The following is a 57,671-nucleotide window of genomic DNA, read 5'->3' on the forward strand; positions in this document are numbered from 1 at the left end:
AACACTATAATTTTGCTCATTGGCATCTAGACCATATGAAACTTTTTGTGCGCCAGACATAAGCATAGCATGCTCAATAAGCAAATCATAATTCAGTGTGATGACATTAACATGCTTCGCATACTCTCTCAGCGAACGAAATAGTCTTACATAAGCATTTTCATTGCTCGGTTTAAATGAGGATAAGTATTTTGCTATTTCCTTCTGAAGGGGGTTAATGACTCTACTGTCATTAGGTATGCTCAACATACCTTTTTCGAATCCGTGTAGTCTGAACTCCTGCTTAATATCATCCGGCAATTCAGAAAACGCGCCACCCAGTTCCACAAGTTTATCAAATAAGTTATTTCCTAAAGGAGGAACAGGCTTATGTAACTCGGCACCAAAACTGGCTCCGGCGCCAAATAGTAACGATATCATTTTCTCATCCCCTTTTGACTTTGAAGATATTATTTTTCTCACATTCATCAATGAACTTGCTTGTAGAAAATGAGAAACATTCAACGTAAATAGTTCTATAGTCAAGGCACGTTAAACCGTGAGTGACTGGACTATATTAGCAGGAAATCCATTTAGAGGAGAGAAAATATCAGAAGGTAAAGAGCTGTAATCTATTGAAAGCACTGCTCTCTTATGTAATTCTGCAGATAGTCTACCTGCTTCGTCACTGTGACGATTCGTTCTCTGAGGGTGAAATAAACCCGTTCAGCGGAGTCAAAAGGTCGGGGGCCGGAAGCATCGCCCAAGCCGCCGGTGCTGGTCGCTCCGTTCGTGGTACATCTGGCGTTGAGCTGCAGCCGACGCTTGCCAGAAGCAACATCACGTTGAAGCTGATCGATAGTAGCTTTAGCATTAGCCATTTCTCCAGTGTACTTGGCATCCAGTGCAGCGACGTCATGCTGGCGGGTCTGCATGTCTTTTATAGTGGCGCTCGCTAGGCTGAGCTTTTCAATGGCTTTATCGCGCTGGTCTTTATAGGTGATGGCGTTGCCGCGATAGTGGTAAACAGCCCATGCCATAGAGACCAAAAAGCAGATAACCACCGCGGTAATAATAGAGGTTAATCGACTCACTTGCTTATCCCCCAGCATGCAAGAGCACTTTCCTGGTCCCGTCGCTCAACCTGCCCATAGCAGCCATTCTTCTGGCCTTTGGTTAGACGGCAATCGCGGCCACCGTCTTTAATCCACCAGCGGATTGCCTCGCATGCACCGATGCGGTCACCTGCGTTGATGCGCTTATAGAAGGTCGATGGGAAGCATTTACCGGGGCCGATGTTATACGGGCAGAAGGATGCGATACCCACCTTCTGTGGCTCTGTCAGAGGCACTTTGATATTGCGATCAACCCAGGCTAATGCCTTATCGCGTTCAATAGCGTTAACCTTCCGGCATTGTTCCTCAGTGGCCGTCATGCCTTTAACAACACGCCTGCCATCGATAACGGTCACGCCGTGACATAAAGACCAGACCCCACCCGGATCAACAACGGCCACCAGCGCATTGCCTTCTTTCTCGCTGATGAATTGGTCGAAAATGAGTGGAGCAGATGCCCCTGACGCGATTAGCGCCAGCACTGCTGCGCTGAGCTTTGCTTTGTTCGACATCATTCACCCCGCGCAGCTTTGCGGCGATCCGCTTTGATTTGGAAGTACAGACTCGTTAACCACGTCAGCAAACCAAACATGAGGCTACCGAGCACACCAATAGCCGCCCATTGAGATGGGGAGGCTTTATCGAGAAGCTGAAGCAACCAGTATCCGGTCCCCCCTCCCGATGCGCCGTATGCAATACCCGTCATGATTTTTTCCATTCGATACATGCTCTCACCTCGCTACGTTGCGGGTGTCCAGTTGAGGTAATAAAAAGGGCCGCGATAGCGACCCAAGCTTTTATTCCCCTGCCAGCTGCCTTACCTCACTTACCGTCTGGTTGAAACGTTCCTCTTCCAGTTCTACGCCAATAGCCTTGCGGCCCACTTCAATGGCTGCTTTAACAGTTGATCCCGAGCCCATAAAGAAATCAGCTACCACATCGCCGGGCCTGCTGCTGGCGTTGATGATTTGCCGCAACATATCAGCGGGCTTTTCGCACGGGTGTTTGCCTGGATAGAACTGGACGGGTTTATGCGTCCAGACGTCTGTATAGGGCACGGCTACTGTCACAGAGAAATGCCGCCGAAGAGATTTGTACTCTTCCAGCAGATCAAGGTATTTCCGGTTCAACGAATGCCACGTGGCCACCAGCTGGTGATGAGGTGCTTTGAGTTCAGAGACGCGGTGTTTCTCAATTGCGATCTGAGTGAACAATTCCTGCAGCTTTTCATAATCCTGCTGGTTCGGTAGTTGCCACTGACTGGCCCCGAACCAGTGGGATACCATGTTTTTCTTTCCGGTGGCGTCAGCTATTTGCCTGGACGTGACCCCCAGTTCGGCTCGTGCATCCCTAAAGTAGGTGATTAACGGAGCCATGACTTGCTGTTTGACCTCGTTGCTTTTGTCAGCAAACCCGTCACTTTTCGGCTTAAATGGCCCCTGATAATGCTCAGCGAAAAGAATGCGTTCCGTCGCGGGGAAGTAAGAGCGCAGGCTTTCTTTATTACACCCGTTCCAGCGCCCTGATGGCTTCGCCCAGATAATGTGGTTCATGACGTTGAAGCGTTCACGCATCATGATCTCAATATCGGATGCAAGTCGGTGACCTGAAAACAAATACAGGCTGCCGGCAGGCTTAAGCACTCGCCAGAACTGGGCAAGGCACATATCAAGCCAGCGAAGATAGTCGGCGTCACCGTTCCACTGATTATCCCAGCCGTTCGGCTTCACCTTAAAGTAAGGAGGATCCGTAACAATAAGGTCGATGGCGTTATCTGGAGGGTTGCGAGGTATTGCAGGCAGTCAGCGTTGACAAGTTCAGCACTGTTTATATTTACAGTATTTTCCATAGATCCGTAAGCGTAACTCTGATAGGCTCACTATGCTTTTGCGCTAAAGCAGTGGGCCTTGGTTAGCTTGTGACCTGTAAGCATGAGCTTATGGCTGGATGGGTGCTACAACACCCACCAGCCGCCCATTTCCACAGCAAGGAACTCCCAGTCAAAGGAGCGTATGAAACTAACTAACAGCAATTAGGACAAAAAAACCCCGCATTTGCGAGGTTTTACTGGGGTGATTTTTTTCAGGCTGCGGGTGGAGGCGGATAAACTGCCTCATGCATTTCCCTAATCCTGTTCATTGCATCTTTGGCAATGTTTAAAGAGGATTCTGCATCTGATTTATGCAGTTCACGCTCAAGCTGATAGTCCGCCCATTTCCGCTGTACATGCATATTATGGAGAATGGCACCTATCTGTCGCAGAACCGTCTTATCATACGGCTCTTTTTTACACCTAGCAGCACTTAACAAATACTCCCGAACTCCTTCATGGGATGTAAGTACATAACAGTGTTCAAGCTTACTGCAAATTTCATGGTATACGCCGTAGTAAGCTCGTCCTACCGCATTTCTATAGCCAATTTCATCGCCGAATGTTATGCACCTTTCAGCATGATCTACAAAATCTTGGCCAACGACGCTCATTCCGCGATACTCCCAGCATCCGAACTTTTAAACCATGAAGTGAACGGACGGTCAATAAATGCTTCGTCTGAAAGCATACAAATTAACTCAAGATTCATATCGGTTAGTGTTTTGGAATCTTGTGTTTCAGCGTTTAGGATCATCGCATTGTCACTACCACCGCTGAGAAAATACTCAACACCGATGCAGTTAACACCGTGAGTGTTGGCAATTTTTTCAGCTGAGTCACAGATGTGCTGGATCTCAGAAGAGGTGAGCTTTGTCGCCTCTTTGAACTGAACAATAGCTTGAACCATGCGTTCCCCCTCTTGCTTAATCTTTTCACGCTCAGCGCCATCAAGAAGAGCAATCATCTTAAGGGTGTATTGTCTGACAAGTTTATCATTACCTATGCAAAATGAAGCATTTCTAGCCATTTTGCGTATACGCGGAGTACAAAAAACTTCAACCAGACGGAATACTTCATTTCTATGGAACAAATTATGGGCTGAACGGCTGAGATATGCCACATAATTACCAGCCACAACAGCGGCATCAGGACCATTCATAGCTTCATTGAACCACTCAACAGCATCTTCATGCTTGTTAAGTGCAACCATCAGCCATGCTGTGACATATGCGCGGGCTTCTGAAGGCAATCGGTTAATTTCATGCTCAATTTCCGATTGTAACGCTCGCGATAAGGTTGTGCGCGAATCGATATGAGTTAGCAGTATGTCGACCAAATCTTGTTCTTTAGTCTCTTTTTGAGCCTGCATGTTATAAGCTTACTCTTTGAAATCGTTAGATTTATTATGCATTTTCGAGAAGTATTTTCCCGTATCATTGCGAATGATTCTAACAGTTAACGTCAACTTGTCACGGGAAAATGCTAAAAAAAATCACAGCTACAAATCTCAATTTTATGCGTCTTTGCAGGTATCTAACTTACATCAGATAACTTTTTGCCATAAAAAAACCCCGCATAAGCAGGGCATGTTAGTTCTCTGGCAACCTATCAAAATTTCATCGAATATCGCTTATTTTGTTGCATTTTGCAAGCACAATTGAAGTAGTTAGTGAAAGTTACCTCACATTTCCGCCACTTTCAGCTCTTGATGCTCTTCATACCGTGTCAAAATTTCGCTTAGTGCCTGGCAGTCCATCTCTGCAAACGACGCTTTGAAAGCCGCCCAGTGGCCAGAATACACTCTGAGCCAGGTGGAACGCTCAACGCTGACCATGCGCGCCAGAGCTGCACCAGCATACTCCTGATAAGTATCGTTATTACGAGAGGCAGCAACTTCTTGCTGCCGCCAGCCAGACAAGCCCTATCAGTTTCTTAGTGACGCGGCCCTGGATTTTTTTGCCGCTATGCTGACGCTGAAACTCTTCCCACACGTGCTGGCACATTAATGTCTGGTACCGGAAAGTAAGGTCATAGCCATAGCAGTACCGCACCCAAGCCTGCAAATGCTCACCCAGACCATTGACCGAACGACGCCATGCTGAACAAGCGAACTCCGTATCTTTAATAGGCGGTAAAGGTAGACGACGGCTCCTAGTCTCAAGAACATAAAGTGGAGTGGCCAGCGTTTTTACAACCTTAGACCCACAGCCTTCCCCACCCTCCATGACGATTTCAGGATGGTGCCGGGGGTATTTGTTCTTATCTGCTGGTGGATGCTCACTGAACGCCTGCAGCAGTCCTTTTGTCGAGCCTGATAAATCCGCCAGCGCGCGGCGCAGTTCAATCCGCGTAAATTCCAGTTCTTGTAAATTCATTATGCTCAGCGCTCCATACAATTACGCTTTTGTTATTACGCCGATCGCCAGCGCTCGATTCATAAACCGGAATAGCAGCTCCAGCTGGGTAACGTGTTTTTTCTCGAACGCTGCAACATCAGCATGTAATTTGTCGTGACACTCTCTGCACAGAGGGATCACGAACAAATCGTGGGCTTTAGTGGCGGTACCGCCCATGCCGTGACCAATGACATGGTGTGGATCATCCGCTGGCCGCCGGCAACCTTCACAGGGCTGGGTTTTAACCCACCGGGTATAGTCCTCATTCACCCACCTGCGGTGTTTTGGACGCAACATGAATGATTCAGGGGATTCAGGATCCGCATGCAGAGCCAGAACCTTTGGCTGGTCATAGGCCACTTCCTGATTTGCTCCATGCTTTAATTTCGCAGCCGTGACCGCAGGGGTGGCCTTCTTCTGCAAAATGCTTTTTGCAGGGGGCATCGGCACAATGTCACTTTCTCGATATACGGATAAAAACGGCTCATCCGGTAAGCGAAGCGCATGCTGGGCCATCCTTTCCGTGATTGCATCAGCAATGCCTGAATAAACAGCCCACCAGCACAATTCACCGAGGGATAGTTCACGCTCGTTGTTGTAGCAAAGCGAAGACAGGATGGAACTGATCAGCCAGTTAATGAGATTACGCCGGGCCAGTTCTGCCAGCGCCGCAGTGGTTTGCTCGCGCAGCTGGTTATCGCAATGCCAACAGAGCAACATTGATCCAGGGGGATGTCGCATCGTTACCAGCTCATGATGGTGATAATCAGTGTGCGGGTACTGGCATTCCTTCACGTTACGCTCTAACCAGGATTCCAACGCGGTCAAACCGCCTGCTGCACGGATAACTCTCTCGTCGGTGAAGAATTCCTCGAGGGACTTATCTTCTGCCAGCGGCTGCCTGGCATCAGGGACGAGCCCCGACGGAAGCCCAGCCATACTTTTTGGCTGAGGCTCCACCAGGACACGCCCCTGTTGAAACAAAGACATCAGTTCGCTACCTGGCTTTAACAGCACAAGCCCAAGGCGCGGAACAGTCTCGGCTGTAAACAGTCCTCTCACGCGGCATGCCCCTTAGCGATGTGTGCCGTCCACAGGCCGCCGATCCACTCGATGCCTTTGGGTGTAAAACGTGCCTGGCTAAAGGCGTAGTTTGTTTCGCTCGTAGTGCCAGTTTTCACTTCAAACCGCCCGGCAGCAATGTGCTGGTGCCGCGGTGTCAGCACTCCACTGAGCCGGTACAAAATGCCGCTCTCAATAAGGAACAAGCGGAAATCGGTCTCTTTGGCCTGCAACAGCTTTGCCACCTGGCGGAAAGACATTGAGCCTTTAGCAGTACAATACCGATCGACAAACTCAACTTTCGGCGCGGCAGCGGCTAACTGCTGGGCCAGTTGTTCTTTCTGCTCGGCCAGATCCGCGGCGAGACGTAATGCCTCCGGCAAAGTTTGCGGGACACTTACGGCCTGACTGTTCTCCAGCTCTTGCCAGCGATCGACAACAGCGGCGGTAAATTCTGGCGACAGCCTGGCGACGATCACCAGAGAATCACGTTTGTTGAACCAATACTCCTCGTATGTTTGCCCGTTTTGCGGGTGTTTGTAGGGGGTGTGCGCCAACGGCGCGGTTAAAATACCAGCAGATGCAAGGCGCTCAGCTGAGCGCTTCACATCACCATGTTTGCTCTGTACCAGCCTGGCAATTTCACGACTGGACATTGTCACAACACCCTTTGCGGTTAACTGATTCATGCTATTTCTCCATATCAGGCAGCTGCACCCGACTTTTGATTTGCACATAATTCAGGAAGATTTGCTTCTACCAGCGCGCGAGCGAACGGCGGCGGTACTGCGTTACCACAGCGCGCTACCTGCTTGTCTTTGGCGTAACGATTGCCGCGATAGTCCTGATCGATAACGTAGCCGTCAGGGAAGCCCTGCGCCTTATAAAGCTCATGCGGTTGCAGCATGCGCATTCCGATATCGACGATCTGGTACTTAACCCCTTCGATCGTCACCAACCATTCATCCTCGCTATCACCGCAGTAGGTTTCGAGGAATGTCCGGACCTCGCCAACGTGCTGGCCACCAGCGGTAATCGTCGGCATAGGTGTATCCATGTTCTGACCGTCGCGGCAGGTTCCGCGCAGCTTCACCAGGTGCGACGCAACTACCGCGTGGTGATCAACAGTAGTGACTGAATGGGCAGGCTCATCCATACCAACACTCGGCCCCGTGTAATTCCCACCATAGTGCTTCGCCAGGAACGCGCTCACCGTTGCAAACTTATTACCACCAGCAGTGACCGTGCTGAGCGGGTTATTCAGTTGAAGAACACGCGGTTCTTGCCCTGGGCGTTCACCGTACCCCATCTGGATCAGTGTTGGAGTTACCAGCTGCGACTTACCGCCACCACCTGCAGTAATCGTCGCGCTCGGTTCTTCAGCCCTGCGCCCAACACTGGCGCCAAACTGGCGGGCGATGACCGGCGCAACCACGCGCGCGCGGGACTGCTTGAGGATTGTATGAGCGGGTTTATCCAGCGGGCGCGGCTTTGCCTGGTACTCACTGCCGCCATTGCCAGCCAGGAACGGTGTCAGGGCGGCCTCAACTACGCCAAGCGCATGCCCATTCCCGCCCGGGCGCGCCGACGTACCAGCGGTGACAGTTGGAACCGACTCTGTCACTGGCTGCCCGGTGGCCCCGGTGCGGAATTTAGTAAGATGCGGTACCGCCAGCGCGTAGCCATGCTTTTAGTGATGGTCTGCAATGGCTCTAACAACGATTGCCCGCGGAAACGGTCATAACCTCCTTTCGTCGCGGTGTGGTTACACTTAACGATGAAAGGTGATGCGCTTTCGATAACAAAGCGCTGGATGCCGCGCGCGATACGTTTGAGCGTATTTTCCGCCAGCGGCTTTTTGCGGTCGAAGATGGACCGGGCCGGGATATTCCAGTCAATACACTCCGCCGCGGTACGCCATGGCGCCAGCTTGCCGCTTTGTACTTCCAGTGATTTTGGATCCCCATGAGTCGCTTCAGGCCAGTGAATCTTGCAGCCGTCACAGCGCATGACCATGAAGAAACGCTTTCTGATCGTAGGCGCGCCGTAGTCACATGCGCGCAGCTCCCGGTAGAACAGCTGCTCCGGGCCAAATTCAGCATCACCCCTGATATGTCAGCGGTAGTGAAATACGCCGATCTGGTGATGCTTGCCACGGAACGCCGCGATCTGGATATCGACGACGGCTCACTCTGGCCTTGCCTCGAAGGTATTCCGGCCAGCGACATTATCCAGATCGTTCCTCTTCGCCCAGGCCAGGCATATGGTTTGTTCATTAACCGTTTCAATGAGCTTACGGAATCACGCGCATGCCTCGCATGAAGATAAAAGAACTGGTAGCCGCAGCCCATGCTGCGGCGGGGAAACTGCCACCAGCAGAAGCTTCCCTGATGCGTGAGGTAGCCACTCGCTTGGACGTTACATTTGCCGCCTTGACGGAATCGATGGACCAGCGAATGAGCCTTGACGCCGAAATAAACCATCTTCGTCAGGAGTCCGTCCAATGACCCCCAACAAATATGCGACTCTGCGCGCCACCATCGCCAGAGCCAAACGCCACGACTGTCAGAAGGTAGTGATGCGTGTGACGTTAGTTGAAGAACTCCTCGAACAACTAGCAAACGCGGAAAAGCGAAGTGCTGTACTGGAGGCGCTGGAGGTAAATCTTCCAAAACGTAGCGTAGGCGAAGTAATGCACATTAGCGGGTTCAGCCGCGAATATGCAGAAGGCTGGTGTTCTGGTAATGACAACGCTATTCACGAGATTCTTACGGCTGGCATTAAGATTTTTGCAGCACCGAAGCTGAACATCACTACCAGTAGCGAGTAACAATACTATTAGCCCGGGTGCAGCCGGGCTTATGGAGAAGGAAACCATGGCAAAGCTGATGAAGGCGAGTCAATGGGGACGCCGAGAGTTCACCGATGACTCTGTTCCTGATAACCGAACGATTAAACGTTGGGTCGAGAATGGTTTACTCATGGGGCGTATCGTGGACGGATCTGTTTTTGTCTGCGAAACAGAAAAATGGGGCGTCGACTCAATGGTTAGTCAAGCAGTTCGCCAGTTGATTAATGAGGGCTAACCATGGCGGCAAGGCCAAGAAAAAAAGAATACCGACACCTGCCAGATTATTTATTTTTTGATAAAGATCGCGGTGTTTATAAATTCACGCTTGTTACAGGAAAGAAGAAGAATATAGGTAAGGATCGGGCCATGGCCATAGCTATTGCCCGTGAGTACAACTTTAGAATGAGACCTGAACTTTCCCCATCGGTTGATAATCTCATTAGAGAATCCGGCGGGGTTACTGGAGAAGCCAAACCATTTGCAGATCACGTGGATCACATCATGGCTCGGGCTGTTGAAGACGAACGCCCTTCTCAGAGTACTTTAGATGATTGGAACAATGACGCACTACGCGTGAAAGAGTTTTTCATTAACATACCGGCTTGCGATATCGAGCTTGAGCACGTTAACGCCTACATTAACAAATACAATGCCGGCGCGTCCGCGAACGTGCAAAACAGAAAAGTCAGCTTCCTCAAAAAACTCTTTTCGTATGCGGTCGATGAATCCTTGATGCTTGATAACCCAGCAACTAGGAAGAAAATGCGCAGGACCGAAGAGAAGAAAAGGCAACGGCTTTCACTAGAGCATTTCATGGCTATACGTCGTGCTGCGGCGCCGTGGTTAAGAACTGCGATGGATTTGGCCTTACAGACGACACATGCACGCCTTGAAGTATCCAGGATTAGGTATTCAATTCGCGAACCGAAAAATGGCGTTTGTGGTTGTGTCTGGTTCGAACAGCCAGAGAATGGTATCTATGGAACGCTTTACATCCACCGCCAAAAGGTACAAAAGAAGGAGGCCTCACATGTTGCGATCCCTATTGGTAATGAGCTAAAACGCATAATTGATTCCAGCCGGGATAATGTAGCCAGTCCCTTTATCGTTCACAGGATCCCAGAACGGCAAGTAAAACGCAGCAAAGAGGTTTCACACCCCACCCAAGTTGCACCGGATTATTTAAGTCGGTCTTTTTCTATTACTCGCGATAAACTTGGTTTATACAACCATTTACCTATGGAAGAAAGACCAACATTTCATGAAATCAGAGCATTGGCAGCGCATCTTTTCGATATGCAGGGTATAGATCCTCAAGGACGAATGGCTCACAGCGACGCGAAATCAACAAAAATATATACAAAAAACCATATTAATTGGGTTTTAGTTCCCCATGGAGAAATCCAAGACCTCTGATGGAAATATTTTAATCAAATTTTTATAACTTAAAATTATCATCAATGCATAGAGCTAGCCTTAAACATATAGCTAGCTCCGTGCCAACAAATGATATTTGAAATTAATACTCATATTAAGCTATGAATATCAACCTAGCCAAAATACATTTACTGCAATTAACCATGCAAACATTAATAAAAATAATACTGACATCCTTTTACTGTTTAAATTAAATTTTCCACCGGCAATATCATTCTTATAAAAGGATAACATTCCCTTTTACTTCTCTTTCTGCCTTTTTCATAATTTCACTATTCTCTTTATCAAAAGAATATGATATTAAACTCGCAGCGTCTCTAGTTAAATCTTGTGCCTGACGAAATGTTTTAAATCCAACAGTGGGATGGTACAACTTTGCGTCACCTAAATTATCACGTAATGGGTTTAACCTGTAATAAGAATAATTTATCGGTAACTTACCAATTTGATCATCAGTAAGAACAATAAAAGCCACATGACCAATAACGCCTGATACAATGATTGCATTAACTTCGTTGAAGTTACACAAACCCATCGGAAGAAAATCTCTTCCTTCGTAAGCATCTTCGACTAATGCTATAGCTAAAACTAAGCTTCCTCTAACTTGATCAATCTTTTTCAGTACTCTTTCTTTAACTGTATAGACTGATGAATAATTTCCATCTGGCGAAACTAAACGCCATGAAAAACCCTCCATTTTCCATGCCCAACGAATAAATAACTCAGCTTCATTATCTGATATCCCTTTGCCAGCCTCAATGTCACTTAAGATATTCTTCATAGGATCCTCTAACTTAGCTCCTAATTCTGAATTGCATTCAGCACATAGAGGAATTGTAGCAGTTAAAGGCGGTATTCTCTTTTCGTTGAGCCAAACTATAGTGTGTTTTTCCATTTTGGTATGCTTAATAAGCCATTTTGGCCAGAAATGTTCCTTAGTAGGATTTTTCATTTTCTTATCACAACCAATGCAGTGTTTCTTAAATTTTTTCATGTTTTTGATTGAACTCAAAAAAAATTAAGCGAAATTTAAAAAAATAAATTTTATACGCTTCAAATAGATAAATAGGCCTGAGTAATTTAAATAAAAAAACAGCCCGAAGCAAGAATGATTTTTGCTATTAACATGGGGAAAAAATAACAGCTAACTTGTTGATGTATATAACGCAAATTTTGCAAATAAAGCACTGTTTGTTTATACAGTCAAATAACGTAAAACACCAGAAATGACGCGGCTTTAAACGTTTTACAAACGGTGTCATGGGGTGTCGGGGGTCGGAGGTTCAAATCCTCTCGAGCCGACCAAAAACACATTGAAAACCAGCCTATTACGGCTGGTTTTTTATTTTGCCTCGTCCGGTGTTTTGCGCAGGTACATCAGCGTAACAAGACAAATCACGGCTCCGGCATAAAACGTATACTCCGCGCCAAACGTTTCCCAGATGGCCCCGGCGCCCAGGCTGGCGACTAACAATCCCACGCCGCTGACCAGACTAAAAATGCCGTAGGCGGTACCGCGCAGATCCGCAGGTGCCGTTTTTGCGATCATTGCCGCCAGCAGCCCCTGCGTCATCCCCATATGCACTCCCCAAAGCGCAACGCCCAGAAGCATTCCAGCCCAGTGGGTGCTTAGCGCCAGCACAATATCTGCCCCAATCAGCATCACCAGGCCCCACTGCAGTAGTCGGGTGTGGCTCATCCCGTCAGATAACTTGCCAAACGGATAGGCTGACAGGAAATAGAGCAAATTCATGGCCACCATCACCAGCGGGATCAGCGCCAGCGGCACCCCCGACTGCTGTGCGCGCAGGACAAGAAAGGCTTCACTGAAACGTGCGAGCGTGAAGATGGCGCCCAGGCCAATAACCCACCAGCAGCCTTTCCCGAGGCGCCTGAGGTTCTCTTTTTTGATGGGGTTCGTGCGTTTATGTTCGACGGGCGTTTTCGGCTCATGCAGGCCGAAAAAAAGCAGTGCAACGGCGAGGACGCCGGGGATCACCGCGATCCAGAAAATCGTGCGGAAATCATCGTTCCACAGCAGCATTAAGCCTACGGCCAGCAGCGGCCCGAGAAATGCGCCGACGGTATCCATCGACTGACGCAGCCCAAAGGCCGCGCCGCGAAGTTCCGGCGGCGTAACGTCAGCGACCAGCGCATCGCGCGGCGCGCCCCGGATCCCCTTCCCTACCCGGTCGATTAAGCGTGCCCCCAGAATCATGCCCGACGAAGAGGCGATAGCGAACAGCGGCTTACTCAGCGCGCCAAGACCGTAGCCCAGCACCGCCAGTCCTTTACGTTTACCCAGGTAGTCACTGATGGCACCGGAAAAAACTTTGATAAACAGCGCGGTGGCTTCAGCCAGGCCTTCAATCAAGCCAATGAAAATCACGCTGGCCCCCAGCGTCGTGACCATAAACAGCGGCAGCAGGCTGTGAATGATCTCCGAGGAAATATCCATCAGCATACTGACCCCACCCACAACCCAGACGCCTTTCGGGATCCGGCTGAGCGTTGCAAACCGGGATAACATTGAACATCTCCTGCTTTATGTCGAACGACCTTGTTCGACACAGAATACCCTGGAAATGCGAATAAATATCATCACATATAAAAAAGCCAGCCTGCAGGCTGGCTTCTTATAGCAGGTGAATGCTCAGTGTTTTTCACGTCCGCCCAGGAAGAAAATGCCCAGCGGGATGGCCAGCAGAACGGTGAAGACAAGGCTGTAAACGAAGATCATCGCCGACTGCAGCACATACATGCTGGTAGTCCAGGCGGAGAGAGGGATGTTGTACTGTTCAATGACGCCAACAATGGTGGCCCGCCCGACGCACGCGGCAGCAATCATAAACACGACGAGTAGCGCCAGGAGAAACTTGCGGCCTTCAGGTGTTTTCAGTTTTGCACGAACCATATCTTCCCTTTCACAGATGAATAACATTATCGATGGACTAAAATAACACGAACACCCGCCACACTCCACACCAGTACAAACACCTGGCAAAACGGTTAATGTTGAGTTTATTACGCTGCATATAATGAAAATGTAAGTAAATCACACCAATCATTCATACTCGTTATGTTAGTCTGTTCAGGACCGTTTTGACATAAAGGAATGACAATGAAAAACGCACCTAAATTTGCCATCGCGCTTCTCGCTGCCGCGTGCGTCAGCACCAGCGCTTTCGCCAGCGACGCCCAAAAAGCGCAGCCGCTGGAAAAAGTTGCACCCTATCCGCAAGCGGAAAAAGGCATGAAGCGTCAGGTGATTCAACTGCCGGTTCAGCAGGACGAAGCGAATTACAAAGTCGAACTGTTAATTGGCAAGACGCTGGAAGTGGACTGCAATCAGCATCGTCTGGGCGGCCAGCTGGAAAGCAAAACCCTGGAAGGCTGGGGTTATGACTATTACGTCTTTGATAAAGTGACCTCTCCGGTCTCTACCATGATGGCCTGCCCGGACGGCAAGAAAGAGAAGAAATTTGTGACGGCCTATCTGGGCGACAACAGCCTGCTGCGCTACAACAGCAAGTTGCCGATCGTGGTATATACGCCTGAAAACGTGGAAGTAAAATATCGCGTGTGGAAGGCAGAAGAGACGGTCGGACAAGCGGTAGTTCGTTAAAAAGAAGTCGGGTGGCGGCTTCGCCTTACCCGACCTGCTAAACTAAAAACGGTAACAGATGTTACCGTTTTGCTTTTACCTTACAGCGCGATATCCGCAACCGGCTTGTTTTCCGGCTGAGGCTTCAGCTCCGCCTTCGGCGCAGCATCCGCAGCCTGCGGCTTCACGTACTGCAGCTGCAGAACGCGGCTGGTGTACTCCAGCTCTTGTTCCGTCGCATCCACGTTACCGTTCAGCTTCGTGCCGTAGGATGGAATAATGGTTTTCAGCTTCGCCTGCCATTCCGGGCTGGCAACTTTGTCTTTAAACACTTTTTCCATCAGGTGCAGCATGATTGGCGCAGCGGTAGATGCACCTGGTGACGCACCCAGCAGCGCGGCAATCGTGCCATCCTTATCGCTCACCACTTCGGTCCCCAGACGCAGCACGCCGCCCTCTTTCGGATCGCGCTTGATGATCTGCACGCGCTGACCCGCCTGCCACAGACGCCAGTCTTCTTTCTTCGCCTGCGGATAGTACTCTTTCAGCGCCTCGAAGCGTTCTTCATCAGAAAGCATCACCTGGCTAATCAGGTATTTCACCAGGTCGAAATTATCCAGGCCCACGTCCATCATCGGTTTGACGTTAGAGGTGGTGGTCGCGCTCAGCAGATCCCAGAGGGAGCCGTTTTTCAGGAACTTGGTTGAGAAGGTCGCGAACGGTCCGAACAGCACCACGCGTTTACCGTCAAGCATACGGGTATCGATATGCGGGACGGACATCGGTGGCGCACCGACGGAGGCCTGACCGTACACTTTTGCCAGGTGACGGTTCACCACTTCCGGGTTCTCGGACACCAGGAACTGGCCGCCGACCGGGAAGCCCGCGTAGTCGTCAGCTTCAGGAATACCGGACTCCTGCAGCAGCTTCAGCGCCGCGCCGCCCGCACCGATGAAGACAAATTTCGCCTTAATGACGTGCTCGGCTTCATTGTTTTTCAGATCGGCAACCGTCACGCTCCAGCTGTTGTCCGCATTGCGCTTAAAGCCGCGCACTTCGGTGCTGAGCTGCAAATTGAAGTTATCTTTCTTCTTCAGGGACGCCACCAGCTGACGGGTAATTTCGCCGTAGTTCACGTCGGTGCCAATTTCGGTTCGGGTCGCCGCCACTTTCTGGTTCGGGTCACGGCCTTCCATGACCAGCGGCGCCCACTCTTTAATCTGCGCGTGGTCTTCGGAGTATTTCATCCCGCGGAACAGGGTGCTCTGCTGCAGCGCAGCGTAGCGCGCGCGCAGGAAATTCACGTTTTGCTCGCCCCACACAAAGCTCATGTGCGGCACGGTATTGATGAAGGAGTGCGGGTCGTGCATCACGCCGCTGTTAACCTGGTGGGACCAGAACTGACGCGAGATCTGGAACGCTTCGTTGATCTCTACCGCCTTCTCGATACTAATGGAACCGTCCTTTTTCTGCGGCGTATAGTTCAGTTCCATGAGTGCCGAATGGCCCGTACCAGCGTTATTCCAGCCGTTCGAACTTTCCTGCGCCACGCCATCGAGGCGCTCGACCATGGTCATGGACCAGTCCGGCTGCAGTTCTTGCAGATAGGTTCCCAGCGTGGCGCTCATGATGCCGCCACCAATTAAAAGGACGTCCGTTTCCTGCTCTTTTGGTGCGTCTGCTTTCGCTGCCATTGAGACGGCGTTGAGCCCGACGGCCAGAGAAAAGAGCATGGCAGTCATTTTTTTCATAATTTATGCCTTAGTGTAAAAGTGCTTGATGCGTGGAAATTGCAGGTGAAAAAAGCTGCGTGGGCACGGTAACAACTTTTAAATATTGTTTAAAGGTTACGAAATTATTGTAATTGTGAAATTTAATGATGGATTGTTTGTAGGGGATTGCGGCGCGCAACTGGTATAAGGAGGAATTTATGGCTACTATGCTGCACTTTGTGATCGCGCGCACGGAAGCCTGCCCTAACCAGCGAACTGTTATGTCCTTACCTCATTCTGCCGTATCCCCTGAAGACAGTGTAGCCAGCGTGCTGCACTCCCCTAAACAACTGGCGCGTGAAACGCTGGCGGGCGTGATTACCGCTCTGGCGCTGATCCCCGAAGTGATCTCATTTTCCGTGGTGGCGGGCGTTGACCCGAAGGTCAGCCTGATCGCCTCCGTGGTGCTGTGTCTTGCTCTCTCCGTGCTGGGCGGTCGTCCGGCGATGGTCACGGCTGCGGCGGGTTCCGTAGCGCTGGTGATTGGCCCGATGGTGCATCAGCACGGGGTACAATACATTCTTCCCGCCGTGCTGATGGCTGGCGTGATCCAGATTCTGTTTGGCGTGCTGGGCATGGCAAGGCTGATGCGCTTTATTCCCCAGTCGGTGATGACCGGATTTGTTAACGCCCTTGGCATTTTGATTTTCTTCGCTCAGGTGCCGCATTTCTGGAGCCGAAGCCCGCTGATTGTGGGCCTGTTCGTGCTGACGCTGCTGATTGTGCTGTGGGTGCCGCGCTATATTAAAAGCGTCCCTTCCCCGCTGATTGCGATTGTGCTGTTAACCCTTTTCACCGTCACCACCGGTCAGATCCTGCCGACTGTCGGTGATGAAGGCTCAATGACTGGCGGTCTGCCTGGATTTACCGAGCTGCTGGTGCCGCTTAATTTACAGACGCTGAACATTATCTGGCCTTGCGCGTTGAGTATTGCCTTCGTCGGTCTGCTGGAGTCCCTGCTGACGGCAAAACTGGTGGACGAACTGACGGTTACGCCCTCCAGCAAGCGTCGCGAGAGCATCGGGCTTGGCATGGGGAATATCATGGCCGGGCTCTACGGTGGCATTGCGGGCTGCGCGATGATCGGACAAACCATCGTTAACGTGGAGATGGGAAAAGGACGAAGCCGCATTTCAACCATTGCGGCGGGCATCGTGCTGCTGCTCCTGGTGACGGCACTCAGCGAAGTGATGGCAAAAATCCCGATGGCGGTGCTGGCGGGGATTATGGCGATTGTTGCCGTCAAAACCTTCAGCTGGCACAGCCTTCAGCCCGCCACGATAAAAAATGCCCCGGTTGCCGAAACGGTAGTGATGCTGGTGACGGTAGCCGCCACGGTATCAACCGGCAACCTGGCGGTTGGCGTGTTGGGCGGGATTATCGTCATGGCACTGATCCCCGCCCGCATTAAGCGTCGGGTTAAAGCAGAAAAATCGTTGCCAGCCCAAGAAAAATAAAGAAACCGCCGGTATCGGTGATGGCGGTGATCATCACGCTCGACCCCACCGCGGGGTCGCGCCCCAGTTTGGTCATCGTCAGCGGGATAATGACGCCCATCATCGATGCCACCAGCAAATTCAGCACCATCGCCAGCATCATCACGCCGCCTAAGGCCATATCGTCATACAGCCACCACGTGATGCCGCCCATAATGCCGCCCCATACCAGGCCGTTAATCAGCGCCACCCCCATTTCCCTGAAGATCAGAAAGGCGAAGTTACCGGGCTGAATATTTTCCAGCGCCAGCGCGCGGACGATCATGGTGATGGTCTGGTTTCCGGTGTTGCCGCCAATTCCGGCCACAATCGGCATCAGCGAGGCCAGCGCCACCAGCTGCGAAATGGTGTGTTCAAAGCCGTCAATCACGCGGGAGGCGATGAAGGCGGTACACAGGTTAATAGCCAGCCAGGCCCAGCGTGTTTTCACCGCCTTACCGACGGAAGCGTGGACGTCATCTTCGGCGCTGATCCCGCCTAGCGCGCGCAGGTCGTTATCGGTCTCTTCATAAACCACGTCAACGATTTCATCGATGGTCAGACGGCCCATCAGCTTGCCGACGGAGTCTACGACCGCCGCACTCACAAGGTCATCACGTTCAAAGGTACGCGCCGCTTTTTCCGCATCGTCCTCCGGGGAGAAGACCATCGGCTCGTTTTCCATCACCTCGCTCACCCGCTGCTGGGCGCTGTTGAGCAGGATAGTTTTCAGCTCCAGCTCGCCGAGCAGGGTTTTATCCCGCGAGGTGACAAACAGCTTATCGGTGTTGTCCGGCATTTTGCCCAGGCGGCGCAGGTAGCGCTGCACGGTACCGAGCGTGACGTCCGGACGTACCGTGATAACGCCGAACTCCATGATCGCGCCGACGCTGTTTTTCTCGTAGTGCATCACCTGACGCACGCGCGCGCGTTCATCGGCAGGCAGAGAGGCCAGCAGGCGGCCGGTCAGGTTACGCGGCAGATGCTGTACAAGGTAAATCTGCTCGTCGATATCCAGGGTTTGCAGGGCGTCGAGGATATCCCGATCGCTCATCTCGTCGATCAGGTCATCCCAGACGTTTTCGGAGGCTTCAAGCAGAACCTGGCCGCGCTCGTGATCCTGTACCAGGCGCCAGAGGGCGTGACGTTCTTCCGAAGGAAGCGCTTCCAGGGTATCCGCCAGATCCGGCGGCGGTAAATGAGCAACCAGCGCACCTACCTCAGCAATATCGTCGGCTAAGGTGCCGACATCATATTGCTCAGCCAGGGTCAGTTTGCCTAATAGCGTAGACGTGACCGCTTTATCGGTCGTGAGAAGCCAGATGAGTCGCGCACGTTCCTGGTCACGCTGCCTGGCGCTGTTTTTCTTTAATACCGACATCAATCATAAATCCATTAAATGAGTTGAGACTAAGCATAGCGCGAGGATATGTAAATAAGAATAAACAGCGAGGCGGGATGGAGAAAAAAGCGGCATTACGGCCACGATTATCCCCTCTCCCCGTGGGAGAGGGTTAGGGTGAGGGCATCAGGCCGTGCGCGCCACCGCGTCACGCGACGCCGCATCGCGCTCGTCGCCGGTCAGCTCGCTCAGCCTGCCGTCGCGCATCTCCAGCAGACGGTCGGCGTGAATGAAGTAATGATCGTCGTGGCTGATGGCGAAAATGGTTTTGCCCATCTCCTGCATCAGCGGCAGCAGCACCTGATAAAACTCGCGACGGAAGTGCGGGTCCTGATCCGCCGCCCATTCATCCAGCAGGATGATGTCACGCTCTTCCGCCAGCGCCAGCAGCAGCGCCACGCGCTTCTTCTGCCCCTTAGAGAGCTTGAGGTTCAGGATTTTGCCGTCCTGGAGCTCCAGCTTGTGCGACATCTGCAGCTGCGCAAGCCATTTCTCAACCAGCGCCGGATTGGCCTGCTGACCTTCCGGCCCCAGCAGCTGGTCAAACAGCCAGACATCGGTGAATACCGCTGAGAAAAGCTTGCGGTAATCCTCGGGTTTCTCCGCGCTCAGCGCCTTACCGTCCAGCAGGATCTCGCCCGACTGCGGCTGGTAAAGTCCGGTGAGCAACATCGCCAGCGTGGATTTTCCGCTACCGTTGCCGCCGATGAGAAACAGCAGTTCGCCGCGGTGAATCGTCAGGTTGACCGGTCCCACGGAGAAGGCGTTGTCCTGATAGCGGAACGTCACGTCGCGCAGCTCCAGGGTCTGCCAGTTCGGGAAGGCCTGCGGGCGCGGGAATTCAGCCTTAAATGGCGCCAGATCGAACTTCTTAAGCTTGTTAAACGCCACCTGCGCGCTCAGCAAGGTTGGCAATGCGCCGACGGCCGAGAGCAGCGGCGTACGCAGAAACAGCAGGGTCAGCGAGTAGGTCGCCGCCACGTTGGTATCCGCCCAGCCCAGGCTGTTCGCCATCCAGAATACCAGGCCAATGGCGCCCAGCATCATAATGTTGGACCAGTTCACCGCGCTCAGGTGGAAGGTATCGGCGCGAATAATGTGGTGTCGGTATTCGCGCGCGTCCGGGATATAGAGGTTATTGAAGATATGCTCGGCACGCTCGCGGTTGAGGGTCAGCTCTTTGCGCCCTTCCAGCACCGTCTGGTAATCGTTATAGAGCTTATCTTCCGTTTCGCGCAGGACCGCCATGTGTTTATAGACGCGCGATACCAGCACGAAACCGCCCCAGATGGTGATGGCAATCCACACCGCGGTCACCGCCAGCATTTTGGTCGAAAGCCAGGCGAGATAGGCCGCCGAGCCAAAGGTCAGGATGATCCCCTGCACCAGCTCCGGCAGGCGGACAAACGCGATGGTAATCGCACGCACGTCGCTGGTCAGCCCCGCCAGCAGGGAGGCGCTGCCGAGCTGCTCCACGCGCTCAACCTGCGTGTCGAGGATCCGCTTGATGAACTCGCTGCGCAGGCGAAAAACGAAATGGTGACCAAGCGCGGTCAGCGCCAGCTGAGAGCCGAGCGTAACCGCCATCAACAGCAGCAGCAGGCCGAGAAACTCCGGCAGAACCGAGAGTGAGGTATCGACCATTTCGATCAGCCGCACGTTTATAAACGCGATCAGGCCAATACCCAGCGCCGCGCTGGCGAGGCTTAAGGCCATTACGGCAATGAAGGGCCAGCGGTACTGACGCCAGACAAGAAGAAGTAGTTGCATGCAGGCAATCCGGACAATAAAAATCAGCCAGCAGTGTAAACTGCCCTGAGCGGACATCAAGAATAATTCTTATTTTTGTTTGCTCAAACCCGCCTGACGGAAAGTCAGATTATAGCGGTACTCGCCAGTGAGGGGATGAACCCCGGGCTTCAGGGGCTGAATGCCGTGATAGTACAGACGTGACTCTTTGCCCCACACCACCACGTCGCCGTGCTCCAGCATAATGCGCCTGAGCGGATCGTTGCGGCGCAATCCGCCAAACTGGAAGACGGCGGGCAGACCCAACGATACCGAGACGATGGGCGCGCGCAGATCGGGCTCATCTTTGTCCTGATGCAGCGAGAGCTTCGCGCCGATGGCGTAGCGGTTAATCAGGCAGGCATCCGGCCGGAAATCGGGGTAAGCTGCTGCAACGGCAGCCTCGTGACAAAGCGCCTGAAACACCGCAGGCATGGGAGGCCACGGCCGGCCGGTCGTGGGATCGTTCGGGGCATACACATACCCACGTTCGTTCGTCGCCCACCCCAGTTCGCCGCAGTTGGCCATGGCCACCGACATGGTGTAGCCGCCCGGCGTCACCATATGGCGAAACGGTGAAACCGCCGTGACCTCTTCAATACCGGCAAGCAATGCCGCCGCACGGGAGAGTGCAAAGCGGCGCAGGATCACTGCCCCGGGCGCAAGCGGCTCCTGCCACGGTTCAGCATCCGCAAAAAGATCGAGCATTATCCCTCCCGGCGTTTCGCCTCACGTTTCAGTAATAGCGCTTTTCGCGCCGCCCCCCAGCGATAGCCCGACAGCGCGCCGTCGTTGCGGACCACGCGGTGACAGGGGATCACAATCGCCAGCCTGTTTGCCGCACAGGCACCCGCGACGGCACGCACCGCGTTGGGCTGGCCAATCGCCTTCGCCACCTGCTGATAGCTGGCCGTTTCCCCGCAGGGGATGTCACGAAGGGCCTGCCAGACCCGCTGCTGGAACGCGGTGCCGCGTATATCCAGCGGCAGCGCCAGCGGCACCGCGTGGTTATCAATACTGGCAATGACCTGGCTGATACGCTGGGCAAAGGCATCTTCCTGCGGGGCATGCTCCGCGTTTGGAAACAGCGTCGCAAATTCTTCTGCCAGTTTGGTATCGTTGTCGCCCAGCAGTATCGCGCAAATCCCCCGCTCACTTTCCGCAACCAGGCAGCGTCCTAGCGAACAGTCGCCAATGGCGTAACGCACCGCCACCTCGCCTTTGCGGTACTGCTTCGCCGTCATGCCCAGCGCATCGTTGGCTTTGCGGTAATAGCTGCTGCTGTCGGGAAACCCTGCCGCCAGCACGGCATCGGTAATTTTGTTTCCCTGCGCAAGCGCCGCGCGCAGACGCTGCCCCCGCGCCGCCTGCTGCCAGGCTTTTGGCGTCATCCCGGTGACGGACTTAAACAGCCGGTGGAAATGGAAAGGACTCATGGCGACCTGCTGCGCCAGACCTTCAAGCGTCAGCGCGGGATCCTGCTCCAGAAGGCGACAGGCGTGCTCCACTTTCGCCAGCTTTTGCTGATTCGGATCGCGTTTGTCCGGCATGCAGCGCTTACACGGGCGAAACCCTGCCTGAACGGCATGCTGGACATCGGGATAAAAGCAGACGTTTTTACGCAGCGCGTGACGGGCGCGGCATGACGGGCGGCAGAAAATCCCCGTCGTCTGCACGGCAAAGACAAACCGATCGTCAGCGCGCGGATCGCGAGCCAGAACGGCCTGCCAGCGATCCTCATCATTCATATAGGTTGGATTTTTCATCATCAGCTCCTCTTACAAGCATACCTTTAGCGTGCCCGAGTGCCAGTGATAAAAAACCCGCAACCTTGCTTTTTAATTTTTGTCGCTCACCAGGAAGCTGTTGAACTGCGGCGAGCTCCAGGTTTTGAACCCGTCGCCCTCTTTAGTGATCATATAAACCGCCAGTCCTTCCTGACGAACCACCTCTTTGGCTTTTTCCGGGCCGAGAACCATTAATCCGGTATCCCAGGCGTCGGCTTCCAGCGCAGTGGGGGCAATCACGGTCACCGAGACCAGGTTATGCGTGATGGGACGTCCGGTCAGCGGATCGATCACGTGCGAAATTCGCTTCCCGTCGAGCTCGTAATAGTTACGGTAGCTCCCGGAAGTGCTGATGCCGTGCCCGTTAATATCCACAATGGCCTGTACGGCGTTTTGCCGATCGGTCGGTTTTTGAATCGCCACGCGCCACGGTTTACCGCTGGCGTTCATGCCCCGGCTGACTAACGCGCCCCCCACGGAGACCAGGTAGCGCGATATCCCTTCCTGCGTCATCAGCGCGGCAAGGTGATCCGCCGCGTAACCTTCACCTACCGTCGACAGATCGACAAACAGATCGGGGATGTCTTTCTGCAGATACTGCTGGCCGTACTGGTTGATCACCGTCAGATGCTTTAGCCCTGTCCGGGCGCGGGCATCATCAATGGCCGCCTGATCGGGTGTGGTATCCGGCTGTTTGTTCGGGCCAAATCCCCAGAGATTGACCAGAGGCCCGACGGTGACATCCATCGCGCCGTTGGTTTTATATCCCACGCGCATTGATTCGGTGACGATATCGGCCATCGCTTCGCTCACCGGCCACAGGGAGGTACTGGTGGAAAGATTGAAGCGCATCAGCGCCGAGTCATTTTTATAGGTTGAGAGCAACTGGTCGTCGGCGTCCAGCTGAGACTGGATTTTACCGCGAAGTTCATCAGCGCGCGTTTTATCCAGGCCCATCACGCTGACGCGCCAGAAGGTGCCCATCGTTTTGCCTTCGAGCACCGTCGCGGCGGGTGCATCGGTTTTCGCCACGGGCGCGGAATCGTCACACGCGGTCAGGAAAAAAAGCATAGCCAGAAAGCTGGCGCGTAAAAAAGTCATGTCCATTCATTATTATCCTCATGCCAGGGCGGCAAGAGTACACCAAAACGGTTGCGTTGTGAGGCCAAAAAAAAGCACAAAAAAGGGGCCTTCAGGCCCCTTAGTCACACGATGACGCGATTAGAACTGGTAAACCAGACCCAGCGCGACGATATCATCAGTGCCGATACCGGCCTGACGGGTGAACTCATTTTCATCAACCAGGTTGATTTTGTAATCCACGTAGGTGGACATGTTTTTGTTGAAGTAGTAAGTCGCACCCACATCAACATATTTCAGCAGATCCTGATCGCCGTAACCTTCGATGTCTTTACCTTTGGACTGCAGGTAAGCCACGGATGGACGCAGGCCGAAATCGAACTGGTACTGAGCAACCACTTCGAAGTTCTGCGCTTTGTTAGCAAAACCGTAAGCGGTAGTCGGGCTGCTGCCGTTAGAGGTACCGAAGCGGGTTGCGTTGTAGGTCTGAGAGTACTGCGCAGCCAGGTAGATGTTATTGGCATCATATTTCAGGCCGCCAGAATAGACTTCTGCGTGATCGCCGTTACCATAAACGCCCGGTGCGTTCTGGTCAGCGGTACGTTTGGAGGAGGACATCGCACCACCCACACTGAAGCCTTCGCCCAGGTTATAGGTTACGGATGCACCGTAGCCGTCGCCGTTCTGTTTCAGCAGGCTGCGTCCACCGACGTTTTCACCGCTTACGCTACCGTTTTTACCCTGATACTGCAGCGCAAAGTTCAGGCCATCCACCAGACCAAAGAAGTCCTGGTTACGATAGGTCGCCACGCCGTTAGCACGTGACTGCAGGAAGTTGTCTGAGCCGTAGGTATCGCCGCCAAATTCTGGCAGAACGTCAGTCCAGGAAGTTACGTCGTAGATCACGCCGTAGTTACGACCGTAATCGAAAGAGCCCGCTTCAGCGAATTTCAGACCAGCAAACGCCACACGCGTCCAGGACTGGTTGTCGCTTTCAGTCGTGTTGCCCTGGATCTGGTATTCCCACTGGCCGTAACCGGTCAGCTGATCGTTAACCTGAGTTTCGCCTTTGAAGCCAAGACGCATGTAGGTCTGGTCGCCGTCAGCACTCTTGTCGTCAGAGAAATAGTGCAGACCATCAACTTTGCCGTACAGATCTAATTTGTTGCCATCTTTGTTATAAATTTCGGCCGCATTTGCTGCGCCTGCTACCAGCAGTGCTGGTACCAGGAGGGACAGTACTTTAACTTTCATTTTATTAACCCTCTGTTATATGCCTTATAATTGCCACTGCTTACTGGTTAACCCTCATTAACCAGTCGGCAAATTCATTCTCCTCAAAATTACAGAATAATCCAATGCGAATATGATACGAAAACTTTGAAGATGTTTCATTTATCTATCAACATGTTTCAAGATGTAAATGAAAAGGAACTTTTACAAAGCACAAAAAGCTTAGAAATTTAGCACTTATAATCAAAACGAAAAATGACCCAATACATATCAAAGAGTTAAAATAAAAAACGTTACCGCACTGAATGACAAAACAAGATCGACTCCAGTCTCTAAAATAACTCTCGCTATCATCATTAACTTTATTTATTACCGTCATTCAGCTTTGAATGTCTGTTTATCCCTAATTCAACCGGATGCGTCGCATTCGGTTTTTTTTTACCCTTCTTTACGTAACTTTTCCTTTTTTGTGCTACCGCCGCGTAATTGTAACGACTATTAACTAAATTCACGCTCGCCCCTGTGCATAACGGGAAAATACGCTCAAAACTTAATTTCTTGTTAATTCGTGCTATTTTCTGACGAAATGCATTTTTTATTTGTACATGCATTATGCTCTTGTACACATTTAAGACGTACTTCCTCTCTCGCACGGGCCATCGAAAAAGTCGCTTGTTCAAGGACAGTGGCGCTGGAAATTCAGTTATTACCCTTTATACTGCCCTATCGCCACAGAGCACGACCATCACGGGTTAAAGATATCAATGAGTCAGACTGAAACTACCGCCCAAAGCAAATTCTCCCTTCTGCCCGGGAGCATCACCCGTTTCTTTCTTCTTTTGATCGTGGTGCTGTTAGTCACAATGGGCGTGATGGTGCAGAGCGCGGTTAACGCCTGGCTGAAGGATAAGAGCTATCAGGTGGTGGATATTACCCACGCCGTACACAAGCGCATTGATACCTGGCGCTACGCCACCTGGCAGATTTATGACAACATTGCGGCAGCGCCTGCCAGCTCATCCGGAGATGGACTTCAGGAGACGCGGCTGAAGCAGGATGTCTACTATCTCGAAAAACCGCAGCGTAAGACTGAAGCGCTTATCTTTGGCTCTCACGACAGCGCGACCCTTGAGATGACGCAGCGTATTTCGACCTACCTGGATACCCTCTGGGGCGCCGAAACGGTGCCGTGGTCGATGTACTATCTGAACGGTCAGGACAACAGCATGATCCTGATCTCGACGCTGCCGTTGAAAGATCTCTCTTCCGGATTTAAAGAGACGACGGTCGGCAGCATTGTCGACTCCCGCCGGGCAGAAATGCTGCAGCAGGCCAACGCCCTTGATGAACGTGAGAGCTTCTCATCGCTGCGCCGGCTGGCCTGGCAGAATGGTCACTATTTTACCCTGCGTACCACCTTTAACCAGCCAGGTCATCTGGCGACGGTCGTGGCCTTCGATTTACCCATTAATGATTTGATCCCGCCGGATATGCCGCTCGACAGCTTCCGTCTGGAGCCGGACAGCAGCACCCAGAACATGCGTGCGGCGTCCGACAAAGAGGCCGCAGAGAGCGTCACCATCTCCTTTAACGGCTCGAAAATTGAAATTGCCTCATCGCTGAACTCAACCGGCATGCGTCTGGTGTGGCAGGTACCGTTCGGCACGCTACTGCTTGATACCCTGCAAAATATTCTGCTGCCGCTGCTGCTGAATATTGGTCTGCTGGCGCTGGCCCTATTTGGCTACAGCACCTTCCGCTTCCAGCCGGGACGCCAGAGCGACGCGTCTGCGGTCTCTGCAGGCAATACCAACGAGCTGCGCGTATTGCGCGCGCTCAATGAAGAGATTGTCTCCGTGCTGCCGCTAGGGGTGTTAGTTCACGATCAGGAAGCGAATCGCACGGTGATGAGCAATAAAATTGCTGACCATCTGCTGCCGCACCTTAACCTGCAGAACATCACCACTATGGCGGATCAGCACCAGGGGGTTATTCAGGCCACGATTAACAATGAACTGTACGAGATCCGTCAGTTCCGCAGCCAGGTGGCACCGCGTACGCAAATCTTCATCATTCGCGATCAGGATCGCGAAGTGCTGGTGAATAAAAAGCTCAAGCAGGCGCAAAGGCTGTATGAGAAGAACCAGCAGGGGCGCGCGGCATTCATGCAGAATATTGGCGATGCCTTCAAGCAGCCGTTAAAAACGCTGGCGACCCAGGCGGCAGCGTTAAACACGTCTGAAAGCCACCAGCTCGCCTGCCAGGCCGACTCGCTGGTCCGCATGGTGGATGAGATCCAGCTGGCAAATATGCTGGAGAATGATTTCTGGAAAGGCACCCCTTCTCTCTTCTCCATTCAGGATCTGATCGATGAAGTGGTTCCGGAAGTCCTGCCCGTAATTAAGCGCAAAGGGCTGCAACTGCTAATCAACAACCATTTACCCGCCAATGACGAACGTCACGGCGACCGCGAGGCGCTGCGTCGTATTCTGCTGATGATTATTCAGTACGCCGTGACCACCACGCAAATCGGCAAGATCACCCTTGAAGTGAGCACCGACGAGTCGGCGGAAGATCGCCTGACGTTCCGCATTCTGGACACCGGGGAAGGCGTGACGGCGAGTGAAATTGATAATCTGCACTTCCCGTTCCTGAATGACACGCAAAGCGATCATTACGGCAAGGCTAACGCCCTGACCTTCTGGCTGTGCGATCAGCTGGCGCGTAAGCTCGGCGGCCATCTGAATATCAAGGCCCGTGAATCGCTCGGCACCCGTTACTCTCTGCACGTGAAAATGGCCGCCAATCCGCAGGAAGAAGATGAAGAACGCCTGCTGGATGACGTTGTGGTGATGGTGGATGTGACCTCAAACGAGATCCGCAATATTGTGGTTCGTCAGCTCGAAAACTGGGGCGCGGCCTGCATCACGCCGGATGAAAGGCTGGCAAGTCAAGAATTTGATCTGTTTTTAACTGATAATCCGTCTAATCTTACTGCCTCGGGCTTGCTTTTAAGCGATGATGAGTCACGCGTGCGGAAAATCGGCCCTGGCCAGCTGCGCGTCAACTTTAATATAAGCAATGCGATGCAGGAAGCTGTACTACAACTAATAGAAGAGCAGCTGGCGCAGGAAGAGATAACGGAATCCCCGTTAGGCGGTAATGAAAATGCCGAGCTTCACGCCAGCGGATACTATTCCCTCTTTGTTGATACAGTACCAGATGATGTGAAGCGGTTGTATACTGAGTCCGCTGCGAATGATTTTGCAGCGCTGGCACAGACAGCACACCGGCTTAAAGGGGTGTTTGCCATGCTTAATCTGGTTCCCGGCAAGCAGTTATGTGAAACGCTGGAACATCTAATTCGTGAGAAAGATGCCTCTGGCATTGAAAAATACATCAGCGACATTGACGCCTACGTCAAAAGCTTGCTGTAGCAAGGTAGCCTTATACATGAACAATATGAACGTAATTATTGCCGATGACCATCCGATTGTACTGTTCGGTATTCGCAAATCACTTGAACAGATCGAGTGGGTGAATGTAGTCGGTGAATTTGAAGACTCTACAGCACTGATCAATAACCTCCCAAAGCTTGATGCGCACGTGCTCATTACCGATCTCTCTATGCCTGGAGACAAATACGGTGATGGGATCACGCTCATCAAATATATTAAACGTCACTTCCCGGACATCTCGATTATTGTTCTGACCATGAACAACAACCCGGCGATCCTGAGCGCCGTGCTGGATCTGGATATCGAAGGGATTGTGCTGAAGCAAGGCGCCCCGACCGATCTGCCAAAAGCGCTGGCTGCGCTGCAGAAAGGCAAGAAGTTCACGCCTGAGAGCGTCTCTCGTCTGCTGGAAAAAATCAGCGCGGGTGGCTACGGTGACAAACGCCTGTCGCCGAAAGAGAGCGAAGTTCTGCGCCTGTTCGCCGAAGGTTTCCTGGTGACCGAGATTGCCAAGAAGCTGAACCGCAGCATTAAAACCATCAGCAGCCAGAAAAAATCAGCAATGATGAAGCTGGGCGTGGACAACGATATTGCCCTGCTGAACTATCTCTCCTCCGTTACGCTGAGCGCATCGGATAAGGATTGATCCCCCACTGTAAATGCCGGATGGCGCTCACGCTTACCCGGCCTACAGAACCCGTAGGCCCGCGCAAGCGCAGCGCCGCCGGGCAAATAAAAAAGGCCCTTACGGGCCTTTTTTATATTCTGGTTTTTCTCACGCGATCCGCATAAACAGACAGCGTTTGTTTAAGCACGTCCAGCGTCACCGGTTTCGACAGGCAGCTGTCCATGCCCGACTCCAGACAGCGCTGTTTCTCTTCCGCCAGCGCGTTCGCCGTCACGCCCACGACAGGCAGCGTCAGGCCAAGCTGTCGGATGCGCTGCGTCAGCCGGTAGCCGTCCATGTTAGGCATGTTGACGTCGCTCAGCACGATATCAATATGATTTTTACTCAGCACATTCAGCGCATCCACGCCGTCATTGGCGGTTTTGCACTGATAGCCCAGCGATCCAAGCTGGTCAGCCAGCAGGCGGCGGTTAATCGGATGGTCATCCACCACCAGAATCATCATATCGTCATTCACTGACGCCAGACCTTCCGGTGACGGCAGCGCGACTGCACCGTCGTTCTCTTCCAGCTCGACTTTATAGATACGGGCCAGCAGGCTCAACAGCTCATGCGGCGTTGCGACGCTGTGCACCCATTCCCCCGGCGCACGTTCAACCGGTATGCCAATGTGGCGACGGCAGAAGAGCACCGTTCCTCTCCCCTGCCACGGCTGTTCCGGCATCTCGTCGGCGATGAGCACATCGTCCACGTCCGGCGTCTGGCCTTCATAGCGGCAGACCCTCACGCCGCTATGGGCGAGCAGCGCCGTCAGATAGTCATTCAGCGAGGCATTATTGACCGCCAGCCAGCAGCGCTTATCGTTCAGCCCGTCAACCGTGGCTTTTGCCGGATACTGCGCGGAATAGAGCGGAATGCGGATGGTGAACTGGCTGCCCATGCCGGGCTCAGTATCCACGGAAATGTCACCGTCCATCATGCTGACGAGCTTCTCGCAAATCGCCAGCCCCAGACCGGTGCCCTGGAAGTTACGCTGCACGCCGGTGCCGACCTGGAAGAACGGATCGAACAGACGTACCACCTCCTTGGCCGGTATGCCCACCCCCGTGTCGCGCACGCGGATGCTGAGGTAATCTCCCGCCCGGCAGACGTGTAGCACAATGCAGCCGATATCGGTGAATTTGATGGCATTGCTGAGCAGGTTAGAGATGACCTGCTGCAGGCGCATCGGGTCGCCGTGCAGCGTCAGCGGCACGTCCGGTTCAATGAAGCAGTAGAGCCCCAGCTGTTTACGCACCACCAGCGGCAGATAGTTGGCGCTGATGTGGTTCATGACCTCACGCGGCGAAAACTCGCGCGGCTCAATTTTCAGCTGCTCAGACTCAATTTTAGAGAAGTCGAGAATATCGCTGATGATCTTCAGCAGCAGGCTGGAGGAGTTGTTCATCGCCGTTACCAGCCGGTCGACGCCTTTCGGCAATTCCTTCGTCTGCAGCAGATCGAGGTTACCGATAATCCCGTACAGCGGCGTACGTAGCTCGTGACTGACGGTAGCCAGGAACATGGATTTCGACTGGCTGGCCTGCTCCGCGGCCTGCGCCATCTCCTGCAGCGACTCTTCCATCTTCACGCGCGCGGAGACATCCACCAGCACGCAAATCGCTACGTTTTCATTGCGATAGCGGGAATGAACAAAGCTGATCTGCAGGTTAGTGTGGGTGCTGGTGAGCACGTCGACAAAGTTCACCTGCTGGCCGCAGATGATTTGCGTCAGCCTTTGCCGGTCCTCGTGCGTCAGCATGTTCAGGTAGTTGTGCGCCAGCTCGTTACTCAGGATGTTGGTCCCGTCCTGGGTACGAAGAATGCAGATCCCCACCGGAGCCGAGGCGACAATCTTGCGGTTGAACTGCTCGTGCTCCTCCAGACGCTGGGCGTCACTTTCGGCGGGAATAAAGATTCTCCGCTCATACATGCGCGCCAGCGTAAACAGCGCCCCGCCCACCAGCAGGTTCAGCAGGATCGCATTCATAATAAGAATGCGTATCCGCTCAAGGACCATATCCACCGGCAGCGAGTAAACAATGCTCAGCGACGATGGCGGCAGGCTTTTTTTCAGCACCAGCTCGCGGAAGCCGGAGGTGTAGCCAAACCATGAGCGTTCCTGCATCCAGTGCGGATCGACGTTCAAACTTTTATCCGGCCCGGCGAGTGAGATCAGCTGATGCCCGTTTTCATCCAGAATGGTCACGCCCATCGGCAGGCTGCCCGGCGTGAAGAAGTTTTCCATGCGGATGGTCTGCTCAATCCCCAACAGCGCCTGCAGACGATTGCCCAGGTAGACCGGCGTCAGCGCGTAGAAATAGCCCACGCCCATGCGCGGCCCCTGGCTAATCCAAAAAATGTTGTTCCCGCGCTCGTCCTGCGGCGCATTGCGATATTTCACAATACGCTCGTGCAGGCTTTTCAGCGCATCATCGCGCTCGACGGGCACATCGCGCAGGCCAAAGTCAGCCATGCAGAGGTTTTCACTGCCAATCAGGAATACGCGGTTAAGGTCGTAGGCGGCGGAGAAGTTGTCGCGCCAGTAGCGCATAAACCAGGCGAGAGATTCCAGCGACCCGCGCCAGGTGCTGCTCATGGTGGAGCAATCAGAGTCCGGGAACAGCGGCTGGAAGTCCGGCACTTCGGTTTTGTCATTGCGCCCGCGCAGGGCAAGGATACCGTTTTCTGCCGTCAGCCGATTTTCGGCAATATACTTCAGCTCCTTCATCACGTCAGACGTTCGCTGAATGTAGCGCTGGGCCTGATCGGAGCTTAAATTAAACTCCTGGCGGATCTCCGCTTCTTTCTGGTTCAGCGCATTGACGATGTAAAACACCGACAGCAAGGCCACCAGCAGCCAAAGCAGGAGCGCCAGCGCCCGGAACAGATAGCGAGAAACTTTCAGCGTGGTACGAAAGGAGACGAGGTATTTCAAAGGGGCGAGGCTCCGCCGTCGGGGTCAAAAGAATGTGGTTAAGGTAGCGGTAAACGCGGCTTGTCGCAACGTTCACGTATCTGCATCTGCAAAAGAAAAGGGCCGGAATCCGGCCCTTTATGCGTCAGAAGAGATTACTCGTCAGCGTCATCCGCTGCGTCGTCGTCGCTCTCTGCTTCCGGTGCGATTTCATCATCACCTTCCGCGACGCTGCCGTCGATGGAATCGAGCTCTTCGTCGTCCACCGGCTCAGCAACGCGTTGCAGACCGACCACGTTTTCATCTTCCGCCGTACGGATGAGGATAACGCCCTGGGTGTTACGGCCCACCACGCTGATCTCGGATACACGCGTACGCACCAGCGTACCGGCATCGGTGATCATCATGATCTGGTCGGCATCGTCCACCTGCACCGCGCCCACAACAGAACCGTTGCGCTCGGTAACCTTGATGGAGATAACGCCCTGCGTGCCGCGTGACTTGGTCGGGTATTCGCTTTCCGCCGTACGTTTACCGTAGCCGTTCTGGGTGACGGTCAGGATTGCGCCTTCGCCACGTGGAACGATCAGGGAAACAACGGAGTCTTCACCCGCCAGCTTAATACCGCGCACGCCGGTCGCCGTACGACCCATTGCGCGCACGGCATTCTCTTTGAAGCGCACCACTTTACCGGCCGCAGAGAACAGCATCACTTCATCAGAACCAGAGGTCAGATCCACACCGATCAGCTCGTCGCCTTCGTTCAGGTTTACCGCGATAATCCCGGCGGAACGTGGACGGCTGAACTCGGTCAGCGCGGTTTTCTTCACGGTACCGCTGGCGGTAGCCATAAAGACGTTCACGCCCTCTTCGTACTCGCGTACCGGCAGGATGGCGGTGATACGTTCGTTCGCTTCCAGCGGCAACAGGTTGACGATTGGACGACCGCGCGCGCCACGGCTCGCTTCCGGCAGCTGATAGACCTTCATCCAGTACAGACGGCCACGGCTGGAGAAGCAGAGGATCGTGTCGTGGGTGTTGGCCACCAGCAGACGGTCAATGAAGTCTTCTTCTTTAATACGTGCCGCAGATTTACCTTTACCGCCACGACGCTGTGCTTCGTAGTCGGTCAACGGCTGATACTTCACGTAGCCCTGGTGAGACAGAGTCACTACCACGTCTTCGCGGTTGATCAGATCTTCAATGTTGATATCAGAGCTGTTCGCGGTGATTTCGGTACGACGCTCGTCGCCGAACTGATCGCGGACCAGCTCAAGCTCTTCGCGGATCACTTCCATCAGGCGCTCGGCGCTACCCAGGATGTGCAGCAGCTCAGCAATTTGCTCCAGCAGCTCTTTATACTCGTCGAGCAGTTTTTCATGCTCAAGGCCGGTCAGCTTCTGCAGGCGCAGATCCAGAATCGCCTGGGCCTGCTGTTCAGTCAGGTAGTACTGACCGTCACGCACGCCGAATTCAGGCTCGAGCCACTCAGGACGCGCGGCGTCGTCGCCCGCACGTTCCAGCATCGCCGCCACGTTGCCCAGATCCCACGGACGCGCAACCAGCGACGCTTTCGCTTCTGCCGGCGTCGGCGCACGGCGGATCAGCTCGATGATCGGGTCGATGTTCGCCAGCGCAACGGCCAGTGCTTCAAGGATATGAGCGCGATCGCGCGCTTTGCGCAGTTCGAAGATGGTACGACGGGTCACCACTTCGCGGCGGTGACGCACGAACGCGCTCAGGATCTCTTTCAGGTTCATGATCTTCGGCTGACCATGGTGCAGCGCAACCATGTTGATACCGAAGGAGACCTGAAGCTGAGTCTGGGAGTACAGGTTGTTCAGCACAACCTCACCCACCGCGTCGCGCTTGATTTCAATCACGATGCGCATACCGTCTTTGTCAGACTCGTCACGCAGCGCGCTGATGCCTTCAACGCGTTTCTCTTTTACCAGCTCGGCGATTTTTTCAATCAGACGCGCTTTGTTCACCTGATACGGGATCTCGTGAACAATGATAGTTTCACGGCCGGTTTTGGCGTCCGCTTCTACTTCGGCGCGGGCACGGATGTAAATCTTGCCGCGACCGGTGCGGTACGCTTCTTCAATGCCGCGACGACCGTTGATGATCGCCGCCGTCGGGAAGTCCGGGCCCGGAATGTGTTCCATCAGCCCTTCAATGCTGATGTCTTCATCGTCGATATAGGCCAGGCAGCCGTTGATCACTTCCGTGATGTTGTGCGGCGGAATGTTGGTCGCCATACCCACGGCGATACCGGACGAGCCGTTCACCAGCAGGTTAGGGATCTTCGTTGGCATAACGTCAGGAATTTTTTCCGTGCCGTCGTAGTTATCAACGAAATCAACCGTCTCTTTTTCCAGGTCGGCCATCAGCTCATGGGCAATCTTCGCCAGACGGATTTCCGTATAACGCATTGCCGCGGCGGAGTCGCCGTCGATAGAACCAAAGTTACCCTGACCATCTACCAGCATATAACGCAGCGAGAATGGCTGCGCCATACGGACAATGGTGTCGTACACCGCGGAATCACCATGGGGATGGTATTTACCGATTACGTCACCAACGACACGGGCAGATTTTTTGTAGGCTTTATTCCAGTCATTGCCCAATACGTTCATGGCGTATAGTACGCGACGGTGTACCGGCTTCAGGCCATCGCGGACGTCCGGCAGCGCACGGCCAACAATGACCGACATCGCATAGTCCAGATAGGAGCTTTTCAGCTCTTCCTCGATGTTAACCGGTGTAATTTCTCTCGCAAGGTCGCTCATCTAACCGCTATCCCTCTACTGTATCCCGGATTCAAAGGTCGCAAATTATAACACAGCCGCGGTGATACAGGTAAACCTATACGCTTTATTCACAGGGATTGCCTGATATACTCATTTGTCTTGCTAAATAAGGAGTAAAAGCGCCCATGAATGCCGAAAAATCCCCGGTGGCACACAACGTTGACCACGAAGAGATTGCCAAATTTGAAGCGGTGGCGTCCCGCTGGTGGGATCTCGAAGGTGAGTTCAAACCGCTGCATCGCATTAACCCGCTGCGTCTGGGCTATATCGCGGAGCGTTCCGGCGGTCTGTTCGGTAAGAAAGTGCTCGACGTCGGCTGCGGCGGCGGCATCCTGGCGGAGAGCATGGCGCGCGAAGGGGCCACCGTCACCGGCCTGGACATGGGCTTCGAGCCTCTACAGGTTGCCCGTCTTCATGCGCTGGAGTCCGGTATACAGGTGGAATATGTGCAGGAAACCGTGGAAGAGCACGCGGCAAAACATGCTCACCAGTACGACGTGGTGACCTGCATGGAGATGCTGGAGCACGTTCCGGATCCGCAGTCCGTGGTAAACGCCTGTGCAAAACTGGTGAAGCCGGGCGGCCAGGTCTTCTTCTCGACAATTAACCGCAACGGTAAAGCCTGGCTGATGGCCGTGGTCGGCGCAGAATATGTGCTGCGCATGGTGCCGAAAGGGACGCACGACGTGAAGAAGTTTATCAAGCCTGCCGAACTGCTGGGCTGGGTTGACCAGACGTGGCTTAAGGAGCAGCACATCACGGGCCTGCACTACAACCCGCTAACGGATAAATTCAAACTCGCACCGGGCGTAGATGTTAACTATATGTTGCACACAACCGCCAAAAACGACTAACGTCATTCGTTATTCTTATAAAGATTGCGCGACATCATGTTGCGCAATTCTGACCGCCCGTTGAAGAAATCAGCACTCGATCAAATTTTGAATTTTTTTTCTTAATTATTGACATCTCTTCCAGGCCTTACGGTACGAGGACTTACGCTTTTTTACCCTTTCACAACCTCAATTTAACCTCAAAATCAACCCTTGTGCTGAAAAGATTCGATACTAGAATACTCACCATATAGCGTTTTTCTTATCGCAAACCCCCTATATGTAGTATTTATCCACAGAGTTAGTCACAAGACGGATCTGTGGATAAGCGGGGGATATTTTTTATTTCACGGACAGGTAAAACCCACATGAATCAGAGTCTGCTGGTGACAAAGCGCGACGGTACTACCGAGCGTATCAATCTGGACAAAATCCATCGAGTTCTCGACTGGGCAGCAGAAGGGCTGAACAACGTATCTATCTCCCAGGTTGAACTGCGTTCCCACATTCAGTTCTACGACGGCATCAAAACGTCTGATATCCACGAAACCATTATCAAAGCAGCGGCGGATCTGATCTCCCGCGACGCACCGGATTATCAGTACCTCGCTGCGCGTCTGGCGATTTTCCACCTGCGTAAGAAAGCCTACGGCCAGTTCGAGCCGCCAAAGCTTTACGATCACGTGGTGAAAATGGTTGAGCTGGGCAAATACGACACGCATCTGCTGGAAGACTATACGGAAGAAGAGTTCGAGCAGATGAACGGGTTTATCGATCACTGGCGCGACATGAACTTCTCCTACGCGGCGGTGAAGCAGCTCGAAGGCAAATACCTGGTTCAGAACCGTGTGACCGGTGAGATCTACGAAAGCGCCCAGTTCCTCTATATTCTGGTGGCTGCCTGCCTGTTCTCAAACTACCCGCGCGACACCCGTCTGGACTACGTGAAGCGTTTCTACGATGCGGTATCGACGTTCAAAATTTCTCTGCCAACGCCGATCATGTCTGGCGTGCGCACCCCTACCCGTCAGTTCAGCTCTTGCGTACTGATCGAGTGTGGTGACAGCCTGGATTCCATCAACGCCACCTCCAGCGCCATCGTGAAATACGTCTCCCAGCGTGCCGGTATCGGCATCAACGCCGGTCGCATCCGCGCGCTGGGCAGCCCGATTCGCGGCGGTGAAGCGTTCCACACCGGCTGTATCCCGTTCTACAAGCACTTCCAGACGGCGGTAAAATCCTGCTCTCAGGGCGGCGTGCGCGGCGGCGCAGCGACCCTGTTCTACCCAATGTGGCACCTGGAAGTGGAAAGCCTGCTGGTACTGAAAAACAACCGCGGCGTGGAAGGCAACCGCGTGCGTCACATGGACTACGGCGTGCAGATCAACAAGCTGATGTACACCCGTCTGCTGAAAGGGGAAGACATCACCCTGTTCAGCCCGTCCGACGTCCCGGGCCTGTATGACGCGTTCTTCGCCGATCAGGACGAGTTCGAGCGTCTGTACACCAAATATGAAAAAGACGACAGCATCCGTAAACAGCGCCTGAAGGCGGTAGACCTGTTCTCCCTGATGATGCAGGAGCGCGCCTCTACCGGCCGTATCTACATCCAGAACGTTGACCACTGCAATACCCACAGCCCGTTTGATCCGGCGGTTGCGCCAGTGCGCCAGTCTAACCTGTGCCTGGAGATCGCCCTGCCAACCAAACCGCTGGAAGACGTGAACGACGAAAACGGCGAAATCGCCCTGTGTACGCTCTCCGCGTTCAACCTGGGTGCGATTAAAAGTCTGGACGAGCTGGAAGAGCTGGCCGTGCTGGCGGTACGTGCGCTGGATGCCCTGCTGGACTACCAGGATTACCCAATCCCGGCCGCTAAACGCGGCGCAATGGGCCGTCGTACCCTGGGTATCGGCGTGATCAACTTCGCCTACTGGCTGGCAAAAAACGGCAAGCGTTACTCCGACGGCAGCGCTAACAACCTGACGCACCAGACGTTCGAAGCGATTCAGTACTACCTGATGAAAGCCTCTAACGAGCTGGCGAAAGAGCAAGGCGCGTGCCCGTGGTTCAACGAAACCACCTATGCAAAAGGCATTCTGCCGATCGACACCTATAAGAAAGACCTGGATGCGATCGTCAGCGAGCCGCTGCACCTGGACTGGGAAGGCCTGCGCGAGTCCATCAAAACGCACGGCCTGCGTAACTCCACGCTCTCTGCCCTGATGCCGTCCGAAACCTCTTCGCAGATCTCCAACGCCACCAACGGTATTGAGCCACCGCGCGGCCACGTCAGCATTAAAGCGTCGAAAGACGGCGTGCTGCGTCAGGTGGTGCCGGATTACGAAACGCTGGGCAACAACTACGAGCTGCTGTGGGAGATGCCAAACAACGACGGCTACCTGCAGCTGGTGGGTATCATGCAGAAGTTTATCGACCAGTCGATCTCTGCCAATACTAACTACGACCCGACGCGCTTCCCGTCCGGCAAGGTACCAATGCAGCAGCTGTTGAAAGACCTGCTGACCGCCTACAAATTTGGCGTGAAAACGCTGTACTATCACAACACCCGTGACGGTGCAGAAGACGCGCAGGACGACCTGGTACCGTCAATTCAGGACGATGGCTGCGAAAGCGGCGCATGTAAGATCTAATGAAGGGCGGGGATATCCCCGCCTTTATTTCGTAAGACAGGACACACTCATGGCATATACCACCTTTTCACAGACGAAAAACGACCAGCTCAAAGAGCCAATGTTCTTCGGCCAGCCGGTCAACGTGGCACGCTACGATCAGCAAAAATATGACATCTTCGAAAAGCTGATTGAAAAGCAACTCTCCTTCTTCTGGCGTCCGGAAGAAGTTGACGTTTCCCGCGACCGTATTGATTACCAGTCGCTGCCGGATCACGAAAAGCATATTTTCATCAGCAATCTGAAGTACCAGACGCTGCTGGACTCCATTCAGGGCCGTAGCCCGAACGTGGCGCTGTTGCCGCTGATCTCGATTCCTGAGCTGGAAACCTGGGTGGAAACCTGGGCGTTCTCCGAGACGATCCACTCCCGCTCTTATACCCACATCATCCGCAACATCGTGAACGATCCGGCGGTGGTGTTTGACGATATCGTCACTAACGAGCAGATCCAGAAGCGCGCGGAAGGCATTGCGCACTACTACGACGAGCTGATCGAGATGACCAGCTACTGGCATCTGCTGGGCGAAGGCACCCACAGCGTGAACGGCAAAACCGTTACCGTGAACCTGCGCGCGCTGAAAAAGCAGCTGTACCTCTGCCTGATGAGCGTTAACGCCCTGGAAGCGATCCGCTTCTACGTGAGCTTCGCCTGCTCCTTCGCCTTTGCCGAGCGCAAGCTGATGGAAGGCAACGCCAAAATCATCCGTCTGATCGCTCGTGACGAAGCCCTGCACCTGACCGGCACCCAGCACATGCTGAACCTGCTGCGCAGCGGTACGGACGACCCGGAGATGGCGGAAATCGCCGAAGAGTGCAAGCAGGAGTGCTACGACCTGTTCGTGCTGGCGGCTCAGCAGGAGAAAGAGTGGGCAGACTACCTGTTCCGCGACGGCTCCATGATTGGCCTGAACAAAGATATTCTGTGCCAGTACGTGGAGTACATCACCAACATCCGCATGCAGGCGGTTGGTCTGGACCTGCCGTTCCAGACGCGCTCTAACCCGATTCCGTGGATCAACACCTGGCTGGTATCCGATAACGTGCAGGTTGCGCCGCAGGAAGTGGAAGTGAGCTCTTATCTGGTCGGTCAGATTGATTCTGAAGTCAACACCGACGACCTGAGCGACTTCCAGCTCTGATGACGCGCGTAACGCTGAGCCTTTCTGGCACCGAAGTGCTGTGCCAGGAAGAGCACCCTTCCCTGCTGGTGGCGCTTGAAGCGCATCAGGTGGAGGTAGAGTACCAGTGTCGTGAAGGCTATTGCGGCTCCTGCCGCTGCCGTCTGGTCGCAGGCCAGGTGGACTGGCTAACCGAACCGCTGGCCTTTATCAGTGAAGGGGAAATTTTGCCCTGCTGCTGCCGGGCAAAAGGCGATATTGAGATCGAGATGTAAAAAAGGGCCTTACGGCCCTTTTTCTATTTTAAGAACGTCACCGCTTTATCCGGGAAATCCGTAAACAGCCCGTCCACGTCCGCCTGCTTATACAACACCTCGTAAAGCTGATTCACATCGGTGGCATATGGCGGCAGCTGGTCGGCACGCACCGTGTACGGATGCACCTGCATCTTGCTGGCGTGCGCCTCTTTCACCATCGCCGTCAGCTTCACGTGGCCAGGCGTTGAGCCTTCCGCCACCAGCATGTGATAATCCGGCCCGATGCCGTCAGCGTACTGCGCAATCAGCTTCATCGCGCCCGGCTTGAACATCCAGTCGTAGCTGTAGTTCACCCACTTCCCGTCCGGCTGTTTCTCCTGGGTTTCGTTCCAGTCGGTGTAGGCAATCAGCTGCACCAGATTGAGATCCATCCCCATCTTCGGCTCCAGCTCGGTTTTGATGCGCTTCAGCTCGGCTGCGTCAAAACACTGCAGGTAAACTTTGTCCTTCTTGCTGGTGTAGCCGTACTGTTTCAGCACCTCCAGCGTCTTCGCGGCAATGTCCTTCCCTTCCTGATGGTGGAACCACGGCGCTTTGATTTCCGGGTAGATACCGATATTTTTACCGGTCGAGTGGTTCAGCCCCTGAACAAACTCAATCTCTTCCTGGAAGGTATGGATCCGGAAGTCAGATTTGCCCATCGGGAAGCGTCCCGGGTAGACCTGCACCTTCTTGCCGTTTTCAATCTCAAAGCCTTCGGTAAACTTCAGAGAGCGAATTTCATCCAGGGTAAAGTCGATGGCGTAGTAACGACCGTCTTTGCGCGCGCGGTCCGGGAAACGCTCCGCCACGTCCGTGACGCGGTCAAGATAGTGGTCATGCAGGACGACCAGCTGGTCGTCCTTCGTCATCACCAGATCCTGCTCCAGGTAATCCGCCCCCTGGGCATAGGCCATCGCTTTCGCCGGCAGCGTATGCTCCGGCAGATAGCCGCTGGCACCGCGGTGGGCGATAACGATTTTATCGGCCGCCAGGGCAGAGCCAGTCATCAGGCCTGCCAGCAGCAGGCCGGTGGTTAATGGAGTTAATTTCATCGCAATGCTCCTTATTGACGACGCGCCAGCACTTCCGCGTGGTGACGTTTCTCGCCGATCATCACAACAACCAGCAGCAGAACCGCCAGCACGCTGCCGCCGATCATCACCATAAAGCCGCCGTCCCAGCCGAAGAAGTCAACGGTGTAGCCCACGATAGCGCTCGCCGCGACGGAACCACCGAGGTAGCCAAACAGACCGGTAAAGCCTGCCGCCGTGCCCGCCGCTTTTTTCGGCGCCAGCTCAAGCGCGTGCAGACCGATCAGCATCACCGGGCCGTAAATCAGGAAGCCGATAATGATCATACAGGCCATGTCTACTGATGGGTTACCCGGCGGGTTAAGCCAGTAAACGACAGTCGCGATGGTCACCAGGGTCATAAAGAACACGCCCGTTGCGCCGCGGTTGCCTTTAAACACTTTGTCCGACATCCAGCCGCAAATCAGCGTGCCCGGGATCCCGGCGTATTCATACAGGAAGTACGCCCAGGAGGATTTATCCAGCGCGAAGTGCTTCACCTCTTTCAGGTAGGTCGGGGACCAGTCGAGGATGCCGTAGCGCAGCAGATATACGAACACGTTCGCCACCGCGATGTACCACAGCAGCTTGTTCGGCAGCACGTACTTCATGAAGATCTGTTTCGCGGTCAGCTCTTCTTCGTGCTTCTCGCTGTAGTCATCCGGATAGTCGTTTTTGTACTCTTCGATTGGCGGCAGCCCGCAGGACTGCGGCGTGTCGCGCATCAGTGCGAAGGCAATAATCGCCACCAGAATAGCACCAAAGGCAGGCATGTAGAGCGCCGCGTGCCAGTCGTTGAACCAGGCCATCCCCAGCAGGAACAGCAGAGGTGGAAGCCCGCCCCCGACGTTATGCGCGCAGTTCCACACCGACACAATGCCGCCACGCTCCTTCTGCGACCACCAGTGCACCATGGTACGTCCGCACGGCGGCCACCCCATCCCCTGGAACCAGCCGCAGAGGAACAGCAGCACGAACATGATGGCAATGCTGGACGTCGCCCACGGCACAAAGCCCATGAACAGCATGACCGCTGCCGCGAGGATCAGACCGGCGGGCAGGAACACGCGCGGATTCGAGCGGTCCGACACGGAACCCATGATGAATTTGGAAAAACCGTAGGCGATGGAGATCCCCGACAGCGCGAAGCCCAGGTCGCCGCGAGAGAAGCCCTGCTCCACCAGATACGGCATGGCGAGCGCAAAGTTTTTACGTACAAGATAGTACGCCGCATACCCGAAGAAGATCCCGAGGAAGATTTGCCAACGCAGACGGCGGTAGAGAGGATCGATCTCTGCCTCTGGCAGTCGCGCCCGATGCGGCGCAGGTTTGAAGATACTGAGCATAACAGCCTCCGTGGCCTTTCAAAAAATGACCAGGCATCTCGCGCCCGGTTACAGAGGCGGGGATGTTAAAAAAACATGCGGTTTGTTACTGTGAATCAACGCACAGATTGTTACAGAAATATGACATAATGCGCAAAAAAGCGCATGAAATCACGTTTCAGTTTCGAATTTCGCGCGTTTATGTTCGAAATCAAACAAACCACACGTTCTATGTGGCTAAATGCTAAAAAACGAACATAGAGGAAAGGCAATGACAATTCACGATCCACGCTACAGCGATGTGATTATCATTGGCGGTGGCGCAACCGGCGCCGGCATCGCACGCGACTGCGCCCTTCGCGGCTTAAGCGTCACGCTTCTGGAGCGCCACGATATTGCCACCGGCGCGACGGGGCGTAACCACGGCCTGCTGCACAGCGGCGCGCGGTATGCGGTCACCGACGGTGAATCCGCGCGCGAATGTATCGCTGAAAACCAGATCCTCAAGCGTATCGCCCGACACTGCATAGAGCCGACCGACGGCCTCTTTATTACCCTTCCCGAAGATGACCTCGCCTTTCAGTCAACCTTTATAACCGCCTGTACTGCAGCGGGCATTCAGGCGGAGGCCATGGATCCGGCGCTGGCCCGGCGGCTGGAGCCGTCGGTGAACCCGGCGCTGATCGGCGCGGTGAAGGTGCCTGACGGCACCGTCGATCCGTTCCGCCTGACCGCCGCCAACATGCTGGACGCCCGCGAGCATGGCGCGCGCATTCTGACCGGACATGAAGTGACCGGGCTTATCCGCGAGGGTCATCGCATCTGCGGCGTGCGGGTGTTTGATACGCAGTATAACGAGCACAGCGAGCTGCACGCCGCCGTGGTGGTCAACGCGGCGGGGATCTGGGGCCAGCGCATCGCGGAATACGCCGATTTATACATCCGCATGTTCCCGGCCAAAGGTTCGCTGCTGATCCTTGACCACCGCATCAATAACCACGTCATCAACCGCTGCCGCAAACCGTCTGACGCCGACATTCTGGTGCCGGGCGACACCATTTCGCTCATCGGTACGACGTCAACGCACGTTGACTACAGCGACATTGACGTCAACCGGGTCACCGCCGAAGAAGTGGATATTCTGCTGCGTGAAGGGGAAAAGCTGGCGCCGGTGATGGCGCAGACGCGTATTCTGCGCGCCTACGCGGGCGTGCGTCCCCTTGTCGCCAGCGATAACGATCCGAGCGGACGTAACGTCAGTCGGGGCATCGTGCTGCTCGATCACGCCGAGCGCGACGGCATGGACGGGTTTATCACCATTACCGGCGGCAAGCTGATGACCTACCGGCTGATGGCCGAGTGGGCGACCGATGCCGTCTGCCGCAAGCTCGGAAATACCGAACCGTGCGTTACCGCAGAACAGCCGTTGCCGGGATCGCGCCAGTCTACCGAAAAAACGCTGCAAAAAATCATCTCCCTGCCCGCGCCACTGCGCGGTTCGGCCATCTACCGCCACGGCGACAGAACGCCGCAGTGGCTCGGTGAAGGACGACTGAGCCGCAGCCTGGTATGCGAGTGCGAAGCCGTTACCGCAGGCGAAGTGCAGTACGCGGTAGAGAACCTGACGGTCAACAGCCTGTTGGATCTCCGCCGCCGCACCCGCGTCGGAATGGGGACCTGTCAGGGCGAGCTGTGCGCCTGCCGTGCCGCCGGGCTGCTGCAGCGTTTTCATACCACCACCGCCACCCAGTCGCTCGATCAGCTCAGCGCGTTTTTGAACGAGCGCTGGAAAGGCATTCAGCCTGTCGCCTGGGGCGATGCCCTGCGCGAAAGCGAATTTACCCGCTGGGTCTATCAGGCGCTTTGCGGCCTGGAGAAGGAGCAACACGATGAAATTTGATACCGTAATCGTCGGCGGCGGGCTGGCAGGCTTGCTCTGCGGCATCAAACTCACGAAGCAGGGGCTGCGCTGCGCCATTATCACCCGCGGCCAGAGCGCCCTGCACTTCTCGTCGGGATCGCTGGATCTGGTGGACGAAGCGTACCGCGACAGGCTGCCGCCGGAGCACCCCTATCACCTGGTTGGCGCGCAGCATATTGACCGCTTTGCGCTGGAAGCCGAAGCGCTGCTGGCGGGCTGCGGCGCGCGTCTGAAGGGAAGCGCCAGGCAAAATCACCAGCGCATCACGCCGCTCGGCACCCTGCGCTCCGCGTGGCTCAGCCCGGAGGAAGTCCCCGTGGCCCCCGTCAGCGCGGGACGAGTGCGGGTGGTGGGTATCAGCGGCTTTCTGGATTTTCAACCCCATCTCGCGGCGGCCTCGCTCTGTCGCCAGGGCATCAACGCCGACACGGCAGAAATAGAGCTGCCCGAGCTGGATATCCTGCGCGATAACCCGAGCGAGTTTCGCGCGGTGAATATCGCCCGTTTTCTGGATAACGAGGACAAATGGCCGCTGCTGTATGACGCGCTCAGGCCGCTCGGTGAAACCTGCGATGCCCTGTTAATGCCCGCCTGCTTTGGTTTAAACGACAACCGGCTCTGGCGCTGGCTCTCGGATCGTCTGCCCTGCACGCTCGGTTTACTGCCGACGCTTCCCCCTTCCGTACCCGGCATTCGTCTGCACACCCAGCTTCAGCGCCAGTTTGTTGCGCAGGGCGGCGTGTGGATGGCGGGTGACGAGGTGAAAAAAATCACCCTGACCGACGGCGCGGTGAGCGAAATCTGGACGCGCAACCACGAGGATATTCCGCTTCGCGCCCGCTATACGGTGCTGGCGAGCGGGAGCTTCTTCAGCAACGGGCTGCTGAGCAGCCGGGAGGGCATCCGGGAAGCGATTATGGGGCTGGATGTGCGGCAAACCGCTTCCCGCGCGGACTGGTATCAGTGTGATTTCTTCACGCCGCAGCCCTGGCAGCAGTTTGGCGTAATTGTCGATAACCGGCTACATCCGCAGCTTTCCGGTATGCCCGTCGGTAATCTTTTTGCCATCGGCTCGCTGCTGGGCGGATACGATCCGATCCCCCAGGGATGCGGCGGCGGGGTTTGCGCCGTCACGGCGCTGTATGTAGCCGAGCAGATTATCCAGCGCGTGGAGGCTGAACAATGAACGATACCCGTTTCGAAAGCTGCATTAAATGCACGGTCTGTACCACCGTCTGCCCGGTCAGCGGCGTAAACCCGCGCTACCCCGGGCCAAAGCAGGCCGGGCCGGACGGCGAGCGCCTGCGCCTGAAGGACGGCAGGCTGTACGACGAGGCGCTGAAATACTGCATCAACTGCAAGCGCTGCGAGGTCGCCTGCCCGTCGGACGTAAAAATCGGCGACATCATCCAGCGCGCCAGGGCGCGCTACAGCACGCAAAAGCCGACACTGCGCGATGCGATCCTGAGCCATACCGATCTGATGGGCAGCGTCTCCACGCCGTTTGCCCCGCTGGTGAATGCCGCAACCTCACTCAAGCCGGTGCGTCAGCTGCTGGATGCCACGCTTAAAATAGACCATCACCGCAGCCTGCCAAAATATTCTCACGGCACCTTCCGTCGCTGGTATAAAACCGTCGCGGAGCAGCAGGCGCAGTACGACGATCGGGTAACCTTTTTCCACGGCTGCTATGTGAACTACAACCACCCGCAGCTGGGAAAAGACCTGCTGAAGGTGCTGAACGCCATGGGAACCGGCGTACAGCTGCTTAGCAAAGAGAAGTGCTGCGGCGTGCCGCTGATTGCCAACGGGTTTACCGATAAAGCGCGCAGGCAGGCCAAAAGCAACGTCACCTCCCTGCGCGAAGCGATTGTGGATAAAGGCATGCCGGTGCTGGCGACGTCGTCCACCTGCACCTTCACCCTGCGCGATGAGTATCCGCACCTGCTGGACGTGGATAACGCCGGACTGCGCGAGCACATCGAGCTGGCGACGCGCTTCCTCTGGCGCAAGCTGGACAGCGGAAAGACGTTGCCGCTGGGAACATTGCCGCTGAAGGTGGTCTATCACACCCCGTGTCATATGGAGAAAATGGGCTGGTCGCTCTATACGCTGGAACTGCTGCGGTTAATTCCGGGGCTGGAGCTGACGGTGCTGGATTCGCGCTGCTGCGGCATCGCAGGCACCTACGGCTTTAAGCGTGAAAACTACGAAACCTCGCAGGCAATTGGCGCCCCGCTGTTCCGCCAGATTGAAGAGAGCGGCGCGGATATCGTGGTGACGGACTGCGAAACCTGTAAATGGCAGATTGAGATGTCCACCAGCAAGCGCTGCGAACATCCGATTACCCTGCTGGCGAAAGCGCTGGGCTGAACGTTGCCGGGGCGAAAGGCCCCGGCACAGGCATTACTCAACGAACAGCGACTCGACAACGTTAATCCAGCCGTGCTCGCTGGCGACCTCTTTGCCGTTGAGCCAGCGGCGCAGCATATTCAGCGCCATCATGGCGCACACCTCCTGACGCACCGCCAGGCTGTGGCGGGTGATGCTCATTTTTACCCGCAGCGCCCAGGTGCCTTCCGGCGTCGCCAGCGCGAAGTTGAGGTAATCCTCATCCAGCCCGCCGACAAACAGCGCCAGACCGGCAAAATGCTTCACCCTTCTTTCGGAAGCCCAGCGGGCGGTTTGCGCCAGGGTCTCCTGCTGAAACGGCACCACTTCGCTGGCGAGCAGCGGCGCGTTGACGCGCGACAATTGCAGCGCCAGCAGGCCACCGGTGAACTGCTCGCTTAAGGTCACGCTGAGCTGGCGAGTCTGCAGATGTTTTGCAATCTGCTCAGGCAACCCTTCCGTCCCTTCAAAAATCAGGCTTTCGCCCGCCACGCGCTGCACCTCAGGCCACAGGGCCAGCATCGCCTCTTTCTGCGTGGCCGGTCCTGTTAATTTGAGTTCAATGATCGGCATAGAGGAGCGATAGCCCATGGAGACGCCCGGCGGCAGCGGAAGGTGGTCAAGGCTCTGGGCCAGATCGCTTTCCGAGCGGCCAAAGGTGGTCAGACGCAGGCACAGCGGAGGTTCAGGCAGGGTAAAACGGTCGCGAAGGCGCGGCAGGATCTGCTGCTCGACCATTACCTTAAATTCGGAAGGCACGCCCGGCGTGAAGAACATCAGGCAGCGATTCAGCTGCATGGCAAACCCGCATGCGGTACCGACCGGGTTATCAACCAGCTCGGCGCTGGCGGGAATTTCAGCCTGCTTGCGGTTGCTGGGGGCCATGACGCGGCCACGTTCGGAGAAGAAGCGTTCCATCTGCGAAAGCCACGCCTCGTGCAGCACCAGCCCTTCGCCTTTTGCGGTCGCGGCGGCCAGCGCGCTGAGATCGTCACCGGTGGGGCCGAGCCCGCCGTTCACGATCAGCACGTCGCACTGTTCACTGCGCTCGCGCAGAACAGCGACCAGTGACTCCAGATTGTCGCCCACGGTATTGCGGCGCGTTAACGGTAATCCTTGCTCAAAGAAAAGATCGGCAAGCCAGGCAGCATTGGTATCAATAATCTGTCCGTGCAGCACTTCGTCGCCGGTGGATAACATCTCCACGTTAATCATTGTGTTCTCCCGCTTATTTGGTCAAAACACTATAGCGCAAACGCGGGGTGGAGATGAGAGAAACTGGCGCGACGGAACGCCGCGCCGGAACGATTAGAAGCCTGCGCTCACGCCCACGTACGGGCCGTCAGCCAGCGCGTTATCGCGGTTGCCGTCTTTACCGGCCAGGTTCAGATAACGGTAGCCCGCTTCGATGGTAATCGGACGCATGATGGTCCAGCGCGCGCCGGCGTTGGCTTCTTCATAGCTGTCGATGCCGCTGGAGAGGGAATCCGGAGAGTAGTAGTACTCACCAAACAGGCCGAAGCTGTCGCCAATTTTCCACTGCAGGCCGCCGCCCACTGCCGCTGCGTACCCTTCATCACCGTCGTTCGGGTTGGTGTAGATGCCTTTACCGCCAACGGTGGCCAGGAATGGGCCAAGAGGAATATTCAGACCGAGGCCGAGGCTTGCAGCATCGCCGTCGTCATCGTTGTGCGTCCAGCCGCCGGTCATTGCCAGACCGGAGGTGTCAGTACCCATGCCAAAACCGAGGTGGGTATAGTCCTGACCCGCCGAACCATTAATGCTAATGGCGTTAGCCGCCGCAGATACAACCATCAGGCCGAGGCCCAGTAATGCCACTTTTTTCATTATCGCGATCCTGCATAATTATAGAGAAGCCCCAAAACCGCGAGATTTTAACCTGAGTCTCCGGGGGATCAAGCACTCTGCGTGCGGCGGACAGGAAGATTGTAACGATTTGAAACCCTCGGCTTTTTTACGTAAGCAGCAGAAAGCGCATTTTGACGCAAAGGCCACCCAGCGTTTCGCTGCGGGTCAGCTGCAAATGGCTGCGATGCAGCCGGGCGATATCCGCCGCCAGCGCCAGCCCAATTCCGGAACCGGCGGCGTTCCCGACGTTGTCCAGACGGTGGAAAGGCTGCATCGCCTGGTAGATCTGATCCTCTTCAATGCCGGGGCCACTGTCCTCAACGCTCAGCTCAACGACGCCGCCATCCACGCGCAGGAAAACGGTCACGGTCCCGCCTGCAGGCGTATATTTAATCGCGTTCTCCAGCAGGTTGGCGCACAACTCGCCCAGCAGAACGTCATCGCCTTCGATCGTGACCGGCTGCTGTACACCGTCATATCCTAAATCGATCGCCTTGCTCCGCGCCTGCGCCAGCCGGGAAAAGCAGCAGTTCTGCACCACCTGAACCAGATCCACAGGCGTGAAATGACGATCCCCCTGCTCTTTTCCCTTCACCGCTGAAAGCTGCAGCAGCCGCTCGGTGAGCACGATAGTGTCGTCCAGGGTGGCATTCATTGCCCGCAGGCTCTCCTGCCACAGGGCGGGATCCTGACGCGCGAGGGCGACGGAGACCTGGGTTTTAAGCACCGCCAGCGGCGTTTTGAGCTGGTGCGACGCATCCGCGTTAAAGCGTTCCTGACGCGAAAGCACGCCGCGCAGCCGGTCGATATAGCGGTTAAAGGCGACTATCAGCAGCCGGGTCTCCGACCAGGGCAGCAGCTCCGGCAGCGGTGCGAGCAGGCCCGGCTCGCGCCGCACCATCAGTGACGAAAGCTGGCGCATTGGGCGCAGCACGCGGCGCAGCAGCCAGGCGGTCAGCACCAGCGTCAGCAGCACCAGCAGCCCCTGTGAAACCCAGGATGAAAAGAGCAGCTGGCTGGCGAGATAGCGGCGGGACTGGAGCGTCTCGGCGACGTAAATCTCCGCCATGCCAAAAACACTATCTTCATTTACGGGCTGCAGCAGGCGCGCCACCCGAATCGCCTGGCCGCGATATTCAGTGTGGTAAAACCAGGCCAGCGCCGGATAGAGCGTGGTGCGCGACGTCGCAGGCGGCATCTTCGGCAGATCGTCATAGCCGGAGATCACCCGGCCGTCGGGGTCGACCACCTTATAGTAGAGCCGGTCGTTCATGTTGAGCTCAAAGCTGTCGAGCACAACCCAGGGCACGCCCACCGCCAGCCTGCCGTTGCGCACCTCCAGCCGCTCGGAAATGGTGCGGGCAGAGGATAACAGCGTGCGATCGTAGGCCTGCGTGGCTGCCTGCAGCGCGCTAACGTAGCTGTTAAAGGCCGACAACCCCCACAGCAGCAGCAGCGGCAGGCCCAGGAAAAGCAGCAGCTGCAGATAGAGCGACTGCGGCTTAACCCACCTCATCGCCGCACTCCAGCACGTACCCAAGCCCCCGAAGGGTGGTGATCCGCACGCCGCTGCCGGTCAGCTTCTTACGCAGCCGGTGAATATAGAGATCGATGCTTTCAGGGCTGACGTCGTCGTTCAGGCTGAACACCTGGTCGAAAAGCTGCTGTCGTGAAACCGGACGGGTCCGGCGGTGCATCAGCACTTTCAGCAGGGAGAGCTCCCGCGGCGTCAGGGAAAGCGGTTCATCGCGCAGCAGGAAAAAGCCCTCGTCGTCATACTCCAGCTCCCCAAGGCGCTGGCGCTCCTGCGTTCGACCCTCGCTTCGGCGCAACAGGGCGCGCAGACGCGCGTCAAGCTCCTCCAGCTCAAACGGTTTTGGCAGATAGTCATCTGCCCCGGCGTTCAGTCCCTTCACCCTATCCGCCACGTTGCTGCGGGCGGTAAGAAACAGCACCGGCAGCGTCTGCCCCCGTTTTCTGAGGCGGTGGACCACTTCCAGGCCGTCAAAACCGGGCATGCCGATGTCCAAAATAGCGACCGCGTAGTTTTCACCCTGCAGCAGATGGTCGGCGGCACGTCCGTCGGAGACGCAGTCCACGGCAAAGCCTTCCTGCACCAGCGCTTTCTTCAGCCAGTGAGCCAGCTCACGATTATCTTCTGCGAGTAAGAGACGCATGTCACATCCTGTAAAGTTGGTGTCCCGTTGAAAGGGAAATGAAAGGTTATTGTTTTAACAATCACGCAACGGAACCGCTACAAGGTGGTTCACATAATCAGAAAAAAGACCCGTACCCCCGGCGTGAGGATAAACGATGAAAAAACAATTACTTTCTACCCTTGCTGCAAGCGTATTGCTGTTGAGTACCTCTGTCGTTCAGGCCCAGGACGCTCCGTCCCGTACCGAATGTATCGCCCCGGCCAAACCGGGCGGCGGTTTCGATCTCACCTGCAAGCTTATTCAGGTCAGCCTGCTGGAGACGAAGGCCATTGAGAAACCGATGCGCGTCACCTACATGCCAGGCGGCGTGGGCGCGGTGGCCTATAACGCGATTGTCGCGCAACGTCCGGCGGAAGCGGGAACGGTGGTGGCCTTCTCCGGCGGCTCACTGCTGAACCTGTCGCAGGGCAAGTTTGGCCGCTACGGTGTGGACGACGTGCGCTGGCTGGCGACCGTCGGCACCGACTACGGAATGATTGCCGTGCGTGCCGATTCCCCGTGGAAATCCCTGAAGGATCTGCTGACCGCTATGGAAAAAGATCCGAACAGCGTGGTGATTGGCGCAGGGGCGTCTATCGGCAGCCAGGACTGGATGAAAGCGGCCCTTCTCGCCCAGCAGGCGAAGGTTGACCCGCACAAGATGCGCTACGTGGCCTTTGAGGGTGGCGGCGAACCGGTCACTGCGCTGATGGGCAACCACGTTCAGGCCGTTTCCGGCGATCTCAGCGAGATGGTGCCGTACCTGAGCGGGGATAAAATCCGCGTGCTGGCGGTCTTCTCGGAAAACCGTCTGCCGGGCCAGCTGGCGAACGTCCCGACCGCCAAAGAGCAGGGTTATAACCTGGTCTGGCCGATCATCCGCGGCTTCTTCGTCGGGCCAAAAGTGACCGACGCCGAGTACCAGTGGTGGGTCGACGCGTTCAACAAACTCCAGCAGACGGAAGAATTTAAGAAACAGCGCGATCTGCGCGGACTGTTTGAGTTTAACCTGACCGGTAAGCCACTGGATGAGTACGTCAAAAAACAGGTGAATGACTACCGCGAACAGGCGAAAGCCTTTGGCCTGGCGAAATAACCGGAGGCGCTATGAGCGATCGTATTTTTGCCGGGATATGGCTGCTGCTCTGCGTAGGCGGGATGTTTGTCGCCTGGCAGATCCACAGCGAATACAGCTATGAACCCGTGGGACCCCGCCCCTTCCCGATGGGCATCGTCGGCCTGATGCTGCTCTGCTCGGTGGCGCTGCTGCTTCGCCACCCGGATACCGTCGAGTGGCCGCCGCGTCGCATTCTGCAGCGTCTGCTGGTGATGGTGATTGTCCTGCTGATGTATGCCTGGGGCTTTGAGTGGCTCGGCTTCCCGGTGGCGACCGCCATTCTGACGATGGTCATCGGCATGCTGTTTAACGCCACCCTCCCCGCGGCGGGGATCTCAGGCGTGGTGATGGGGATTTTACTGTGGTACGCCTTTGACCGCCTGCTGGACGTGACGTTACCGCTCGGCGCCTGGCTTAATTAACGGAGCACGCTATGGATACCTGGATTTACCTCTCGCAGGGGTTCGCCGTGGCGATGACCCCGGAAAACCTGGTGATCGCCCTGATCGGCTGTTTCGTGGGCACAATTGTCGGCCTGCTGCCGGGCCTTGGGCCGATCAACGGCGTGGCGATTTTACTCCCGCTGGCGTTTGCCCTGCATCTGCCTGCGGAATCGGCACTGATCCTGCTGGCAACGGTCTACATCGGCTGTGAATATGGCGGACGCATTTCGTCGATCCTGCTTAACGTGCCGGGGGATGCGGCGGCGATCATGACCGCGCTGGACGGCTACCCAATGGCGCGGCAGGGACGCGGCGGCGTGGCGCTCTCCATCTCTGCGGTCAGTTCATTCTTTGGCTCACTGATTGCCATTGGCGGCATCATTCTGTTCGCTCCTGCGCTGGCCCAGTGGTCGCTGGCGTTTGGTCCGGCAGAATATTTTGCCCTGATGGTGTTCGCCATTGCCTGCCTCGGCAGCATGATGGCGCAAAATCCGCTGAAGTCGTTTTTATCCGCGCTGATTGGCTTAGGGTTAGCCACCGTCGGTGTGGATGCCAACACCGGGGTCTATCGCTTTACCTTCGACAGCGTTCACCTGTCCGATGGCGTGCAGTTCATTGTCGTCGTGATCGGCCTGTTCTCTGTCTCTGAGATCTTACTGATGCTGGAGCATACCAGCAGCGGACAGACGCTGGTGCGCAAAACCGGCCGGATGCTCTTTAGCGCTAAAGAGGGCGCGCAGTGCATCGGCGCCACGCTGCGCTCGTCGGTGATTGGCTTCTTCGTCGGCATCCTGCCGGGCGCCGGGGCCACTATCGCCAGCGCCATCACCTACATGACCGAGAAGAAGCTCAGCGGCAATAGCGACAGCTTTGGTAAAGGCGATATTCGCGGCGTCGCCGCGCCTGAGGCGGCCAATAACGCCTCGGCCTGCGGCTCGTTTATCCCGATGCTGACCCTGGGCGTGCCGGGATCCGGCACCACGGCGGTGATGATGGGCGCGCTGACGCTCTATAACATCACGCCCGGCCCGGCGATGTTTACCGAGCAGCCTGATATTGTCTGGGGGCTGATTGCCGCGCTGCTGATCGCCAACGTGATGCTGCTGGTGATGAATATCCCGCTGATTGGGCTGTTCACCCGCATGCTGACGATTCCGCTGTGGTTCCTGGTGCCCGCCATTGCCGCCGTCTCTGCGGTGGGGGTTTACGCGGTGCACAGCACCACGTTTGACCTGGTGCTGATGGTGGTCCTCGGCGTGTTCGGCTACATCTTGCGAAAAATGCACTTCCCAATGTCTCCGCTGATTTTGGGCTTTGTGCTGGGTGAGATGCTGGAGCAGAACCTGCGCCGCGCCCTGTCCATCAGCAACGGTAATGTGTCGATACTGTGGGACAGCAGCGTCGCGAAGGTTCTGTTAGCGCTCGCGGTCATGGTGATTGTGGTGCCGCCGGTGTTGCGCCTGCTGCGTCGTCGCCAGCGCAAACCGGAGCCGGATATCGGCTAACTATACGGACAGCTGGGCATTGACCCACTGCTTTAACGCCTGGCGGGAGATCTTAATCCCGCCAGTTTTTAGCTCAGCCGGCAGCACCAGCCAGTGAACGGGCTGCTCAAAGCGCGCCAGCCTGCCCTGTACCCAGGTCGGGAAACGGGTGATATCCGTTCCCGGCTCGCACTCCACCACCGCCACCGGACGCTGTCCAAACTCGGCGTCATCCAGCGGGACGATAAACACCTGATTAATCTGCGGATGCGCGGCGATAACGCGCTCCAGCGATTCCGGCTGGATCCCCTCTCCACCGCTGAAAAAGAGATTGTCCATGCGGCCTAAAATCGTCAGACGGTCGCCATGCCATTCCCCGCGATCGCGAGTGGCAAACCAGCCCTGCGCGTTGGTCAGCGGTATCAGCGCGCCGTCCCGCCAGTAGCCGGAAGCCATGCTCTGCGCTTTGATCCAGACTTCACCGTTAACGACCTGCACCTCTCTGCCCGGCAGCGCACGGCCCACGTCCGGATCGCCGTCAGCCTCTTTTGCGCAGACGGTAGAGGCAAACTCGGTGAGGCCGTAGCCGCAGTACGTCCGAACGCCCTGTTCCCGGGCCTTTTGCGTCAGCGTCACGGGAATGGCCGCCCCGCCGAGCAGCACCGCTTTCAGTGCGATGTGGCTTTCGCTATTCAGGAGACGCCAGAGCTGGGTCGGCACCAGCGAGGCGTGGGTGCAGCCGCGTAGCGCCTGTTCCAGCGGCTGCTTCTCGCGCACGGTTAAGCGCGCACCGGCCTGCAGCCAGCGCCATAAAATTCCCTGGCCGGAAACGTGAAACAGCGGCAGCGAAAGCAGCCAGTCGTCATTATCCCCGTAGGGCATCAGCGACAGCACGCCGCGGGCGCTGGCAAGATGGGCGGCGCAGGTATGCACCGCCGCCTTCGGTAGCCCGGTGGAGCCGGAGGTGAGCGTCATGGTGGCCAGCCGCGACGGCTGCCACGCAGCGCAGTACGCATCCGCTGGCTCGCACATGCTCAGGCCATGAAGGCCGTCGTAGCTGCCGTCCAGCACCAGCGCAAAGCGCAGCGTCATCTGCGGGATCAGCACGTCGAGCAGCGGGCGCGGCAGCTGCGGATTAACGGGAAGAATACGTGCCCCGCACTGAAGCAGCGCCAGCCATGCCAGCAGCGTTTGCGGGTGGTTATAGGCCAGCAGCAGTACGCCGTCGCCCTCCGCCACGCCCTGCTGGTGAAACCCTGCCGCAAGGCGGTCGACGCGCACGCACAACTGCTGCCAGGTGAGCGCTTCATCATTCAGCCTCAGGGCCGGTTTATCGGCAAAAAGCGCGCGCCAGTGACGCCAGGGCCAGTCGGTAAAACTCATAGCAACGGCTCCAGCGCCTCTGCGTCGAGGCACGGCAGCGTGCTGGCAGGCCACTCGCGGAGAAGCTGAGCCTGCATCAGGTTCAGCGTGTCGAGGCCGGGAACCGTGTCCGGCGTTAACCAGGCGGCAATGCGCGCCAGCTGGGTCAGCCCCAGGCTGGACTCTATCGACGAGCTGATCACCGCCGTCAGCCCCAGCGCGTGCGCCGCCGAGACCTGCTCGCGCACCTTCGCCAGGCTGCCGGTTAGCGTCGGCTTAATCACCACCGCGCTGACGCCGGGCTCGGCGACAAATTCAAAATCGTCCTCGCGCAGGCTTTCATCCCAGGCGATGGCGATCCCCGTTTCGCGGGCAAAGGCGCGCGAGTCATCGCGGGTTTTGCACGGTTCTTCGAGGAAGGCAATGCGGCTGCGGTACGCCGGGTTGACGTACCTGGCGAACTGCTGCGCCTTAAGCGGCGTCCACGCGCGGTTGGCATCCAGACGCAGGTGCAGATCGGGGATTGCTTCCAGCAGCAGGTTGGCGACCATGCCGTCACGCACCGCTTCGTAGAGACCGACTTTGATTTTCGCCACTTTCTCGCCCGGCATGGCGGCGAGCAGCGCGAACAGCTCGTCCGGGTCGCCCGTGCAGAGCGGTGCCGCGCGATAGTTAGCCTCTTCCGGCAGGCTACCGTCCAGCTCCGCCAGCGCGCAGCTGATGCCAAAGGCGGCGGAACGCGCGTCCGGTAATGCCGGGTTTGCGCCCTCACGCCACGCCTTTACCCACGTCAGCAATGCAGACTGCGCCTCATCCAGCGACTCCAGGCTAAAGCCCGGCAGAGGCGAAATCTCGCCCCAGCCTTCCCGCTCGCCCTGCTGCAAATGCACGAAGAAGCCGTCACGGGTTTTTAAACGCCGTTCACGCAGCACCACGCCCGCGTCCATCGGTATCTGCCAGCGGTAAACCTGCGCGCGACGCATTACGGGTTCCGTTTGTATTTGCTGAAGTCCGGCTGGCGTTTTTCGTTAAACGCGTTGCGTCCTTCCTGACCCTCTTCGGTCATGTAGAACAGCATGGTGGCGTTACCCGCCAGCTCCTGCAGACCCGCCTGACCGTCACAGTCGGCATTAAGTGCCGCTTTCAGGCAGCGCAGCGCCATCGGGCTGTTTTGCAGCATCTCGCGGCACCAGCGCACGGTCTCTTTTTCGAGATCGGCAAGCGGCACCACGGTATTCACCAGGCCCATATCCAGCGCTTCCTGTGCGTTGTACTGGCGGCACAGGAACCAGATTTCACGGGCTTTTTTCTGCCCGACGATGCGCGCCATGTAAGAGGCACCCCAGCCGCCGTCGAAGGAGCCCACTTTCGGGCCGGTCTGGCCGAAGATGGCGTTTTCAGCAGCGATGGTCAGGTCGCACATCATGTGCAGCACGTGGCCGCCGCCGATGGAGTAGCCCGCCACCATCGCCACCACCGGTTTCGGACAGGTGCGGATCTGGCGCTGGAAATCCAGCACGTTCAGGTGGTGCGTACCCGCATCGTCCTGGTATCCACCGTAGTCGCCGCGCACCTTCTGATCGCCACCGGAGCAGAAGGCCTTCTCGCCTTCACCGGTCAGCACGATCACGCCGATACTGTCGTCGTAGCGCGCATCCGCCAGGGCCTGAATCATCTCTTTGACAGTCAGCGGACGGAAGGCGTTACGCACCTGCGGACGGTTGATGGTGATTTTGGCAATGCCGTCGGCGGATTTGTGGTAACGAATGTCGGTGTAGCCTTCGGAGCAGTCCTGCCATTCAACCGGCGCATAAAGCATGTGTTCATCAGGATAGATCATAGAGTGTCCTTTATTCGAAGACGCAGTATCTGAGCCAGACTCGCGGCAACCGCGATGGGGTTTTCCCGGTGGGCGTTGTGTCCGGCGTTTGGAATCGCATGGCGAACGGCGTCCAGTTCAGCGGCCAGGGCCGCGAACTTCTGGTCACGTTCACCGTAGAGATAGTCAAAAGGGAAATTGCATACGCTAATCGCGGCACGCAAATCGGGCTGCACGGCCAGCGACGTTGCTTCGAGCATCTTCGCCAGCGTCGCGCCGTTGTTCTGGCTGCGCAGGGCAATAAGCGCCTTGCGCTGGTGGTCAGTGAGGGAAGCAAATACCGGCTGTTGATACCAGTCGGTAAAGACCTTTTCCAGCGGTTCGGTGCGAAAACGCGTCGCCCAGCGGCGGTCGGATGTCCACCGCGCGTGACGCTCATCCTCAACCGGAAGGCCCGGATGTCCACCCTCAACGATCACCCCCAGCAGCCCCTTTGGCTGCTGGCAGGCATGAAACATCGCAATGCGGCCGCCGAGGGAGTACCCCACCAGCCAGTAGTTCAGTATGTTGTAACTAAGCAGAGTTCGGGTAAGTAACGTGCTCATCTCGTCGAACCCCGTCACGGCAATATCCCCGGACGCACCGTGGCCCGGCAGGTCAAGATAGAGCCGGGAATACTCGCCGAGTTGCTTCCCGACAGCCTGCCACTCGCGGCAGTCGCCGGAAAAACCGTGCAAAAAGACCAGCCAAGGATAGCCTGGTTTTCCGGCCTGCTGCACGCCCGAGAGGATCACAGCTGGCTCACCTGAGCCAGCAGGCTTTGCAGGGTCTGCGCGCCATCGGCCTCGTTCACCACCAGCTCAATCAGCGTCGCGCCCGGCTGCTTCCAGGCGGTGCTTAACGCCGCTTCCAGCTGTTCCCAGCTTTCCGGGCGATGGTATTTCAGGCTGAACATCGCCGCGGCGTGTTCAAACTGCACGTTCTGCGGCATCAGGTAGAAGCGCTCGCGCTCGCTCTG

47 protein-coding genes and 5 pseudogenes (2 of these 52 only partly in view) are annotated in these 57,671 nt (G+C 55.8%); 19 read left to right on the plus strand and 33 right to left on the minus strand.

What is annotated here, in order from left to right:
- The 10 genes and pseudogenes from ACMGGH_RS21100 to ACMGGH_RS21145 all read right to left on the minus strand — a co-directional run.
- Positions 1 to 420: the start of a hypothetical protein gene (locus ACMGGH_RS21100; protein ID WP_232948422.1), read on the minus strand. Its footprint begins 510 nt before the window's first position; only the first 420 of its 930 coding nucleotides appear in the window; its start codon is at positions 418 to 420; the stop codon falls past the left edge of the window.
- Between the two features lie 191 nt (positions 421 to 611).
- Positions 612 to 1,073 carry a lysis protein gene (locus ACMGGH_RS21105; RefSeq protein ID WP_232948421.1) on the minus strand — a complete coding sequence of 154 codons (462 nt, stop codon included), beginning with the start codon at positions 1,071 to 1,073 and terminating at the stop codon, positions 612 to 614.
- Positions 1,070 to 1,606, minus strand: coding sequence for a lysozyme (locus ACMGGH_RS21110; protein WP_192986643.1), 537 nt, complete (start codon positions 1,604 to 1,606; stop codon positions 1,070 to 1,072). Before ACMGGH_RS21110 ends, ACMGGH_RS21105 begins: the two co-directional genes overlap by 4 nt.
- Complete coding sequence (locus tag ACMGGH_RS21115) at positions 1,606 to 1,821, minus strand: class II holin family protein (protein WP_232948420.1); 216 nt, start codon at positions 1,819 to 1,821, stop codon at positions 1,606 to 1,608. The genes ACMGGH_RS21110 and ACMGGH_RS21115 overlap by 1 nt, the downstream gene beginning before the upstream one ends.
- Before the next feature lie 70 nt (positions 1,822 to 1,891).
- Positions 1,892 to 2,943: pseudogene (locus ACMGGH_RS21120) on the minus strand (DNA-methyltransferase).
- A gap of 631 nt (positions 2,944 to 3,574) precedes the next feature.
- Positions 3,575 to 4,336 carry a hypothetical protein gene (locus tag ACMGGH_RS21125; protein WP_232948419.1) on the minus strand — a complete coding sequence of 254 codons (762 nt, stop codon included), beginning with the start codon at positions 4,334 to 4,336 and terminating at the stop codon, positions 3,575 to 3,577.
- 312 nt (positions 4,337 to 4,648) lie between these two features.
- Positions 4,649 to 5,342 (minus strand): annotated as a pseudogene (locus ACMGGH_RS21130) (bacteriophage antitermination protein Q).
- A gap of 21 nt (positions 5,343 to 5,363) precedes the next feature.
- Positions 5,364 to 6,425, minus strand: coding sequence for a DUF968 domain-containing protein (locus ACMGGH_RS21135; RefSeq protein WP_232948418.1), 1,062 nt, complete (start codon positions 6,423 to 6,425; stop codon positions 5,364 to 5,366).
- Positions 6,422 to 7,114 (minus strand): phage antirepressor KilAC domain-containing protein, encoded by a 693-nt coding sequence (locus ACMGGH_RS21140; protein WP_232948417.1) that lies wholly within the window; start codon positions 7,112 to 7,114, stop codon positions 6,422 to 6,424. The genes ACMGGH_RS21135 and ACMGGH_RS21140 overlap by 4 nt, the downstream gene beginning before the upstream one ends.
- A gap of 14 nt (positions 7,115 to 7,128) precedes the next feature.
- Positions 7,129 to 8,498, minus strand: a pseudogene (locus ACMGGH_RS21145) (DNA cytosine methyltransferase); the annotation flags it as partial.
- Positions 8,499 to 8,504: 6 nt separating this feature from the next.
- On the opposite strand from ACMGGH_RS21145, the pseudogene ACMGGH_RS21150 reads away from it, so the two are divergent.
- The 5 genes and pseudogenes from ACMGGH_RS21150 to ACMGGH_RS21170 form a co-directional block, all read left to right on the plus strand.
- Positions 8,505 to 8,747: pseudogene (locus ACMGGH_RS21150) on the plus strand (HD family hydrolase); the annotation flags it as partial.
- Positions 8,735 to 8,932, plus strand: coding sequence for a hypothetical protein (locus ACMGGH_RS21155; protein WP_016247400.1), 198 nt, complete (start codon positions 8,735 to 8,737; stop codon positions 8,930 to 8,932). The pseudogene ACMGGH_RS21150 and the gene ACMGGH_RS21155, both read left to right, overlap by 13 nt.
- Before the next feature lie 122 nt (positions 8,933 to 9,054).
- Positions 9,055 to 9,255, plus strand: a pseudogene (locus ACMGGH_RS21160) (hypothetical protein); the annotation flags it as partial.
- Positions 9,256 to 9,301: 46 nt separating this feature from the next.
- Positions 9,302 to 9,511: a hypothetical protein gene (locus tag ACMGGH_RS21165; RefSeq protein ID WP_047055370.1), complete on the plus strand. Its 210-nt coding sequence runs from the start codon at positions 9,302 to 9,304 to the stop codon at positions 9,509 to 9,511.
- Between the two features lie 2 nt (positions 9,512 to 9,513).
- A complete protein-coding gene (locus ACMGGH_RS21170; RefSeq protein WP_232948414.1) occupies positions 9,514 to 10,692 on the plus strand; it encodes a phage integrase Arm DNA-binding domain-containing protein in 1,179 nt (392 codons plus the stop codon).
- A 238-nt stretch (positions 10,693 to 10,930) separates the two neighbouring features.
- Here the strand turns inward: ACMGGH_RS21170 and ACMGGH_RS21175 are convergent, their stop codons facing one another.
- The 3 genes from ACMGGH_RS21175 to ACMGGH_RS21185 form a co-directional block, all read right to left on the minus strand.
- Complete coding sequence (locus tag ACMGGH_RS21175) at positions 10,931 to 11,665, minus strand: hypothetical protein (protein WP_192986510.1); 735 nt, start codon at positions 11,663 to 11,665, stop codon at positions 10,931 to 10,933.
- A 390-nt stretch (positions 11,666 to 12,055) separates the two neighbouring features.
- A complete protein-coding gene (locus ACMGGH_RS21180) occupies positions 12,056 to 13,243 on the minus strand; it encodes an MFS transporter (protein WP_028013889.1) in 1,188 nt (395 codons plus the stop codon).
- A 123-nt stretch (positions 13,244 to 13,366) separates the two neighbouring features.
- Complete coding sequence (locus tag ACMGGH_RS21185) at positions 13,367 to 13,627, minus strand: DUF2534 family protein (protein ID WP_008500962.1); 261 nt, start codon at positions 13,625 to 13,627, stop codon at positions 13,367 to 13,369.
- Between the two features lie 207 nt (positions 13,628 to 13,834).
- Between ACMGGH_RS21185 and eco the strand changes: the two genes are divergently transcribed.
- Entirely contained in the window at positions 13,835 to 14,338 is a 504-nt protein-coding gene (eco, locus tag ACMGGH_RS21190) for a serine protease inhibitor ecotin (RefSeq protein ID WP_028013891.1), read from the plus strand.
- Between the two features lie 80 nt (positions 14,339 to 14,418).
- Here the strand turns inward: eco and mqo are convergent, their stop codons facing one another.
- Positions 14,419 to 16,068 carry a malate dehydrogenase (quinone) gene (gene mqo, locus ACMGGH_RS21195; RefSeq protein WP_028013892.1) on the minus strand — a complete coding sequence of 550 codons (1,650 nt, stop codon included), beginning with the start codon at positions 16,066 to 16,068 and terminating at the stop codon, positions 14,419 to 14,421.
- Positions 16,069 to 16,256: 188 nt separating this feature from the next.
- On the opposite strand from mqo, the gene ACMGGH_RS21200 reads away from it, so the two are divergent.
- Positions 16,257 to 17,546 carry a SulP family inorganic anion transporter gene (locus ACMGGH_RS21200; protein WP_232948572.1) on the plus strand — a complete coding sequence of 430 codons (1,290 nt, stop codon included), beginning with the start codon at positions 16,257 to 16,259 and terminating at the stop codon, positions 17,544 to 17,546.
- Here the strand turns inward: ACMGGH_RS21200 and mgtE are convergent.
- From mgtE to ACMGGH_RS21230, 6 genes are all read right to left on the minus strand, one after another.
- The gene (gene mgtE, locus ACMGGH_RS21205) at positions 17,509 to 18,945 is read right to left on the minus strand and encodes a magnesium transporter (RefSeq protein ID WP_028013894.1); all 1,437 of its coding nucleotides are present in this window, start codon (positions 18,943 to 18,945) and stop codon (positions 17,509 to 17,511) included. The genes ACMGGH_RS21200 and mgtE overlap by 38 nt on opposite strands.
- 147 nt (positions 18,946 to 19,092) lie before the next feature.
- The gene (locus ACMGGH_RS21210) at positions 19,093 to 20,736 is read right to left on the minus strand and encodes a multidrug ABC transporter permease/ATP-binding protein (RefSeq protein ID WP_041911987.1); all 1,644 of its coding nucleotides are present in this window, start codon (positions 20,734 to 20,736) and stop codon (positions 19,093 to 19,095) included.
- Positions 20,737 to 20,805: 69 nt separating this feature from the next.
- A complete protein-coding gene (gene alkB / locus ACMGGH_RS21215) occupies positions 20,806 to 21,462 on the minus strand; it encodes a DNA oxidative demethylase AlkB (protein WP_232948413.1) in 657 nt (218 codons plus the stop codon).
- Entirely contained in the window at positions 21,462 to 22,520 is a 1,059-nt protein-coding gene (gene ada / locus ACMGGH_RS21220) for a bifunctional DNA-binding transcriptional regulator/O6-methylguanine-DNA methyltransferase Ada (protein WP_047363052.1), read from the minus strand. The genes alkB and ada overlap by 1 nt, the downstream gene beginning before the upstream one ends.
- A 72-nt stretch (positions 22,521 to 22,592) precedes the next feature.
- Entirely contained in the window at positions 22,593 to 23,648 is a 1,056-nt protein-coding gene (gene apbE, locus ACMGGH_RS21225) for an FAD:protein FMN transferase ApbE (RefSeq protein ID WP_045629880.1), read from the minus strand.
- A gap of 114 nt (positions 23,649 to 23,762) precedes the next feature.
- The gene (locus tag ACMGGH_RS21230; protein ID WP_028013899.1) at positions 23,763 to 24,875 is read right to left on the minus strand and encodes a porin OmpC; all 1,113 of its coding nucleotides are present in this window, start codon (positions 24,873 to 24,875) and stop codon (positions 23,763 to 23,765) included.
- Between the two features lie 743 nt (positions 24,876 to 25,618).
- Between ACMGGH_RS21230 and rcsD the strand changes: the two genes are divergently transcribed.
- Together rcsD and rcsB are read left to right on the plus strand one after the other, a co-directional pair.
- On the plus strand, positions 25,619 to 28,291 hold the full coding sequence (rcsD, locus tag ACMGGH_RS21235; RefSeq protein ID WP_047363050.1) for a phosphotransferase RcsD: 2,673 nt from the start codon (positions 25,619 to 25,621) through the stop codon (positions 28,289 to 28,291).
- A 16-nt stretch (positions 28,292 to 28,307) separates the two neighbouring features.
- On the plus strand, positions 28,308 to 28,958 hold the full coding sequence (gene rcsB, locus ACMGGH_RS21240) for a response regulator transcription factor RcsB (protein WP_006176468.1): 651 nt from the start codon (positions 28,308 to 28,310) through the stop codon (positions 28,956 to 28,958).
- Between the two features lie 112 nt (positions 28,959 to 29,070).
- Here the strand turns inward: rcsB and rcsC are convergent, their stop codons facing one another.
- Positions 29,071 to 31,917, minus strand: a complete 2,847-nt coding sequence (rcsC, locus tag ACMGGH_RS21245) for a two-component system sensor histidine kinase RcsC (RefSeq protein ID WP_047367976.1) — start codon at positions 31,915 to 31,917, stop codon at positions 29,071 to 29,073.
- A 134-nt stretch (positions 31,918 to 32,051) separates the two neighbouring features.
- Entirely contained in the window at positions 32,052 to 34,688 is a 2,637-nt protein-coding gene (gyrA, locus tag ACMGGH_RS21250; RefSeq protein WP_028013903.1) for a DNA topoisomerase (ATP-hydrolyzing) subunit A, read from the minus strand.
- 146 nt (positions 34,689 to 34,834) lie between these two features.
- Between gyrA and ubiG the strand changes: the two genes are divergently transcribed.
- The 4 genes from ubiG (at position 34,835) to yfaE (ending at position 39,630) form a co-directional block, all read left to right on the plus strand.
- Positions 34,835 to 35,563, plus strand: coding sequence for a bifunctional 2-polyprenyl-6-hydroxyphenol methylase/3-demethylubiquinol 3-O-methyltransferase UbiG (gene ubiG / locus ACMGGH_RS21255; RefSeq protein WP_020690665.1), 729 nt, complete (start codon positions 34,835 to 34,837; stop codon positions 35,561 to 35,563).
- 347 nt (positions 35,564 to 35,910) lie between these two features.
- Positions 35,911 to 38,196 (plus strand): class 1a ribonucleoside-diphosphate reductase subunit alpha, encoded by a 2,286-nt coding sequence (gene nrdA, locus ACMGGH_RS21260; RefSeq protein WP_028013905.1) that lies wholly within the window; start codon positions 35,911 to 35,913, stop codon positions 38,194 to 38,196.
- Between the two features lie 49 nt (positions 38,197 to 38,245).
- On the plus strand, positions 38,246 to 39,376 hold the full coding sequence (gene nrdB / locus ACMGGH_RS21265) for a class Ia ribonucleoside-diphosphate reductase subunit beta (RefSeq protein WP_041908962.1): 1,131 nt from the start codon (positions 38,246 to 38,248) through the stop codon (positions 39,374 to 39,376).
- Positions 39,376 to 39,630 (plus strand): class I ribonucleotide reductase maintenance protein YfaE, encoded by a 255-nt coding sequence (gene yfaE, locus ACMGGH_RS21270; protein ID WP_010433414.1) that lies wholly within the window; start codon positions 39,376 to 39,378, stop codon positions 39,628 to 39,630. The genes nrdB and yfaE overlap by 1 nt, the downstream gene beginning before the upstream one ends.
- Before the next feature lie 23 nt (positions 39,631 to 39,653).
- Here the strand turns inward: yfaE and glpQ are convergent, their stop codons facing one another.
- Entirely contained in the window at positions 39,654 to 40,706 is a 1,053-nt protein-coding gene (gene glpQ / locus ACMGGH_RS21275; protein ID WP_232948412.1) for a glycerophosphodiester phosphodiesterase, read from the minus strand.
- A gap of 11 nt (positions 40,707 to 40,717) precedes the next feature.
- Entirely contained in the window at positions 40,718 to 42,070 is a 1,353-nt protein-coding gene (gene glpT, locus ACMGGH_RS21280) for a glycerol-3-phosphate transporter (protein ID WP_049000399.1), read from the minus strand.
- Between the two features lie 250 nt (positions 42,071 to 42,320).
- Here glpT and glpA point away from each other — a divergent pair, with 250 nt between their 5' ends.
- From glpA to glpC, 3 genes are read left to right on the plus strand one after another with little or no spacing between them, the layout of a single operon-like run.
- Positions 42,321 to 43,949 carry an anaerobic glycerol-3-phosphate dehydrogenase subunit A gene (glpA, locus tag ACMGGH_RS21285; protein ID WP_232948411.1) on the plus strand — a complete coding sequence of 543 codons (1,629 nt, stop codon included), beginning with the start codon at positions 42,321 to 42,323 and terminating at the stop codon, positions 43,947 to 43,949.
- Positions 43,939 to 45,156 (plus strand): glycerol-3-phosphate dehydrogenase subunit GlpB, encoded by a 1,218-nt coding sequence (gene glpB / locus ACMGGH_RS21290; RefSeq protein WP_059357065.1) that lies wholly within the window; start codon positions 43,939 to 43,941, stop codon positions 45,154 to 45,156. The genes glpA and glpB overlap by 11 nt, the downstream gene beginning before the upstream one ends.
- Positions 45,153 to 46,343 (plus strand): anaerobic glycerol-3-phosphate dehydrogenase subunit GlpC, encoded by a 1,191-nt coding sequence (glpC, locus tag ACMGGH_RS21295; protein ID WP_192971272.1) that lies wholly within the window; start codon positions 45,153 to 45,155, stop codon positions 46,341 to 46,343. Before glpB ends, glpC begins: the two co-directional genes overlap by 4 nt.
- A gap of 33 nt (positions 46,344 to 46,376) precedes the next feature.
- On the opposite strand, the gene ACMGGH_RS21300 is transcribed toward glpC, so the two are convergent.
- From ACMGGH_RS21300 to tctD, 4 genes are all read right to left on the minus strand, one after another.
- Positions 46,377 to 47,576 (minus strand): nicotinamide mononucleotide deamidase-related protein YfaY, encoded by a 1,200-nt coding sequence (locus ACMGGH_RS21300; RefSeq protein ID WP_192979350.1) that lies wholly within the window; start codon positions 47,574 to 47,576, stop codon positions 46,377 to 46,379.
- Between the two features lie 93 nt (positions 47,577 to 47,669).
- A complete protein-coding gene (locus tag ACMGGH_RS21305; protein WP_028013913.1) occupies positions 47,670 to 48,209 on the minus strand; it encodes a YfaZ family outer membrane protein in 540 nt (179 codons plus the stop codon).
- Between the two features lie 127 nt (positions 48,210 to 48,336).
- Entirely contained in the window at positions 48,337 to 49,746 is a 1,410-nt protein-coding gene (locus ACMGGH_RS21310) for a sensor histidine kinase (RefSeq protein ID WP_232948410.1), read from the minus strand.
- Positions 49,733 to 50,407, minus strand: coding sequence for a transcriptional regulator TctD (gene tctD / locus ACMGGH_RS21315; RefSeq protein WP_232948409.1), 675 nt, complete (start codon positions 50,405 to 50,407; stop codon positions 49,733 to 49,735). Before tctD ends, ACMGGH_RS21310 begins: the two co-directional genes overlap by 14 nt.
- A gap of 136 nt (positions 50,408 to 50,543) precedes the next feature.
- Between tctD and ACMGGH_RS21320 the strand changes: the two genes are divergently transcribed.
- The 3 genes from ACMGGH_RS21320 to ACMGGH_RS21330 are packed head-to-tail and all read left to right on the plus strand — an operon-like array spanning position 50,544 to position 53,493.
- Positions 50,544 to 51,524, plus strand: coding sequence for a Bug family tripartite tricarboxylate transporter substrate binding protein (locus ACMGGH_RS21320; protein WP_047363034.1), 981 nt, complete (start codon positions 50,544 to 50,546; stop codon positions 51,522 to 51,524).
- An 11-nt stretch (positions 51,525 to 51,535) separates the two neighbouring features.
- Positions 51,536 to 51,967 carry a tripartite tricarboxylate transporter TctB family protein gene (locus ACMGGH_RS21325; RefSeq protein WP_014884622.1) on the plus strand — a complete coding sequence of 144 codons (432 nt, stop codon included), beginning with the start codon at positions 51,536 to 51,538 and terminating at the stop codon, positions 51,965 to 51,967.
- A gap of 11 nt (positions 51,968 to 51,978) precedes the next feature.
- Positions 51,979 to 53,493: a tripartite tricarboxylate transporter permease gene (locus ACMGGH_RS21330; protein WP_041908947.1), complete on the plus strand. Its 1,515-nt coding sequence runs from the start codon at positions 51,979 to 51,981 to the stop codon at positions 53,491 to 53,493.
- Here the strand turns inward: ACMGGH_RS21330 and menE are convergent, their stop codons facing one another.
- The 5 genes in view from menE to menD are tightly spaced (each overlapping or abutting the next) and all read right to left on the minus strand, a layout consistent with a single transcriptional unit that may run on beyond the window.
- Positions 53,494 to 54,855, minus strand: a complete 1,362-nt coding sequence (gene menE / locus ACMGGH_RS21335) for an o-succinylbenzoate--CoA ligase (protein ID WP_232948408.1) — start codon at positions 54,853 to 54,855, stop codon at positions 53,494 to 53,496. It abuts the gene before it with no gap.
- Positions 54,852 to 55,817 carry an o-succinylbenzoate synthase gene (menC, locus tag ACMGGH_RS21340; protein ID WP_232948407.1) on the minus strand — a complete coding sequence of 322 codons (966 nt, stop codon included), beginning with the start codon at positions 55,815 to 55,817 and terminating at the stop codon, positions 54,852 to 54,854. Before menC ends, menE begins: the two co-directional genes overlap by 4 nt.
- A complete protein-coding gene (gene menB, locus ACMGGH_RS21345) occupies positions 55,817 to 56,674 on the minus strand; it encodes a 1,4-dihydroxy-2-naphthoyl-CoA synthase (protein ID WP_028013920.1) in 858 nt (285 codons plus the stop codon). The genes menC and menB overlap by 1 nt, the downstream gene beginning before the upstream one ends.
- Complete coding sequence (gene menH / locus ACMGGH_RS21350; protein WP_232948406.1) at positions 56,671 to 57,447, minus strand: 2-succinyl-6-hydroxy-2,4-cyclohexadiene-1-carboxylate synthase; 777 nt, start codon at positions 57,445 to 57,447, stop codon at positions 56,671 to 56,673. The genes menB and menH overlap by 4 nt, the downstream gene beginning before the upstream one ends.
- A protein-coding gene (gene menD, locus ACMGGH_RS21355; protein ID WP_232948405.1) for a 2-succinyl-5-enolpyruvyl-6-hydroxy-3-cyclohexene-1-carboxylic-acid synthase crosses the window boundary here: on the minus strand, positions 57,444 to 57,671 show its final stretch. The gene runs 1,443 nt beyond the window's last position; only the last 228 of its 1,671 coding nucleotides appear in the window; its start codon lies off the right edge, out of view; its stop codon occupies positions 57,444 to 57,446. The genes menH and menD overlap by 4 nt, the downstream gene beginning before the upstream one ends.

The sequence above is a fragment of the Enterobacter sp. BNK-16 genome, from assembly GCF_048684955.1.
Classification (GTDB): domain Bacteria; phylum Pseudomonadota; class Gammaproteobacteria; order Enterobacterales; family Enterobacteriaceae; genus Enterobacter; species Enterobacter bugandensis.

Excerpts from the sequence above, each read along its gene's own strand:
- ACMGGH_RS21110 (WP_192986643.1), bottom strand. The coding sequence starts at position 1,606 with ATGTCGAACAAAGCAAAGCTCAGCGCAGCAGTGCTGGCGCTAATCGCG.
- ACMGGH_RS21115 (WP_232948420.1), bottom strand. The coding sequence starts at position 1,821 with ATGTATCGAATGGAAAAAATCATGACGGGTATTGCATACGGCGCATCG.
- ACMGGH_RS21125 (WP_232948419.1), bottom strand. The coding sequence starts at position 4,336 with ATGCAGGCTCAAAAAGAGACTAAAGAACAAGATTTGGTCGACATACTG.
- ACMGGH_RS21140 (WP_232948417.1), bottom strand. The coding sequence starts at position 7,114 with ATGAATCAGTTAACCGCAAAGGGTGTTGTGACAATGTCCAGTCGTGAA.
- ACMGGH_RS21155 (WP_016247400.1), top strand. The coding sequence starts at position 8,735 with ATGCCTCGCATGAAGATAAAAGAACTGGTAGCCGCAGCCCATGCTGCG.
- ACMGGH_RS21165 (WP_047055370.1), top strand. The coding sequence starts at position 9,302 with ATGGCAAAGCTGATGAAGGCGAGTCAATGGGGACGCCGAGAGTTCACC.
- ACMGGH_RS21170 (WP_232948414.1), top strand. The coding sequence starts at position 9,514 with ATGGCGGCAAGGCCAAGAAAAAAAGAATACCGACACCTGCCAGATTAT.
- ACMGGH_RS21175 (WP_192986510.1), bottom strand. The coding sequence starts at position 11,665 with ATGAAAAATCCTACTAAGGAACATTTCTGGCCAAAATGGCTTATTAAG.
- ACMGGH_RS21180 (WP_028013889.1), bottom strand. The coding sequence starts at position 13,243 with ATGTTATCCCGGTTTGCAACGCTCAGCCGGATCCCGAAAGGCGTCTGG.
- ACMGGH_RS21185 (WP_008500962.1), bottom strand. The coding sequence starts at position 13,627 with ATGGTTCGTGCAAAACTGAAAACACCTGAAGGCCGCAAGTTTCTCCTG.
- eco (WP_028013891.1), top strand. The coding sequence starts at position 13,835 with ATGAAAAACGCACCTAAATTTGCCATCGCGCTTCTCGCTGCCGCGTGC.
- mqo (WP_028013892.1), bottom strand. The coding sequence starts at position 16,068 with ATGAAAAAAATGACTGCCATGCTCTTTTCTCTGGCCGTCGGGCTCAAC.
- ACMGGH_RS21200 (WP_232948572.1), top strand. The coding sequence starts at position 16,257 with ATGCTGCACTTTGTGATCGCGCGCACGGAAGCCTGCCCTAACCAGCGA.
- mgtE (WP_028013894.1), bottom strand. The coding sequence starts at position 18,945 with ATGTCGGTATTAAAGAAAAACAGCGCCAGGCAGCGTGACCAGGAACGT.
- ACMGGH_RS21210 (WP_041911987.1), bottom strand. The coding sequence starts at position 20,736 with ATGCAACTACTTCTTCTTGTCTGGCGTCAGTACCGCTGGCCCTTCATT.
- alkB (WP_232948413.1), bottom strand. The coding sequence starts at position 21,462 with ATGCTCGATCTTTTTGCGGATGCTGAACCGTGGCAGGAGCCGCTTGCG.
- ada (WP_047363052.1), bottom strand. The coding sequence starts at position 22,520 with ATGAAAAATCCAACCTATATGAATGATGAGGATCGCTGGCAGGCCGTT.
- apbE (WP_045629880.1), bottom strand. The coding sequence starts at position 23,648 with ATGGACATGACTTTTTTACGCGCCAGCTTTCTGGCTATGCTTTTTTTC.
- ACMGGH_RS21230 (WP_028013899.1), bottom strand. The coding sequence starts at position 24,875 with ATGAAAGTTAAAGTACTGTCCCTCCTGGTACCAGCACTGCTGGTAGCA.
- rcsD (WP_047363050.1), top strand. The coding sequence starts at position 25,619 with ATGAGTCAGACTGAAACTACCGCCCAAAGCAAATTCTCCCTTCTGCCC.
- rcsB (WP_006176468.1), top strand. The coding sequence starts at position 28,308 with ATGAACAATATGAACGTAATTATTGCCGATGACCATCCGATTGTACTG.
- gyrA (WP_028013903.1), bottom strand. The coding sequence starts at position 34,688 with ATGAGCGACCTTGCGAGAGAAATTACACCGGTTAACATCGAGGAAGAG.
- ubiG (WP_020690665.1), top strand. The coding sequence starts at position 34,835 with ATGAATGCCGAAAAATCCCCGGTGGCACACAACGTTGACCACGAAGAG.
- nrdA (WP_028013905.1), top strand. The coding sequence starts at position 35,911 with ATGAATCAGAGTCTGCTGGTGACAAAGCGCGACGGTACTACCGAGCGT.
- nrdB (WP_041908962.1), top strand. The coding sequence starts at position 38,246 with ATGGCATATACCACCTTTTCACAGACGAAAAACGACCAGCTCAAAGAG.
- yfaE (WP_010433414.1), top strand. The coding sequence starts at position 39,376 with ATGACGCGCGTAACGCTGAGCCTTTCTGGCACCGAAGTGCTGTGCCAG.
- glpQ (WP_232948412.1), bottom strand. The coding sequence starts at position 40,706 with ATGAAATTAACTCCATTAACCACCGGCCTGCTGCTGGCAGGCCTGATG.
- glpT (WP_049000399.1), bottom strand. The coding sequence starts at position 42,070 with ATGCTCAGTATCTTCAAACCTGCGCCGCATCGGGCGCGACTGCCAGAG.
- glpA (WP_232948411.1), top strand. The coding sequence starts at position 42,321 with ATGACAATTCACGATCCACGCTACAGCGATGTGATTATCATTGGCGGT.
- glpB (WP_059357065.1), top strand. The coding sequence starts at position 43,939 with ATGAAATTTGATACCGTAATCGTCGGCGGCGGGCTGGCAGGCTTGCTC.
- glpC (WP_192971272.1), top strand. The coding sequence starts at position 45,153 with ATGAACGATACCCGTTTCGAAAGCTGCATTAAATGCACGGTCTGTACC.
- ACMGGH_RS21300 (WP_192979350.1), bottom strand. The coding sequence starts at position 47,576 with ATGATTAACGTGGAGATGTTATCCACCGGCGACGAAGTGCTGCACGGA.
- ACMGGH_RS21305 (WP_028013913.1), bottom strand. The coding sequence starts at position 48,209 with ATGAAAAAAGTGGCATTACTGGGCCTCGGCCTGATGGTTGTATCTGCG.
- ACMGGH_RS21310 (WP_232948410.1), bottom strand. The coding sequence starts at position 49,746 with ATGAGGTGGGTTAAGCCGCAGTCGCTCTATCTGCAGCTGCTGCTTTTC.
- tctD (WP_232948409.1), bottom strand. The coding sequence starts at position 50,407 with ATGCGTCTCTTACTCGCAGAAGATAATCGTGAGCTGGCTCACTGGCTG.
- ACMGGH_RS21320 (WP_047363034.1), top strand. The coding sequence starts at position 50,544 with ATGAAAAAACAATTACTTTCTACCCTTGCTGCAAGCGTATTGCTGTTG.
- ACMGGH_RS21325 (WP_014884622.1), top strand. The coding sequence starts at position 51,536 with ATGAGCGATCGTATTTTTGCCGGGATATGGCTGCTGCTCTGCGTAGGC.
- ACMGGH_RS21330 (WP_041908947.1), top strand. The coding sequence starts at position 51,979 with ATGGATACCTGGATTTACCTCTCGCAGGGGTTCGCCGTGGCGATGACC.
- menE (WP_232948408.1), bottom strand. The coding sequence starts at position 54,855 with ATGAGTTTTACCGACTGGCCCTGGCGTCACTGGCGCGCGCTTTTTGCC.
- menC (WP_232948407.1), bottom strand. The coding sequence starts at position 55,817 with ATGCGTCGCGCGCAGGTTTACCGCTGGCAGATACCGATGGACGCGGGC.
- menB (WP_028013920.1), bottom strand. The coding sequence starts at position 56,674 with ATGATCTATCCTGATGAACACATGCTTTATGCGCCGGTTGAATGGCAG.